Source organism: Blastococcus colisei, assembly GCF_006717095.1.
Classification (GTDB): domain Bacteria; phylum Actinomycetota; class Actinomycetes; order Mycobacteriales; family Geodermatophilaceae; genus Blastococcus_B; species Blastococcus_B colisei.
Genome location: NZ_VFQE01000001.1, coordinates 1,483,196 through 1,539,296 on the forward strand (window position 1 = coordinate 1,483,196; position 56,101 = coordinate 1,539,296).

The 56,101-nt window shown below is 72.3% G+C and carries 55 protein-coding genes and 1 pseudogene (2 of these 56 cut by a window edge); 33 read left to right on the top strand and 23 right to left on the bottom strand.

What is annotated here, in order from left to right; translation table 11 throughout:
• The 6 genes from FHU33_RS07065 to FHU33_RS07090 form a co-directional block, all read left to right on the top strand.
• On the top strand, positions 1-629 hold the 3' portion of the coding sequence (locus tag FHU33_RS07065; RefSeq protein ID WP_281281623.1) for an alpha/beta fold hydrolase. Its footprint begins 172 nt before the window's first position; the window shows 629 of its 801 coding nt (coding positions 173-801); the start codon falls outside the window, past its left edge; its stop codon occupies positions 627-629.
• Entirely contained in the window at positions 626-2,899 is a 2,274-nt protein-coding gene (locus FHU33_RS07070) for a SpoIIE family protein phosphatase (RefSeq protein WP_246063375.1), read from the top strand. The genes FHU33_RS07065 and FHU33_RS07070 overlap by 4 nt, the downstream gene beginning before the upstream one ends.
• Positions 2,900-2,965: 66 nt before the next feature.
• Positions 2,966-3,265: a hypothetical protein gene (locus tag FHU33_RS07075; RefSeq protein ID WP_142024702.1), complete on the top strand. Its 300-nt coding sequence runs from the start codon at positions 2,966-2,968 to the stop codon at positions 3,263-3,265.
• Between the two features lie 89 nt (positions 3,266-3,354).
• Positions 3,355-4,518 (top strand): acyl-CoA dehydrogenase family protein, encoded by a 1,164-nt coding sequence (locus tag FHU33_RS07080; RefSeq protein ID WP_142024703.1) that lies wholly within the window; start codon positions 3,355-3,357, stop codon positions 4,516-4,518.
• A complete protein-coding gene (locus FHU33_RS07085) occupies positions 4,518-5,588 on the top strand; it encodes an acyl-CoA dehydrogenase family protein (protein ID WP_142024704.1) in 1,071 nt (356 codons plus the stop codon). The genes FHU33_RS07080 and FHU33_RS07085 overlap by 1 nt, the downstream gene beginning before the upstream one ends.
• Before the next feature lie 61 nt (positions 5,589-5,649).
• The gene (locus FHU33_RS07090; protein WP_142024705.1) at positions 5,650-6,873 is read left to right on the top strand and encodes an MFS transporter; all 1,224 of its coding nucleotides are present in this window, start codon (positions 5,650-5,652) and stop codon (positions 6,871-6,873) included.
• A 192-nt stretch (positions 6,874-7,065) separates the two neighbouring features.
• Here FHU33_RS07090 and FHU33_RS07095 read toward each other — a convergent pair whose 3' ends face one another.
• Positions 7,066-7,686 (bottom strand): putative quinol monooxygenase, encoded by a 621-nt coding sequence (locus FHU33_RS07095; protein WP_142024706.1) that lies wholly within the window; start codon positions 7,684-7,686, stop codon positions 7,066-7,068.
• Between the two features lie 140 nt (positions 7,687-7,826).
• A complete protein-coding gene (locus tag FHU33_RS07100; protein ID WP_142024707.1) occupies positions 7,827-9,350 on the bottom strand; it encodes an HNH endonuclease signature motif containing protein in 1,524 nt (507 codons plus the stop codon).
• A gap of 93 nt (positions 9,351-9,443) precedes the next feature.
• Here FHU33_RS07100 and FHU33_RS07105 point away from each other — a divergent pair, with 93 nt between their 5' ends.
• Together FHU33_RS07105 and FHU33_RS07110 are read left to right on the top strand one after the other, a co-directional pair.
• Entirely contained in the window at positions 9,444-10,184 is a 741-nt protein-coding gene (locus FHU33_RS07105) for an alanyl-tRNA editing protein (protein ID WP_142024708.1), read from the top strand.
• 106 nt (positions 10,185-10,290) lie between these two features.
• A complete protein-coding gene (locus FHU33_RS07110) occupies positions 10,291-11,184 on the top strand; it encodes an SGNH/GDSL hydrolase family protein (protein WP_142024709.1) in 894 nt (297 codons plus the stop codon).
• 5 nt (positions 11,185-11,189) lie between these two features.
• Here FHU33_RS07110 and FHU33_RS07115 read toward each other — a convergent pair whose 3' ends face one another.
• The 4 genes from FHU33_RS07115 to FHU33_RS07130 form a co-directional block, all read right to left on the bottom strand.
• On the bottom strand, positions 11,190-11,504 hold the full coding sequence (locus FHU33_RS07115) for a type II toxin-antitoxin system VapC family toxin (RefSeq protein WP_142024710.1): 315 nt from the start codon (positions 11,502-11,504) through the stop codon (positions 11,190-11,192).
• Entirely contained in the window at positions 11,447-11,731 is a 285-nt protein-coding gene (locus tag FHU33_RS07120; RefSeq protein WP_142024711.1) for a type II toxin-antitoxin system Phd/YefM family antitoxin, read from the bottom strand. Before FHU33_RS07120 ends, FHU33_RS07115 begins: the two co-directional genes overlap by 58 nt.
• A 94-nt stretch (positions 11,732-11,825) precedes the next feature.
• Positions 11,826-12,254, bottom strand: coding sequence for a hypothetical protein (locus tag FHU33_RS25715; RefSeq protein ID WP_246063377.1), 429 nt, complete (start codon positions 12,252-12,254; stop codon positions 11,826-11,828).
• Positions 12,255-12,730: 476 nt separating this feature from the next.
• Positions 12,731-13,309: a hypothetical protein gene (locus FHU33_RS07130; RefSeq protein ID WP_142024713.1), complete on the bottom strand. Its 579-nt coding sequence runs from the start codon at positions 13,307-13,309 to the stop codon at positions 12,731-12,733.
• 157 nt (positions 13,310-13,466) lie between these two features.
• Here FHU33_RS07130 and FHU33_RS07135 point away from each other — a divergent pair, with 157 nt between their 5' ends.
• Positions 13,467-15,002 (top strand): class I adenylate-forming enzyme family protein, encoded by a 1,536-nt coding sequence (locus tag FHU33_RS07135; RefSeq protein WP_142024714.1) that lies wholly within the window; start codon positions 13,467-13,469, stop codon positions 15,000-15,002.
• Here FHU33_RS07135 and FHU33_RS07140 read toward each other — a convergent pair.
• Together FHU33_RS07140 and FHU33_RS07145 are read right to left on the bottom strand one after the other, a co-directional pair.
• Entirely contained in the window at positions 14,999-15,442 is a 444-nt protein-coding gene (locus FHU33_RS07140) for a hypothetical protein (RefSeq protein ID WP_142024715.1), read from the bottom strand. The two genes, FHU33_RS07135 and FHU33_RS07140, sit on opposite strands and share 4 nt — an antisense overlap.
• Positions 15,443-15,565: 123 nt before the next feature.
• Positions 15,566-16,780, bottom strand: coding sequence for a M20 metallopeptidase family protein (locus FHU33_RS07145; RefSeq protein WP_246063379.1), 1,215 nt, complete (start codon positions 16,778-16,780; stop codon positions 15,566-15,568).
• 94 nt (positions 16,781-16,874) lie between these two features.
• Between FHU33_RS07145 and FHU33_RS07150 the strand changes: the two genes are divergently transcribed.
• From FHU33_RS07150 to FHU33_RS07190, 9 genes are all read left to right on the top strand, one after another.
• A complete protein-coding gene (locus FHU33_RS07150) occupies positions 16,875-17,897 on the top strand; it encodes an Lrp/AsnC family transcriptional regulator (protein WP_142024716.1) in 1,023 nt (340 codons plus the stop codon).
• 162 nt (positions 17,898-18,059) lie between these two features.
• Entirely contained in the window at positions 18,060-19,106 is a 1,047-nt protein-coding gene (locus FHU33_RS07155) for an ABC transporter ATP-binding protein (RefSeq protein ID WP_142024717.1), read from the top strand.
• On the top strand, positions 19,103-20,161 hold the full coding sequence (locus tag FHU33_RS07160) for an ABC transporter ATP-binding protein (RefSeq protein WP_142024718.1): 1,059 nt from the start codon (positions 19,103-19,105) through the stop codon (positions 20,159-20,161). The genes FHU33_RS07155 and FHU33_RS07160 overlap by 4 nt, the downstream gene beginning before the upstream one ends.
• A 100-nt stretch (positions 20,162-20,261) precedes the next feature.
• Positions 20,262-21,851: an ABC transporter substrate-binding protein gene (locus tag FHU33_RS07165; protein ID WP_142024719.1), complete on the top strand. Its 1,590-nt coding sequence runs from the start codon at positions 20,262-20,264 to the stop codon at positions 21,849-21,851.
• A 70-nt stretch (positions 21,852-21,921) separates the two neighbouring features.
• On the top strand, positions 21,922-22,848 hold the full coding sequence (locus FHU33_RS07170; protein WP_211355027.1) for an ABC transporter permease: 927 nt from the start codon (positions 21,922-21,924) through the stop codon (positions 22,846-22,848).
• A gap of 32 nt (positions 22,849-22,880) precedes the next feature.
• Positions 22,881-23,726, top strand: a complete 846-nt coding sequence (locus FHU33_RS07175; RefSeq protein WP_142024720.1) for an ABC transporter permease — start codon at positions 22,881-22,883, stop codon at positions 23,724-23,726.
• Positions 23,723-24,712 (top strand): pyridoxal-phosphate dependent enzyme, encoded by a 990-nt coding sequence (locus FHU33_RS07180; protein WP_211355028.1) that lies wholly within the window; start codon positions 23,723-23,725, stop codon positions 24,710-24,712. The genes FHU33_RS07175 and FHU33_RS07180 overlap by 4 nt, the downstream gene beginning before the upstream one ends.
• On the top strand, positions 24,709-25,944 hold the full coding sequence (locus FHU33_RS07185) for a metal-dependent hydrolase family protein (RefSeq protein WP_142024721.1): 1,236 nt from the start codon (positions 24,709-24,711) through the stop codon (positions 25,942-25,944). The genes FHU33_RS07180 and FHU33_RS07185 overlap by 4 nt, the downstream gene beginning before the upstream one ends.
• 99 nt (positions 25,945-26,043) lie before the next feature.
• Complete coding sequence (locus FHU33_RS07190; protein ID WP_142024722.1) at positions 26,044-26,703, top strand: helix-turn-helix domain-containing protein; 660 nt, start codon at positions 26,044-26,046, stop codon at positions 26,701-26,703.
• 43 nt (positions 26,704-26,746) lie between these two features.
• On the opposite strand, the gene istB is transcribed toward FHU33_RS07190, so the two are convergent.
• Positions 26,747-27,607, bottom strand: coding sequence for an IS21-like element helper ATPase IstB (gene istB / locus FHU33_RS07195; protein ID WP_281281617.1), 861 nt, complete (start codon positions 27,605-27,607; stop codon positions 26,747-26,749).
• Between the two features lie 5 nt (positions 27,608-27,612).
• Complete coding sequence (istA, locus tag FHU33_RS07200; protein WP_142024343.1) at positions 27,613-28,893, bottom strand: IS21 family transposase; 1,281 nt, start codon at positions 28,891-28,893, stop codon at positions 27,613-27,615.
• Between the two features lie 45 nt (positions 28,894-28,938).
• Between istA and FHU33_RS07205 the strand changes: the two are divergent.
• A pseudogene (locus FHU33_RS07205) lies at positions 28,939-29,598 on the top strand (IS30 family transposase); the annotation flags it as partial.
• Between the two features lie 58 nt (positions 29,599-29,656).
• Here the strand turns inward: FHU33_RS07205 and FHU33_RS07210 are convergent.
• From FHU33_RS07210 to FHU33_RS07230, 5 genes are all read right to left on the bottom strand, one after another.
• Positions 29,657-30,895 (bottom strand): M20 family metallo-hydrolase, encoded by a 1,239-nt coding sequence (locus tag FHU33_RS07210; protein ID WP_142024723.1) that lies wholly within the window; start codon positions 30,893-30,895, stop codon positions 29,657-29,659.
• 49 nt (positions 30,896-30,944) lie between these two features.
• Positions 30,945-31,151 carry a hypothetical protein gene (locus FHU33_RS07215; protein WP_142024724.1) on the bottom strand — a complete coding sequence of 69 codons (207 nt, stop codon included), beginning with the start codon at positions 31,149-31,151 and terminating at the stop codon, positions 30,945-30,947.
• Positions 31,152-31,583: 432 nt separating this feature from the next.
• Entirely contained in the window at positions 31,584-32,780 is a 1,197-nt protein-coding gene (locus FHU33_RS07220) for an amidohydrolase family protein (RefSeq protein WP_142024725.1), read from the bottom strand.
• Between the two features lie 4 nt (positions 32,781-32,784).
• Entirely contained in the window at positions 32,785-33,735 is a 951-nt protein-coding gene (locus tag FHU33_RS07225; RefSeq protein WP_142024726.1) for a threonine/serine dehydratase, read from the bottom strand.
• Positions 33,732-34,766 (bottom strand): glutathione S-transferase family protein, encoded by a 1,035-nt coding sequence (locus FHU33_RS07230; protein WP_142024727.1) that lies wholly within the window; start codon positions 34,764-34,766, stop codon positions 33,732-33,734. Before FHU33_RS07230 ends, FHU33_RS07225 begins: the two co-directional genes overlap by 4 nt.
• Before the next feature lie 135 nt (positions 34,767-34,901).
• Here FHU33_RS07230 and FHU33_RS07235 point away from each other — a divergent pair, with 135 nt between their 5' ends.
• Positions 34,902-35,867 (top strand): NAD(P)-dependent alcohol dehydrogenase, encoded by a 966-nt coding sequence (locus FHU33_RS07235; RefSeq protein WP_142024728.1) that lies wholly within the window; start codon positions 34,902-34,904, stop codon positions 35,865-35,867.
• Positions 35,868-35,878: 11 nt separating this feature from the next.
• Here the strand turns inward: FHU33_RS07235 and FHU33_RS07240 are convergent, their stop codons facing one another.
• Positions 35,879-36,613 carry a hemerythrin domain-containing protein gene (locus FHU33_RS07240; protein WP_142024729.1) on the bottom strand — a complete coding sequence of 245 codons (735 nt, stop codon included), beginning with the start codon at positions 36,611-36,613 and terminating at the stop codon, positions 35,879-35,881.
• 108 nt (positions 36,614-36,721) lie between these two features.
• Positions 36,722-37,135 carry a DUF1810 domain-containing protein gene (locus FHU33_RS07245; RefSeq protein WP_246063381.1) on the bottom strand — a complete coding sequence of 138 codons (414 nt, stop codon included), beginning with the start codon at positions 37,133-37,135 and terminating at the stop codon, positions 36,722-36,724.
• 55 nt (positions 37,136-37,190) lie between these two features.
• Between FHU33_RS07245 and FHU33_RS07250 the strand changes: the two genes are divergently transcribed.
• Entirely contained in the window at positions 37,191-37,769 is a 579-nt protein-coding gene (locus FHU33_RS07250) for a TIGR03086 family metal-binding protein (RefSeq protein ID WP_142024731.1), read from the top strand.
• Positions 37,770-37,785: 16 nt separating this feature from the next.
• Here FHU33_RS07250 and FHU33_RS07255 read toward each other — a convergent pair whose 3' ends face one another.
• A complete protein-coding gene (locus tag FHU33_RS07255) occupies positions 37,786-38,406 on the bottom strand; it encodes a hypothetical protein (protein WP_142024732.1) in 621 nt (206 codons plus the stop codon).
• 101 nt (positions 38,407-38,507) lie between these two features.
• Positions 38,508-39,263, bottom strand: a complete 756-nt coding sequence (locus FHU33_RS07260; RefSeq protein ID WP_142024733.1) for a DUF6308 family protein — start codon at positions 39,261-39,263, stop codon at positions 38,508-38,510.
• A 206-nt stretch (positions 39,264-39,469) separates the two neighbouring features.
• Here FHU33_RS07260 and FHU33_RS07265 point away from each other — a divergent pair, with 206 nt between their 5' ends.
• From FHU33_RS07265 to FHU33_RS07310, 10 genes are all read left to right on the top strand, one after another.
• Positions 39,470-40,078, top strand: coding sequence for a helix-turn-helix domain-containing protein (locus tag FHU33_RS07265; RefSeq protein ID WP_142024734.1), 609 nt, complete (start codon positions 39,470-39,472; stop codon positions 40,076-40,078).
• Positions 40,079-40,314: 236 nt separating this feature from the next.
• On the top strand, positions 40,315-41,643 hold the full coding sequence (locus tag FHU33_RS07270) for an MFS transporter (protein ID WP_142024735.1): 1,329 nt from the start codon (positions 40,315-40,317) through the stop codon (positions 41,641-41,643).
• 23 nt (positions 41,644-41,666) lie between these two features.
• A complete protein-coding gene (locus FHU33_RS07275) occupies positions 41,667-43,031 on the top strand; it encodes an FAD-dependent oxidoreductase (RefSeq protein ID WP_211355029.1) in 1,365 nt (454 codons plus the stop codon).
• Positions 43,028-44,230, top strand: a complete 1,203-nt coding sequence (locus tag FHU33_RS07280; RefSeq protein ID WP_142024737.1) for a CaiB/BaiF CoA transferase family protein — start codon at positions 43,028-43,030, stop codon at positions 44,228-44,230. The genes FHU33_RS07275 and FHU33_RS07280 overlap by 4 nt, the downstream gene beginning before the upstream one ends.
• The gene (locus FHU33_RS07285; RefSeq protein ID WP_142024738.1) at positions 44,227-45,018 is read left to right on the top strand and encodes an enoyl-CoA hydratase-related protein; all 792 of its coding nucleotides are present in this window, start codon (positions 44,227-44,229) and stop codon (positions 45,016-45,018) included. Before FHU33_RS07280 ends, FHU33_RS07285 begins: the two co-directional genes overlap by 4 nt.
• The gene (locus tag FHU33_RS07290; protein WP_211355030.1) at positions 45,015-45,911 is read left to right on the top strand and encodes a dihydrodipicolinate synthase family protein; all 897 of its coding nucleotides are present in this window, start codon (positions 45,015-45,017) and stop codon (positions 45,909-45,911) included. Before FHU33_RS07285 ends, FHU33_RS07290 begins: the two co-directional genes overlap by 4 nt.
• Positions 45,912-46,685: an SDR family oxidoreductase gene (locus tag FHU33_RS07295; protein ID WP_142024740.1), complete on the top strand. Its 774-nt coding sequence runs from the start codon at positions 45,912-45,914 to the stop codon at positions 46,683-46,685.
• Positions 46,686-46,729: 44 nt separating this feature from the next.
• Positions 46,730-48,160: an aldehyde dehydrogenase family protein gene (locus FHU33_RS07300; protein WP_142024741.1), complete on the top strand. Its 1,431-nt coding sequence runs from the start codon at positions 46,730-46,732 to the stop codon at positions 48,158-48,160.
• Between the two features lie 14 nt (positions 48,161-48,174).
• Entirely contained in the window at positions 48,175-49,173 is a 999-nt protein-coding gene (gene add / locus FHU33_RS24880) for an adenosine deaminase (protein ID WP_170182350.1), read from the top strand.
• Between the two features lie 109 nt (positions 49,174-49,282).
• Positions 49,283-49,570, top strand: a complete 288-nt coding sequence (locus FHU33_RS07310; protein ID WP_142024743.1) for a hypothetical protein — start codon at positions 49,283-49,285, stop codon at positions 49,568-49,570.
• Positions 49,571-49,612: 42 nt separating this feature from the next.
• Here the strand turns inward: FHU33_RS07310 and FHU33_RS07315 are convergent, their stop codons facing one another.
• From FHU33_RS07315 to FHU33_RS07330, 4 genes are all read right to left on the bottom strand, one after another.
• Positions 49,613-50,449: a hypothetical protein gene (locus FHU33_RS07315; protein WP_142024744.1), complete on the bottom strand. Its 837-nt coding sequence runs from the start codon at positions 50,447-50,449 to the stop codon at positions 49,613-49,615.
• A gap of 185 nt (positions 50,450-50,634) precedes the next feature.
• Positions 50,635-51,858, bottom strand: coding sequence for a bifunctional 3,4-dihydroxy-2-butanone-4-phosphate synthase/GTP cyclohydrolase II (locus tag FHU33_RS07320; protein ID WP_211355031.1), 1,224 nt, complete (start codon positions 51,856-51,858; stop codon positions 50,635-50,637).
• Positions 51,859-51,890: 32 nt separating this feature from the next.
• Positions 51,891-52,400 carry a flavin reductase family protein gene (locus FHU33_RS07325; RefSeq protein ID WP_142024746.1) on the bottom strand — a complete coding sequence of 170 codons (510 nt, stop codon included), beginning with the start codon at positions 52,398-52,400 and terminating at the stop codon, positions 51,891-51,893.
• A gap of 74 nt (positions 52,401-52,474) precedes the next feature.
• The gene (locus FHU33_RS07330; RefSeq protein ID WP_142024747.1) at positions 52,475-53,653 is read right to left on the bottom strand and encodes an LLM class flavin-dependent oxidoreductase; all 1,179 of its coding nucleotides are present in this window, start codon (positions 53,651-53,653) and stop codon (positions 52,475-52,477) included.
• A 146-nt stretch (positions 53,654-53,799) separates the two neighbouring features.
• Between FHU33_RS07330 and FHU33_RS07335 the strand changes: the two genes are divergently transcribed.
• Together FHU33_RS07335 and FHU33_RS07340 are read left to right on the top strand one after the other, a co-directional pair.
• On the top strand, positions 53,800-55,437 hold the full coding sequence (locus FHU33_RS07335; RefSeq protein WP_142024748.1) for a sigma-54-dependent Fis family transcriptional regulator: 1,638 nt from the start codon (positions 53,800-53,802) through the stop codon (positions 55,435-55,437).
• 116 nt (positions 55,438-55,553) lie between these two features.
• Positions 55,554-56,101: the start of a DUF4407 domain-containing protein gene (locus FHU33_RS07340; protein ID WP_142024749.1), read on the top strand. It continues 844 nt past the right edge of the window; only the first 548 of its 1,392 coding nucleotides appear in the window; its start codon is at positions 55,554-55,556; its stop codon lies beyond the right edge, outside the window.

A 56,101-nucleotide genomic window follows, 5' to 3' on the forward strand; every position in this document is an offset into this window, starting at 1 on the left:
CCGACCTGCACGCCTACGACCCGGACAAGTACTCGTCGCTGCAGGGCTACGCCACCGACGTCGTGGAGGTCTGCCGGGAGCTCGGGCTCACCGACGTCGTCCTCGTGGGGCACTCGGTCAGCGCGATGATCGGCGTCCTGGCCTGGAAGCAGGCCCCCGAGCTGTTCGGGGCGCTGGTCATGGTCGGCCCGAACCCGCGCTACATCGACGACGGCGACTACGTCGGGGGGTTCAGCCGGACCGACATCGCCGGCCTGCTCGACGCGCTGGACGCCAACCATCTCGGCTGGTCCACGCAGATGGCTCCGGTGATCATGGGCAACCCCGACCATCCGGAGCTGGCCGCGGAGCTGACCAACAGCTTCTGCCGCACCGACCCCGACATCGCCCGCCAGTTCGCCCGCGTGACCTTCCTGTCCGACAACCGGGCGGACCTCCCCGACATCACCGTCCCCGTGCTGGTGCTGCAGTGCAGCGAGGACGTCATCGCACCCGAGGTCGTGGGCCGGTACGTCCACGAATCCATCCCGGGCAGCGCGTTCACCCAGCTCGCGGCGAGGGGGCACGTGCCGCACCTCAGCGCGCCGGAGGAGACGACGGCCGCGATCCGAGCGTTCCTGACGGGGTGAGCGGCACGGACCCCATCGGCAACCCGGGGCAGGACCCTCGTGCGCAGCTGGGCAGGCTGCTCGAGGAGGATCCGGCCGACCTGTACGAGAACGCGCCGATGGGCTATCTCTCGACGCTGCCCGACGGGCGGATCGTCAAGGTCAACCGCACGTTCTGCGCGTGGACCGGCCGCCGGTCCGGTGAGCTGATCGGCAGCCGGTTCCAGGACCTGCTCAGCGTCGGCGGTCGGGTGTTCCACGAGACCCACCTCGCGCCGCTGCTGCGGATGCAGGGGGCCGTGCGCGAGATCGCCCTGGACGTCGTCCGGGTGGACGGTTCGCTGCTGCCGTGCCTGCTCAACGCCGTCGAGCTCCGGGACGACGCCGGGGCTCCGGTGCTGGTGCGGGCGACCCTGTTCGAGGCGACGGCGCGGCGGCGCTACGAGCGCGAGCTGCTGGCCGCCCAGCGCGCGGCGAAGGAGTCGGAGGCGCGGTCGCGGGTCGTGCAGCAGGTGGTGTCCGACCTGGCGGCGGCGACGAGCGTGGAGGACGTCGCGAGTGTGATCGTCGAACGCGGGCGGGCGGCGCTGCGGGCGAGCGGAGCCGCGCTGGTGCTCGTCGAGGAAGGGATCGCGGGAGATCCCGACGCGGTGCCGGAGCTGCGGGTCGTCCGCTCGGACGGCCTCTCGTCGGAGCTGCTGGAAGCGCTGCGGAAGGCGGCCGAGGGAAAACTCGCGCTCGAGCTGGCGCAGGGCGTCCGCACCGTCGACCTCGACGACCGGATGCGGGCGTCGCAGCCGGCCGTGGCCGACGCGATGGCCCGGGCCGGGCTGAGCGCGCTGATCACCGTGCCCGTGTCGGCCGACAGCCGGCGCCTCGGCGCGCTCGTGCTGGGACTGCGGGGCCCGCAGCAGGACGGACTGCTCAGCCTGGACGAGCCCGAGGCCGCGCGGGCCACCGATCCGGCCGACGTCGACCTGCTGTGGACGCTGGGCAGGCAGGCCGGTCAGGCGCTCGAGCGCGCGCGGCTGCACGAGGAGACGGCCCGGCAGGCCGAGCGCGCGGCGTTCCTGCTGGAGGCGGCGCGGCTGCTCGCCGGTGCCGCCGATCTGCCCGAGACCGTCGAGCGCCTGGCGCAGCTGGCCGTCGAGCGCCTGGCCGACCTGTGCGTGATCGATCTCGTCACCGAGCAGGGCATGACCCGCCCGGCGGCGCGGCACCGCGATCCACGGCTGCAGCACCTGGCCGACGAGGTGCGCGAGCGTCCGCTCACCGCCCGCCGGGAGTCGCATCCGAGCATCCGGGCGCTGCGCGAGGGCCGTACGCAGTGGCTGCGGCACGTTCCCCCGGAGTACCTCGACTCGATCGCCGCGGACGTACGGCACGCCGACGTGGTCCAGGGCCTGGACCTGGTCAGCATCGTCGCGGTGCCGCTGGTCGCCGACGGGCGCCGGCTGGGCGTGGTGACCATCTGCGCCGACCGCCGGCGCGGCGGGTTCACCGCGGCCGACGTCGAGGTCGCCGAACAGCTGGGGCTGCAGGTGGCGCTCGTCGTCGCGAAGGCGCAGCGCTACGAGCTCGACGTCCGGACCTCCCACACCCTGCAGGCCAACCTGCTGCCGCCCGAGCCGCCGGACCTGCCGGGACTGTCGACGGCGGTCCGCTACCTGGCCGCGACGCACGGGGTCGAGGTGGGCGGCGACTTCTACGACGTCGTCCAGCTGCCGGGAGACCAGGTTGCGCTGGCGGTCGGGGACGTGGTCGGCCACGACATCACCGCGGCGGCCACGATGGGGCAGCTGAACTCGGTGTACCGGGCGCTGCTGGTCGACCGGCCGGTGCCGAGCGCGATGATCGACCGGCTCCAGGCCAGCTGGTCGCTGCTCGGCCTGCAGCGGATGGCGACGGCCCTGTTCGCGACGCTGGACCCGGCGACCGGTCAGCTCCGGATCGCCTCCGCCGGGCACCCGCCGCCGCTGATGATCACCGCGGGGCATGCGGAGTTCCTGCCGGTCACGCCCTCGCGCATGCTCGGCGCTCCGCCCGCGCCCGCCCCGGCCCTGGAGTGGGCGGGGGTGCTGCCGGCCGGAGCGACGTTGGTGCTGTTCACCGACGGCCTGGTGGAGAGCCGGTCGGCGGACATCGACGAGGGGCTGGCGGCACTGCTGGCGGTGGCGACCGACGCAGGGACGACGGACCCGGACGAGCTCTGCGACCGGCTGCTGAGCGAGCTCACCGGGGCGCACCGTGCCGACGACATCGCGCTCCTCGCCCTGACCCGACTCGCCTGAGCCCGGGTCTTCCGCCGCGGCGCGGTCGGGGTCACCATGAGGTGGAGCCCTGCGCTGGAGGCGGTCATGGATCCTTCCCCGAACCCGGTGACGACGGCCATCGACGGAGCCACCGGTGACTGGTCGATGTCGGGCGACGCGATGCGCTGGTCACCGGAGCTGGCCGAGCGGGAGGGCTCCGTCGGCGAGCTCAGCGGGATGGACATCGCAGCCGGCCTCGGCACCGGTCTGGGACTGGACATGAACGGCGTCCGGCGGCTGGTCTCGGGGGCGCTGAACTCGCTGGGCGCCGTCGCCACCGACGTCGTCACCGAGTTCCGGCAGCTCACCCGCGGCCCCTCCGACGAGGACGACGACGAGCGCTGACGATCGCGTGCGTCCTCCCACCCCGTGCGCCGGCTTACCGGCCACCCTGTAGAACCGTCGGTGACGCACGGCCACACCTGGGGAGTCGCATGAGCAGCAACTCGTTGACGCTGGCGCCCGCGCCGCGGTCGGAAGCCGCGGAGCAGGTACGGGCGGAGGTCCGCGAGTTCCTCGCCGCCGAGCTGGCCGCCGGCACGTTCGACACGCACGTGGACACCTGGCTGTCCGGCGTCGACCCGGCCTTCTCCAGGAAACTCGGCGACCGTGGCTGGCTGGGGATGACCTGGCCGAAGCAGTACGGCGGGCACGAGCGGTCGGCGATGGAGCGCTACGCCGTCACCGAGGAGCTGCTGGCCGCCGGCGCCCCCGTGGCCGCGCACTGGATCGCCGACCGGCAGTCCGGACCGAACCTGCTCACCTACGGCACCGAGAAGCAGCGGCAGGAGATCCTGCCGCGCATCGCCGCGGGGGAGTGCTTCTTCGTCATCGGGATGAGCGAGCCCGACTCCGGCTCCGACCTCGCCTCGATCCGCACCAGGGCGGTGCGCAACGGGGACGGCGACTGGGTGGTCAACGGCGCCAAGGTGTGGACGTCGAACGCCCACCATTCGCACTACGGGATCGTGCTGGTGCGCACCACGCCGGCCGACCCCGCGCACCGGCACGCCGGCATGTCGCAGCTGCTGATCGACCTGTCGCTGCCGGGCATCACGATCAACCCGATCCGCATCCTCGACGGCGGGCACCACTTCAACGAGGTCGTGTTCGAGGACGTCGTCGTCCCGGGCGACATGCTGCTCGGCGAGGAGGGCAACGGCTGGCACCAGGTGACCGCCGAGCTGGCCTTCGAGCGGTCGGGCCCGGAACGCTTCCTGTCGACATATCCACTCGTCGCCGAGTTCGCTCGTCGAGTTGCCGACTCCGATGACCCCGCCGCGCTGGCGACGCTGGGCCGGCTGTCGGCGCGCATCCTGGCGCTGCGGCAGATGTCGATGCGGATCGCCGCGGCGCTGGACAGGGGCGAGCTGCCGAACATCCCGGCGGCGCTGGTCAAGGACGTGGGGACGACGTTCGAGGGCGACGTCATCGAGGAGATCCGCCGGGTGGTCGACGTGACGCCGTCGCTGGACTCACCCGATCCGCTGGGCCGGGCGCTGGCCGAGGCGCAGCTGCACGCGCCCGGCTACACGCTGCGCGGCGGGACCAACGAGATCCTGCGCGGGATCGTCGCTCGCGGATTGGGGCTGCGCTGATGTCGGACCAGGACCTGGTGGTCGAGACCGTCCGGGACATCCTCACCGGCTTCGAGCCGTTCGCGCTGACGGCGGAGCGGCGGTGGGACGCCGGGCTGTGGGGTGCGCTGGCCTCCGCGGGACTCACGGGCGTGGGACTGCCCGAGGAGGCCGGTGGTTCGGGCGGCGAGCTCGCCGACGCCGTCGCCATCGTGGCCACTCTGGCGCGGGGGGCCGGCGCGGTGCCGGTGGCCGAGCAGCTGCTGGTGGCGGGGCCGGCGCTGCTGGCCGCGGACCTCGATCTGCCCTCGCCGGAGGAGCCGACGACGTTCGCGTTCGCCGATGCGGTGACCGTGCACCCGGTCGACAACGGGGACGGCCCGGGCCGGTTCACGCTCAACGGCACGGTTCCCGACGTCGCGTGGGCGGGGGTCGCTTCGCACGTCGTCGTCCTCGCCCCGGCTCCGGCCGGGATCTCCGGTGCCGTGCTGGCTCTGATCGACGCGTCCTCGCTGCCGGCGACCGACGCCTTCAACCTGGCCGGCGAACCGCGTGGGTCGCTGGTGCTGGACCAGGTGGGCACGTCCGGAACGCTGCTGACAGAGGCGCAGGCGAGTGAGGTGCGGGCGCGGTACGCGCTGGCGCGGGCGGTGCAGCTGGCGGCGGCCCTGGAGCAGGTTCTGGCGTGGACGGTTCAGTACGCGGGAGAGCGGCACCAGTTCGGCCGGCCGCTGGGCAAGTTCCAGGCGATCCAGATGGAGCTGGCCGAGATGGCCGGCGAGGTCACGGCGGTGTCGGCGCTGACCGACGCGGCGGTGCAGGCGCTGGACCGGGGCGGGAACGTCGTCCTCGCGGCCGCGGCGGCGAAGGTGCGGGCCGGTGCGGCCGTCGAGGTCGTCGCCCGGCTGGCGCACCAGGTGCACGGCGCGATCGGGTTCACGCAGGAGCACAAGCTGCACCACCTGACGCGGCGGCTCTGGTCGTGGCGCGACGAGGCCGGCAGCGACCTGGCGTGGTCGCGGGTGCTGGGCGCCGGCGTGCTCGCGGGTGGCCCCGACGCGGTCTGGCCGGCGCTGACCCGGGTGGTCTGACGGTGGGCTCCTCGCCGGCGATGGTGACGGCCCGGAGCCCCGGTGATCCCACCACGACCCGATGAGTGAGCGACCGCGACGGTCGTCGGTCCGCGCCACGCTGCAGGCTCTGACCGTCTCGGTCATCGGGGTGATACCCGCCTTCCTCGTGGGTGCCCTGGCCGTTCAGATCCGCGCCGATCTCGACGTCGGGCTGGGCCTCTTCGGCTTCGCGGTCGCGACCCTGTTCGCCGTCTCCGGGGTGTTGGGCCGCCCCGGCGGGCGCCTGGTGCAGCGGCTCGGTTCCCGCAAGGGCACGGTGCTGGCGGCGGCGCTGGCCACGGTCTCCCTCGCCACGGTGGCCTCGGCGCAGTCGGCGGCGATGCTCATGGTCGCCCTGGCGATCGGCGGGTTGGCCAACGCGGTGGCACAGCCGTCGGCCAATCTCGGGCTGTCCCGATGGGTGACCGACCGGCGGCTGGGCCTGGCGTTCGGGATCAAGCAGTCGGCGATCCCGACGGCGACCCTGCTCGGCGGCCTGGCCGTCCCCGGGGTCGCGCTGGTGCTCGGCTGGCGCTGGGCCGTGGCCGCCGCCGCGGCGCTCACCGTCCTGGTGCTGCTGGGCGCCCTGGTCGGCCGGGGCGAGGCCTCGCCACCCGGGACGTCCGGGGTGTCCCGGGAGCCGGATCGGGGGCTGCCGCGCGGCGGGTTGGTCGTGCTGACGATCGGTGGCTTCTTCGCGTCTGCGGCCAGCTCACCGACAGGTGTCTTCCTCGTCGACTCCGCCGTGACCGCCGGTATCGCGTCGGGCACGGCCGGCCTGCTCTTCGCCGGGTGCTCGTTGCTCATGCTGACCAACCGGGTGGGCTTCGGCTGGCTGGCCGACCGGCACCCCGGGCAGAGCCGCTTCCTCTTCATCGCGTATCTGCTGGGCGGCGGCGCCGTCGGGTTCGCGCTGATGGCCACCGGCGGCATTCCGGTGTTCGTCGTCGGGGCGGTGCTCGCCTGCGGGCTGGGATGGTCGTGGCCCGGCCTGTTCCAGTTCGCCGTGATCCGTGAGAACCGGGCCGCCGCGGCGTCGGTCACCGGATTGATGCAGACCGGCCTGTCGCTGGGGGCCGCGTGCGGCCCGATGCTCTTCGGCGTCCTCGCTCAGGCATTCTCGTACACCGCCGCCTGGTCGGGGGTCGCGGCACTGAGCCTGGCCGGCGCGTGCACGATCGTGATCGGCCGCCGGATGGTCCGTCGTGCGCGCGGCCTCCCGGTCACGACGCTGCGCCGCGCGCCACGGGCCGCGTCGATGTGATGCCGCGGAGCTGAGTCCGGGTCAGTCGGCGGGCCCTCGTCGAGATCGGCACTGGACGTCGCCGCGGACCGGCAGGACCGCCGAACCGCGCCGTCCAGTCGAGGTGCCGCACGGAACGAACCGAGGCCGGGGCAGGCCGGCAACCGCGGGCTCTGTGACCGCGGGCACCGGCCCGGCTCCTGGCGGCGCGGGTCAGACCGTCTCGGGGACCCGCAGGTGGGCGAGCACGATGTCGTAGGCGGCGACGTCGGTGATGTCCATGGCCATCTGGCTGCTGAACTCCTTCCGCATGGCCATGCCCGGCTGCTCCGCCTGGGCCATCGACTGGCGGCTGTCGTAGCTCACCGCCGTCGCGCTGCGACCGCTCTGCCGGTCGACCATGACGCTGACGCTGACGAAACCGGGCAGCTCCTCGATCCGCGGGATCAGGGCCATCCGGAAGGTGTCGAGCATCCGGTCCATCTGCGCCGGGTCGCCCTGGGCCCGGATGACGCGTGCGCAGGCGCCGTTGTGCGTCTCGTGCATGCGGTGCATGACCGCGATCTCCCACTCCTGGACCTCGGTCTCACCGCCCAGCATCTCGGCGGCCCGCTGCCGCATCGACATGACGCTGTCGGCGGTGCGATGCATGGCGTCCGCGTCGGCCCACGACGTGGTCACGATGCAGTGGCCTCTCTCCTTGTCGCAGAGCATCGACAACCCGATGCAGCCGTCCATCTCCTGCACCGCCGGCATGACCGTGTCGCGGACGTAGGCGATGCCCTCGTCCACGGCCTGCGGGTTTCCTCGAACGGTGGTGGAACGGGCGTACATGCCACCACTCCTCTCCAGAGCGGGCGGCGCCCCTGCGGCACCGCCGCGTCTCCGACTGTCCTCGCGCGCGGTCCCTGGGGTCAACGCCCATCGGCGGGTCGCACCGAGCTTCGCTGGCGCCGGCGCCTGCGGACGTCGACTCAGCAGCGGAGTGGGTCAGGAGGCGACGTTTCCTCGAGCCAGGGCGGATCCGGTTCCGGGTCTTCGCACCATGCGGGCGGTCGGCTCTCACGGGAGACGCCGCTGGGGGTGCGGACGATCACCGATCCGTCGGCGAGCAGCTCGAAGTGCCAGCCGGGAGCGAAGGTCTTGATCCGGTGGTGGCGCCGGCAGAGACAGCAGAGGTTCCAGCAGTCGGTTGGGCCGCCGTCGGCATGGGCGACGACGTGGTCGATGTCGCATCGAGCCGGGGCCCGCCGACAGCCGGGCCAGCGGCAGGTGCGGTCGCGAGTGCGGACGAATCGACGTTGCGGGGCGGATGGCCGATAGGCAGGGTTGGCCGCAGGAGGACGGAGGCCCGGAGCGTCGGCTGTCTCCGAGGGCGTCCCTCGCGAGCGGGTGGTCTGCTTGCCCTTCTTCCGGTGGGTGCGCTTGCGGCGGTGAGTGCCCGAGGCGCGACGCAGTTCACTCCGGCTGGCGACGGCGACCAGCCGCCCGGTCGCTGGATCGGTGATCGCGACCTGGACGCACCCGCCGGGCGGCGCTCCTCGCACGCCGAGTATGTCGAGCTGCTCGAGCAGTTCTCGGCACTGTGCCGCGGTGACGATCTCGCCGTCGACCTCGGCCGCGGGTTGTGGCAGGCCCTCATTCGGGAGGGACAGCGCGCCGAGCGGTGCGTGGATAGTCAGGACCGCGGTGACCGGGGGGCGCGAGGTGTCCCAGGGCCGCAGCATCAGATCTCTGGCGATCCCGGCCCGGATCACGCCGATCGGCCGCAGGTCCCCGCCGGCCCGCTGCTGTTCCGCCAGGCGTCGGACGGTGTTCACGCAGGCGGCCGCCTCCCAGAGCGGCAGATCGATCATGACGCGGCTCATGCCGTCACCGGTGGGCTGATGGGTGACGTCCGCGTGCCGAGCGCACTCCCTCCGGCGGGCCTCCAGCGCGGCTGGATCCAGCCGCGCGAGCGCCCGGCGCACCCGGTCCCGGATCTGCGGAACGGTCAGCCGGCCGGCCACGGGCAGGACGATCGACTCGATCTCGACGATCACCTCGGGCTTGGCGGAGGCCAGCAGATCGACCAGCGCACGCATCTTCCGTACGTCGATCCGCCCCTCGTACAGGGCGCTCCAGGTGCCACGCAGTGACGTGGTGAGGATCAGCGACTCGACCAGGAGGCGCTCGGCCTCGAACTCCGAGCAGTTCCGCAGCAGCGCCAGCTCGGGGACCAGGGTCTCGGAGTAGTCGGCGAGGAAGGCGGGCTGCCGGTAGCGGCTGTCGAGTCCGGGACCGCCGCGCGGGCCGAACTCCTGGAGCCGCTCGCGTCGGCGTCGACGGGCGAACCGGGCGACTGAGCCGGCCCGCGCGGCGACGGACCGGGCCTCGTGGGCATCGGCGGCCCAGATGTCGGCGATCACTTCGATCTCCGACAGGTCGGGCGCGAGGTCCTCCGGGAGCACGTGAATGGGCGTGCCCACCTCCGGGCCGCGCTCGGGCTCGCTGTACATGGCCGAACGTTAACCATCACCTCTGACAGTTTTCGGTCCACTCGAGCCGGGCGGTCCTGTCGCCGTCCGATCGTGGGGAGGCACGATGCCGTGGTGACCACCGAGACCCACCACCACGGGCACACCCACCGTCTCGACCTCGCCGACTCGACCGTCCGGGAGTGGGATGCGACGGTGCTGGCCGCAGATCCGGAGCAGGGCATCGTGCTCGACCGCTCGGCTTTCTACCCCGGCGGCGGCGGGCAGCCGCCGGATGAGGGCGTGCTGCTCTGGGGCGGCGTCCGCACGCGCATCGCCGGCACCCGCACGGGCGACGAGCTGTACCTGATCCCCGTCGAGGGCGACCCGGTGCCACCCGTCGGGACGGCGGTCCGCGGGGCGCTGGACGACGAGCGGCGCACGCAGCTGATGCGGACGCACTCGGGGCTGCACGTGCTCACCGGCGTCGTCTTCCGCGACTTCGGCGCGCTGGTGACCGGCGGCAACATGGAGCCGCTGACCGCCCGGATGGATTTCGACCTCCCCGAGGTGCCGCCGGACTTCAAGGACCGGATCGCCGAATCGGTGAACGCCGAGATCGCTGCCGACCGGCCGATCGAGGTGAGGACGCTGCCGCGCGAGGAGGCCTTCGCGATCCCGGACATCATCCGGACCGCGACGAACCTGCTGCCGCCCGACATCGAGGAGGTACGGATCGTCGACATCGTCGGGCTCGACACGCAGGCCGACGGCGGCACGCACGTCGCGTCGACGTCCATGGTGGGCCGGGTCGAGGTCGTGAAGATGGAGAACAAGGGCCGCGGGTTCCGCCGGCTGCGGATCCGGATCGTCTGAGATTCTGATCCGACCGGTCACCGTCTCGGTCGTCGGTACGTGCACCTACTGTTGCGCGGGCCGCACCGACCGCCCCGGTCGTCCGCGGGCGACTGGAGGCACGCGCATGGGTAGTCGGCTGGGCCGGATGGTGGTCGCACTCGGGGCGGCCGTCGTGCTCACGACGTCCTGCTCGTCGGACGGCGAATCGTCGGACTCTGCGGGCGCCGCCAGCGCGCCGGCGTCGTCGTCCGCCGCCGAGGAGAGCCGCGGCGCGTATCTGGCGCTCGGTGACTCCGTGCCGTTCGGTTTCCGGGGTGGCGCGACGGCCGAGTTCTCCGATGCCGACAACTTCGTCGGGTACCCGGAGCTGGTCGGCGAGGAGCTCAGCCTGGAGGTGCTGAACGCGGCCTGCCCCGGCGAGACGACGGAGAGCTTCCTCGACGCGACGGCACAGAGCAACGGATGCCAGAACACGCTCCAGTCGGACGTCGGATATCGCAAGGCCTACCCCGTGCACGTCCAGTACGACTCGTTCGACCAGTCGCAGCTCGACTTCGCGGTGGACACGCTCACCGAGAACGACGACGTCGAGCTGGTCACGCTCCAGATCGGCGCGAACGACGTCTTCCTCTGCCAGCAGACGACGCCGAGCCGCTGCTCCGACCCGGCGAATCTCCAGGCTCTGGCGCAGTCCGTGCAGGCGAACGTCGAGACGATCCTGTCGACGTTGCGCGACGAGGCCGGCTACGACGGGCAAGTCGTCGTGGTCACCTACTACGCGCTGAACTACTCCGACGCCTTCGGTGCGGCGACCGGGGCGCTGGTAGGGGGCATCGCGCAGATCGCGGCGGCCAGCGGGGCGGACGTCGCCGACGGTTACGAGGCGTTCCGGGCGCAGGCCGGTGAGGTCGGTGGCGACTCCACCGCCGCTGGGCTGGTGCTGCCGAACGACGTGCACCCGACCGAGGAGGGCCAGCGGCTGCTGGCCGAGGCGGTGCTGGCGGTCGTCGAGGACTAGGTCCGTCAGGCCAGCGTGTCGATGACGTCGAGTCCGCTGACCCGCCAGGCGTCGAGCAACGCCCGGTCGCCCGCGACGGCCACGGTGTCCGGCCCATTGACCTCGACCCCGGATGCGCAATGCACGGCGTCGTAACCGCGGAGTCCATGCGCCCGCGCTAGCTCTGCGGCTCTCCGTACCAGGGGCTCGTCCACGGCGATGACGTCCAGCCGTGTCCATAGTTCGTCCAAGGCGCCGAGGCTGTCCACGTGCGCCGATCCACTCAGCCGTCCCATTCGCGCTGCGCGAGCCAGCGCGGCGGCGGCCTCGACGTAGAGCAGTCGGGTGCTGGTGACGACTTCGGCTTCGGCAACGCGCGATCCCGCTGTGTCGCCGGCTGCACGCGCCCCTCCGCGATGAGCCGCTCGAGGGGGGTCGGCTGGTCGACCGGGACGATGCGCGCCACGGGACGACCGTGGTCGGTGATCGTGACGGTGTGCCCGGCGCGCACCGCGGCCAGGTGACGGCTCAGCCCGTCGCGCAGTTCCTTGATGCCGACCCAGTTCACCCGGAGCCCCTTATGTGGCTACTTTTCCTGCGCTGAGCGTAGCCACCGCGACACCGTCTGGTCGAGATGCGGGGCCGCGTAGTTCGACGGCGAGTCAGTCGTAAGGGTTGGTGAGGACCGGCCGGGCCTGGAGGACGTCGAAGGTCACGGGCGGGCCGTCGGTGGTGGTGGTGCCGGGGACGTCGGCTTCGGCGCTGCCGTCGACGGTGAACGTCGCGCCCCAGGTGACGGTGAGGTAGGCGGTGTAGGTGCCCGACCGGTAGGGGTGCTCGATCGTCTGGTCGGGGTAGGGCGCGCCTGGGTCGGTGGTGACGATCTGGCCGGTGGCGTCGCCGGTGTGCCAGGTGAAGCTTTCCGCCGTGGCTTCGATGACGACGCTGAAGCCGCGGATGTCGACGGTGAAGGTCTGCGTCGTGGGGGAGCCGGTGTAGAAGATGACCGGCAGCCCGGTGAGGCCGTCGCCCGGGGGCTGGTGCTGGGTGGTGAGCTGCGGGAGCGGCAGCCGCTGGAAGTAGCTGAACACTTCGGCACCCGACGGCGGCGGGTTCAGCGGCGTGATGTCGACACAAGCGCGAGGGCCAGGAAGCCAGGGGCCAACGGGAGTGCCTATGGAGGCACCCAACGGATCGTACCCGTCGACCGTCGTACCGCCTTCTAGAACGAGACGCTGCTGTTCGATAACCATGAGCTGGACGAAGCGATCTGGCGGAGCGGGGCAGAGCGCGTCATCATCCGGCCGACACGGTCCGCCCGCCGCCGTGTCTACCTCGCACGGAGTCCTAAGGCGGTACCGGTAAGGCTGAGGCTCACCTTGTGTCTCGTTGCTCGCGATGAGGTACCCGTCTGAACCTTGCGCAACGAGCGATGCCATCAAGGCACTCGGCAAGAAGTCCGCGCCTGGACACACCGCACGACCGCAGTTCACCCTGTCTGCGCGAGCGTCCACCGGATGCAGCAACGCCAATGCAATGCTGAGGACCAGAAGCCAACCTAGGCGATTCATCCGAAGGTCAGATCTGTCACCAGCCAGGAGTGGCGATTTCCATCCCATTCGAGCGCTACACCACCGAGAACATTGGAGAAGGCAGGCGAACCGCCGTCGGTGGGCGAACCTGCGGAGTTGAGGACGACAAACTCGGCCTGATCAATACGTATAGGTAACTCGGCCGTATCGGCACCCATAAGTGGGCGCCCGACTTCGACGATGGTGATTTGACCGCCTTCAGGGTCATTGCCGAGAGTCGCCGCTTCCTCGGTGAACGACGCGATGCGATCACAGTCCTCGCAGCCAGCGCTGAATTGGCGAAGCGGATCTGCGTCCGGAATTTCAGAAGTGCGGTTGATGAGTTCGATGTAATACCGAACGAACGCCTCAGCTCCGGCGGCGTCCTTGGTGCGTGCTTCGTCGGGGACGGGAAAATCGGCGGGACCGATCTCGGGCAATGCTTCGGACGTCTCCGCGGCGCTCGGCGAGGGCAGGGTGTCGTTGGCCCCCTGCTTCTCGGAGCAGCCGGTCAGAAGCGCCGTCGCGACCAGAACGCCGGCCGTGGTGCGACGTAGTCCCCGAAGATCACGCACAGCGGGAGAGAGTACGCAGGTCCGAGCGGTACCCGTTCCGTAACTGTGGACGGAGCAGCGACCTCCGCCGTATCGGGTGAACGGGCGCCCGCCGGGCGACGTGGCTCACCGGCGCACAATCGGCCCCAGGCGGTCGGGCCGCCGGGACGGGAGACGCATGGACAGCGACGACGTCGCGCCGGGGGAGTACCCCTTCGACACCAGCGGCATCGAGGGCGGGGCCGACGGCATCCGGCGCTACACGGATCTGCCGGTGAACCTGGTCCGCATCCTCCTCGCCCAGGCGGCCACCCGCGGCGACCGGACTGCCGTGGTCGAGCTCGGCGGCTCGTCGTTGACGTACTCGGATCTCTGGCAGCGCGCGATGCGGGTCGCCGGTGGACTCCGGGACGCCGGCGTCGTGCCTGGCGACCGGGTCGCCGTCCAGCTCGGGAACGGCCTGGACTGGGCGCTCGCCTTCTGGGGCGCCCAGCTCGCCGGCGCGGTCGTCGTCCCGATGAACACCCGGCTGACCGAGGCCGAAGCCGAGTTCATCGTCGCCGACTGCGGCGCCACCTACGTCATCCGCGCACACCGACCGCTGCCCGACGGGGAGCCGGGCGAGGTGCCCGACCCGGCGCCTACGGACGTCGCCGCACTCTTCTACACCAGCGGGACGACGGGGCGCCCCAAGGGCGCGATGACCACGCACGAGAACTTCCTGACCACCATCGAGACGGTCATCCGATGCCGCGGGCTCAGCCGGGAGCCGGGGGTATCCCACGCGACGCTCATCTCGGTGCCGCTTTTCCACGTCACCGGCTGCAACTCCCAGTTCCTCACCCAGATCGCGCTGGGCGGCACCTCGGTGCTGATGCCGCGCTTCGACGCCGCCTCCTTCCTCGCCGCCATCCCCGAGCACGGCATCACGCTCGTCACCAGCGTCCCGACCATCTACGAACTGGTGCTGCGCCACCCCGACGTGGCGAAGACCGACGTCTCCACCGTCCGCACCCTCAGCTACGGCGGCGCACCGATCGCCCCCGAGCTGGTGCACCGGCTGCACGAGGCGTTCCCCGGCGCCCGGCTCGGCAACGGCTTCGGGCTCAGCGAGACGAGCGGACTGGCCACCTTCCTGCCACAGGAGTACGCCCTCGAGCACGCCGACGCGGTCGGGTTCCCAGCGCCCGTCAACGACGTCCGCATCGACCGGCCCGACCCGGTCACGGGTGTCGGTGAGCTGCTGATCCGCGGGCCGAACGTCGTCGCCGGGTACTGGCGCGACCCGGTGCGGACGGCGGAGACGTTCGTCGACGGCTGGCTGCACACCGGTGACCTGGCGCGGATCGACGACGGGATCGTGCGGATCGTCGACCGCGCCAAGGACATGATCAACCGTGGCGGCGAGAACGTGTACAGCGTCGAGGTGGAGAACGCCCTGGCCGCGCATCCGGACGTGCTCGAGGTCGCGGTCGTCGGCGTCCCCGACCCCGTGATGGGGGAGAAGGTCGGCGTCGTCGTCCTGCCCAGGCCGGGCGTCGCCGCCGACGACCTCGTCCCCTCCCTCTGCGCCTTCGCCCGCGAGCGGCTCGCCGACTTCAAGCGGCCGCAGTTCGTGCGGGTCATCGAAGGTCCGCTCCCGCGCAACGCCGGAGGCAAGGTGCTCAAGAAACAGCTGCGCGAGGCGGAGGGCTGGGTCGCCGTCCCTCGCTAACCGCGGGACCAGACCCGGGACGGCGCCTCCACGAGCGGCACGACGCTCCCGTCCGCGGCCAGGTGCAGGCTCCACGAGCCGTCGATCTGACCGTCGTCCAGCGCCGAGCGCAGGGCCTCGGCCCACTCGTCGTCGTCCTCGGTGATCTGGGGGCCGCCGGGCCGGCACAGCGCCAGGGCGAGGTGCCCGTCGCCGCCCAGCTGCTCGTCGACGATCGAGTCGTGCACCTGGCGCAGACCCATGAGCATGCCCGGCTCGGGTAGGAGCGGCAGGTCGTCGACCGGCACGACGACCGGCAGCATCCGGCCGTCGGAGCCGAACCAGGACAGCCAGAGGCTGCGGGCGCCGAACACCGGCGGGTTCAGCAACTTCGTCCATCGGATGGTCAGCTCGTCGGCGGAGCGGATGGGGACATCGGCGAGCGGAGGTGTCGTCGTCATGCCGCCCACCGTGGCAGCGAGCGACGACGGGAAGGGGAGTTGTCCACAGCCGCCCGTCAGCGGTGCGGGATGCCCCCGGGACCGTGGTCGGCCGGACCTTCTCGCCCTCGAACACCGGGCGGCTCAGCCGGTGGCGGCGTCCCGGTCCAGAGCCCGCACGGCGAGCTCGGCGTGCAGCAGCACCCCGTCGGACAGGACGTCGTCGCTGAACTGCGCCCGCGGACTGTGGTTGTTGGGCAGGTCCGCGTAGTCGTCGCCAACCGCGGCGCCCAGGAACAGGTAGCACCCAGGCACCGCGTCCAGCACCCGGGAGAAGTCCTCGGAGCCCGACTGCGGGTACACCTTCGGCGCGTAGCGCTGCTCGCCGAACACCTCGGCCGCCACCTCGGCGGCGAAGGCCGCGTGCTCGGGGGCGTTGACCGTCACCGGGTACTCCTCCAGGTACAGCACCTCGGCGGTCAGGCCGTAGCCCGCGGCGACCGACTCGCACAGCCGCACCGACGCCTCGCGCATCCGATCGCGGGCCTCGGCGGAGAAGGTGCGCACGGTGGCCTGGAAGTACGCCTCGTCCGGGATGATGTTGCGCTTGGTCCCGGCCTGGAACAGGCCCACGGTCAGGATCACCGGGTCGAAGACGTCGAAGGTGCGGGTCACCAGCGTCTGCAGGTCACCGACCAGCTGCGCGGCCACCGAGACCGGGTCCTTCGCCAGGTGAGGCGCCGAGCCGTGGCCGCCGGCCCCGCGCACGGTCACCCGGAGCTCGTCGCTGGCCGCCATCAGCGTGCCCGGCCGGGTGGTGAACTGGCCACGCGGGTTCATCGCCGACATCACGTGCATGCCGTAGGCCGACGACACCCGCGACCCGGCCGCGTCCAGTACGCCCTCGGCGAGCATGTAACTGGCGCCGTCCCAGCCCTCCTCGCCGGGCTGGAACATGAACACCACGTCCCCGGCCAGCCGTTCGCGGTGCGCGTGCAGCAGTCGTGCCGCCCCCACCAGCATCGCGGTGTGCAGGTCGTGCCCGCACGCGTGCATCACGCCGTCGATCTCGCTGCTGAAGTCCAGCCCGGTCTCCTCGTGCACCGGCAGCGCGTCCATGTCGCCGCGCAGCAGCACCGCCGGACCCGGCCGCCCACCGCGCAGTACCGCGGTCACCGACGTCGTCGACGTGCCGGTCGACACCTCCAGGCCCAGCCCGTCCAGTGCCGCGAGCACCGTCTCCTGCGTCCGGGGCAGCTGCAGCCCCACCTCGGGGCGGCGGTGCAGCAGATGGCGCAGCTCCGCCAGCTCGCCCTGCATGGCGCGGGCGTCCTCGCGCAGTGCCTCTGACCGGCTCACGTGCACTCCTCACAGCTCGGGATGACCGCGACGTTAGGAGTTCGCCACGTTTCCCGGGATTATTTGCAGTCATCCGTCATGGGAGGGTGCGGATATGTCGGGATCGGTTGCGCTGGACGAGGACGACCTGGCCCTGGTGGAGGCCCTGCAGCGTGATCCCCGGGCCCCGTGGACGTCGGTAGCCGAGGTGGTCGGCACCAACGCCGTCACCGCGTCGCGACGCTGGGAGCGGTTGCGCGCCTCCGGCGCCGCCTGGGTCACCGGCGCTCCCGGGCCGGGGTCGCATCACGCGCAGGTGCTGGCCTACGTCGACGTCACCTGCCTGCCCAGCGAGAAGACCCGTGTCGCGCAGGAGCTCGCCGGCGACGCGCACGCGCTGTCGGTCGACATCACCGCCGGCGGTCGGGACCTGCTGCTCACCGTGGCCGCCGTCGACCTGTCGACTCTGGGGCACTACCTGCTCGAGCGGCTGGACCGGGTGCCCGGCGTGACGGCGACCCGCGCCCGGATCGCCACCCGGCTCTACGCCGAGGGCAGCACGTGGCGGCTGGGCGTGCTGCCCCCGGGCGGTGTCGTGGGCAGGACGATGCCGGCGATCCGGCCGGCCGTGCTGGATGAGGTGGACCGGGAGCTGATGTCGGCGCTGGGCGTGGACGGCCGGGCCTCGTTCGCCGCGCTCGCCTCGGCGACCGGGATCAGCCAGCCGACCGCCCGGCGCCGGGTCGACCGCCTGATCGGCTCCGGTGCGGTCCTGCTGCGCACCGACGTGGCCGCGCCGCTGGCCGGGCTGCCGGTGATGGTGGTGCTGTCGGCCGACGCGCCGGCCGGCCGGCTGGACGACGTCGCCGGGCGGCTGGGGCGGCTGCGGCAGGTGCGCCTGTCGGCCACCCTCGCCGGCACGCCCAGCCTGCTCGTGACCGCCTGGCTCTCCTCGCTGGAGGAGGTGCACCGCTTCGAGCAGGACCTGGTTCACCAGGTCCCCGAGGCGAACGTGGTCGACCGGCTGGTCGTGCTGCGGACGGTGAAGCGGATGGGCCATCTGCTCGACCTGGAGGGACGGGCCACCGGCGTCGTCAGGATGGACGTCTGGCGCGAATCGGCGCCGCCCGCCGCCTGAGCGGCGAGGACCGCTCGTGCCGAGTGGCGACCGGAGGGAGCGCACGATGAGTGTGATACCCATCACTCAACGTCAGGACGCACCGACGTTATCCGGACGTCACCCAACGAGCGCCACGATGGCCTAGTTTTCAGCCACGGATCGGTCGAGGAGGCGCTGTTTGTGAGCAGTCCCGTTCTCTCCGTCCGGGGTCTGACGACGGAATTCGTCACCCCGGCCGGTGTCGTCAAGGCCGTCAACGACGTCAGCTGGGACCTGTACCCCGGCGAGACGCTCGGCGTGGTCGGCGAGTCAGGTTCGGGCAAGAGCGTCACCGCGATGTCGATCCTCGGGCTGATCCAGAGCCCGCCGGGACGGATCGTGGGCGGCGAGATCCTCCTCGACGGCCGCGACCTGCTGACCATGTCGGCGAAGGAGCTGCGGCAGCTGCGGGGTAGCGAGATCGGGATGATCTTCCAGGACCCGATGACCAGCCTGAACCCGGTGCTGACGGTCGGGCAGCAGATCACCGAGGCGCTGCGGCTGCACGACCGCACGATGGGCCGGGAAGCGGCGCGGGACCGGGCGGTCGAGCTGCTCACGATGGTCGGCGTCCCCAACCCCGAGGGCCGGTACGACCAGTACCCGCACGAACACTCCGGCGGCATGCGCCAGCGCGCGATGATCGCGATGGCCATCGCCAACGACCCCAAGGTGCTCATCGCCGACGAGCCGACGACCGCGCTGGACGTGACTATCCAGGCCCAGGTCCTCGATGTGCTGCGGACGGCGCAGGAGCGGACGAACGCGGCGACCATCCTGATCACCCACGACCTCGGCCTGATCGCCGAGCACGCCGACCGGGTGATCGTCATGTACGGCGGGAAGGTCGTCGAGGTCGCCGACGTCCACGTGCTCTTCGCCGCGCCGCGGCATCCCTACACGCTCGGCCTGATGAGCAGCCTGCCCCGACTCGACGTCGAGCTCCAGCGGCTCGACCCCATCCCCGGCTCGCCGCCCAGCCTGATCGACCTGCCGACGGGGTGCTCGTTCCATCCGCGGTGCAGGGTGTCCAGAGGCCGGGAGATCTGCCGCACCGAGGTGCCGCCGCTGTACGAGGCCGGCGTTGGCGGGCAGCGCGCCGCCTGTCACTTCTCCGAGGAGGTCCCCGCCGAGATGGCCGTCGTGTCCCGCGAGATGGGCGCCGACCTGGGGAACACCGGCGCATGAGCTCCCCCGAGAAGCCCACGCCCGCCGCGCCGCCGCGCGCTCTGGACGACCGGGTCGAGCACGGCGAGGAGATCCTGCGGGTCGAGGACCTCAAGACCCACTTCCCGATCCGCGGCGGGGTGACCCGGCGACAGGTCGGGACCGTCTACGCGGTGGACGGCGTGACCTTCACGCTGGCGGCCGGGGAGACCCTGGGTCTGGTGGGGGAGTCCGGCTGCGGGAAGACGACGACCGGCCGCACCCTGGTCAAGCTGCTGGAGCCCACCGACGGCCGGGTGCTGTTCAAGGGCAACGACATCACCGGCTTCAACCGGAAGCAGATGAAGGCGGTCCGCCGGGAGATGCAGTTCGTCTTCCAGGACCCTTACACCTCCCTGAACCCGCGGATGACCGTGCGCGCGATCGTCAGCGAGGCGCTGCAGATCCACGGCCTGGCCTCCGGCAGCGAGTTGCGCGCCCGGGTCGACGACCTGCTCGAGTCCGTCGGGCTCAGCGTCGAGCAGGCCGACCGCTATCCGCACGAGTTCTCCGGTGGGCAGCGCCAGCGGATCGGCATCGCCCGGGCGCTGGCGCTGGACCCGCAGGTGCTGGTGCTCGACGAGCCGGTGTCCGCGCTGGACGTGTCGATCCAGGCGCAGGTGGTCAACCTGCTGCAGGAACTGCAGGCGCGGCTGGGCCTGGCGTTCGTGTTCATCGCCCACGACCTGTCGGTCGTGCGGCACATCTCCGCCCGGGTCGCGGTCATGTACCTGGGCAAGATCGTGGAGATCGGCGACCGGGCGGACATCTACCAGCGCCCCACGCACCCGTACACGCAGGCGCTGCTGTCGGCCGTGCCGATCCCCGACCCCAGCAAGCGGGGCACCCGGGAACGGATCATCCTCACCGGCGACGTGCCCAGCCCGGCCAACCCGCCCTCGGGGTGCAACTTCCGCACCCGCTGCCCCAAGGCCCAGCCGATCTGCGCCGAGGAGGAGCCGGCGCTCGTCGACCGGTTCGGCCACGGTCACCCCAGCGCCTGCCACTTCGCCGAGGTCCGGCCGGTGATCGCATGACCACCCCGCCGACCGTCCCCGATTCCCGTCGTCGTCGCCGACGACGCCGTCCCGCCCGTCCGGATCCGTCCAGCGTGTCACCTCAGCAGATCGGGAGCCCATGAACACGACCACCGCACGACGCCGCACCTCTCCGGTCCGGTTGCTCGCCGCCGCCGCGGCGCTCGGCCTGCTGCTGAGCGCCTGCTCGGTGGAGGACCCCGAGGCGCCGGCGGCCGAGGGCGAGGGCGGGGGGACCTTCTCCATCGCCGTCGGCATCGACCCGGACACCTTCGACCCGGCCGGCCAGACCACGACGACCGTGCAGAACATGGTCGACTACGTCGTCGAGACGCTGGTCGTGTTCGACGAGAACAACGAGCTCGTCGGCAATCTCGCGGAGAGCTTCGAGACGTCCGAGGACGGGCTGACGGTCACCCTCGGGCTCCGGGAGGGCGTGGTCTTCCACGACGGGACGCCGTTCGACGCCGAAGCCGTCAAGTTCAACCTGGAGCGGATCATCGACCCGGCGCTCACGGTCCCGCTGGGCTCGCCCTTCGAAGTCATCGAGTCCGTGACCGCCGTCGACGAGTCCACCGTCGAGGTCACGCTCAGTCGGCCGTCACCGGGATTCGTCAGCGCGCTGTCGGTGACGACGGCGGGCATGATCGCCCCGGAGTCGGTCACCGCCGACGGCAACACCAACGACAACTACCAGCGGCCGGTCGGCACCGGGCCTTACACCTTCGGGGAGTACACCGCCGGCGAGAGCCTCACGGTGGAGAAGTTCGCCGACTACTGGGGTGAGGAGCCCTACTACGACACCGTGGTCTTCCGGATCGTGCCGGAGGCGGCCACCCGGGAGAGCCTGCTGCTCTCCGACCAGGTCGACATGATCATCCTCCCGCCGGTGTCGGACATCGAGGCGTTGCAGAACAACGACGACGTCGAGGTGCTGCTGGCCGAGAGCGACCGGACCATCTTCATCGCGATGGACACCACCGACCCGGTGCTGTCCAACCCCCAGGTCCGCCAGGCGCTCAACTACGCGGTCGACAAGCAGGCCATCGTCGAGAACGTGCTCTTCGGTGCCGCCGAGGTGCTGAACGCCCCGATGGCGCCGAGCCTCTTCGGCTACTGCGAGACCGGCTCCTACGACTACGACCCCGAGCGTGCGCAGCAGATGCTCGCCGAGGCGGGTGCGGTGGGGGCCAGCATGGAGCTGCTCACCCCCAGCGGTCGTTACGTGCAGGACCAGCAGGCCGCCGAGGCCATCGCCGGCTACCTGCGGGAGGTCGGCCTGGACGTCAGCGTCACGACGAGCGACTTCCCGTCCTTCCTGGCCCGGGTGAATGCACCGGTGTCGGCGCAGACGCCCGACCTGCACCTGCTGGGCTGGGCGCCGCCGTACCTGGACGCGGACTTCCAGATGCAGATGTTCCGGCAGGCCACCCACCCGCCGGCGGGCCTGGCCACGTCGTTCTACACCAACCCCGAGGTCGAGGAACTGCTCGCCCAGGCCGACGTGGAGACCGACCAGGACACCCGTGAGCAGCTGTACTGCGACGCCTCGCAGATCATCTGGGACGACGCCCCCTGGATCTTCCTGTGGACGCAGTCCTTCCCGATCGTCTGGTCGAGCGACGTGACGGGCATCAGCGCCACGCCGACCGAGAAGTTCTCCGCCATCTACGCACGGCCGGCGGACTGACACCGACCACAGGGCCGCCCCTGCCTGCGGGCAGGGGCGGCTCCGGGCCCGCGGGTAAGGGAGGCCGCTCGTGACGGGCACCGCCGCGCACATCGTGCGCACGCTCCTGCTGTCGCTGATCACCCTCTTCGGGGTGTCGGTGCTGATCTTCCTGATGCTGCGGGTGCTCCCCGGTGACCCGGCGCGGGTCCTCGCCGGGCTGAACGCCAGCGAGGAACAGGTCAGCCGGCTGCGCGAGCAGCTGGGTCTGGACGAGTCGTTGCTCGCCCAGTACTGGCAGTTCATCACCGGGGTGCTGACCGGCGACCTGGGGGAGTCGGCGCGGACCTCGCGGCCGGTGACCGCGGAGATCGCGGTGCGGCTCCCGGCGACGCTGATCCTGGCGGTCGTCGCCACGGTCATCGGCTCGATCGTCGGGGTGACGGCGGGGGTCATCGCCGCGGTGCGTCGCAACTCGCTCCTGGACCACGCGATCTCCAGTGTGGCGATGATGGGCGTGTCCATGCCGGTCTACTGGCTGGGCCTGCTGCTCATCCTGCTGTTCGCCGTGACGCTGGGGTGGCTGCCCGCCGCGGGCAGCGGTGAGCCGCTGAGCATCGTGCTGCCGGCGGTCACGCTGGCGGCCTTCTCCACCGCTCTGATCTCCCGGATGACCCGCGCCAGCATGCTCGAGGTGATGGGGCAGGACTACATCCGGACCGCGGAGGCCAAGGGCGCCGCACCCCGGACGGTGATCATCAAGCACGGGCTGCGCAATGCGTTCATCCCGATCCTGACCGTCATCAGCCTGCAGTTCGGCGCGCTGCTCGGCGGTGCGGTGCTCACCGAGACCGTGTTCGGCTGGCCGGGCATCGGGCGGCTGCTCGTCGACTCGATCGCCGCCCGCGACTTCGCCGTCGTCCAGGGGATCGTGCTGGTCTACGCGACGGCGTTCATCCTGCTCAACGTGATCGTCGACGTGCTGTACGTCGTGGTCGACCCGCGGATCCGGTACTGACGTGGAGGCAACCCGATGAGAGCAGGCACCCGATGAGAGCGTGGCGGCGCTTCCGCCACCACCCTCCGGCCCTGATCGGCCTGGGGATCATCGTGACGTTCGTCGTCCTGGCGATCCTGGCACCGGTCATCTCGCCCTACGACCCGAACCAGCAGAACCTGGTCGAGGCGATCGAGGGCCCGTCGGCGGAGCACTGGCTGGGTACCGACCAGCTGGGCCGGGACATCGCCACCCGGCTGATGTACGGCGGCCGGATCTCGCTGATGATCGGTGTGCTGGCGGTCCTCATCGGCCTGGTCGTCGGCGTGCCGCTGGGCATGATCGCCGGCTACTACGGCGGCTGGGCCGACCTGGCCATCTCCCGGTTCGCGGACATGATGTTCGCCTTCACCAGCATCCTGCTGGCCCTCACCCTGGTCGCCGTCCTGGGGGTCAGCCTGCAGAACGTGATCATCGCGGTCGGGATCAGCGTGATCCCGGTGATCATCCGGCTGGTGCGCTCGTCGGTGCTGAGCCTGCGCGAGGAGCCCTACGTCGAGGCGGCGCGGGCGCTGGGCGCGAGCGACCTGCGGATCATCACCCGGCACGTCTTCCGCAACTCGCTGACCCCGGTGCTCGTGCACGGCACGCTGAGCATCGGGGTGAGCATCCTGCTCGCCGCGGGGCTCGGTTTCCTGGGGCTGGGCGTCCAGTCACCCACCGCCGAGTGGGGCACGATGCTGGGGGAGGGGCGGCAGTTCATCTTCAGCGCCCCGCACCTGACGACGTTCCCCGGGATCGCGATCTTCCTGGCCATCCTGGCCTTCAACCTGCTCGGTGACGGCCTGCGGGACGCGCTTGACCCGCGGATGCGGACCGTCGACCAGCCGGCCGGATGACCGGCGGCACGGGGACCACCGCACTGGTCAGCCTCGACGACATCCGCCGGGCCGCCGAGCGGATCGACGGCCGGGTCCACCGCACCCCGGTGCTGCGGTCGAGCAGCCTGGGCGAGGCGTGGGGTGTGCGGCTGGACCTCAAGGCGGAGGTGTTCCAGCGGACCGGCAGCTTCAAGGCCCGCGGCGCGCTCAACAAGGTCCTCTCCCTGCCCGCGGACGAGCGGGCCCTCGGTGTGATCACGCTGTCGGCCGGCAACGCCGGCGCCGCGGTCGCCTACGCAGCGGCCAGCGTCGGCGTGCCCGGGACGGTGGTCATGCCGACGACGGCGGTGCCGGCCAAGATCGCCGCCTGCCGGGCGTACGGCGCCGACGTCGTCCTCACCGACGAGGACCTGGTGGACACCTACCTTGCGACCGTCGCCGAGACCGGCCGCGTCCCGGTGCACCCCTTCGACGACCCGGCGGTGGTCGCCGGCACCGGCACCGTCGGGCTGGAGATCGCCGCGGACGTGCCCGACGCCGAGGTGGTCCTCGTCCCGGTCGGCGGGGGCGGGCTGATCTCCGGTGTCGCCTCGGCACTGGCGGCCCTGTCGCCGGGCACCCGGGTGATCGGGGTCGAGCCGGAGACCGCCGACGTGATGTCGCGCAGCCTGGCGGCCGGCGCCCCGGTACGGATGCCCGAGGCGCGCAGCGTGGCCGACGGGCTGGCCGCGCCGATGAGCTCGCAGCTGACCCTGGACCACGTGCGGGCGCACGTCGAGCGAGTCGTCCGGGTCAGCGACGAGGACGTGCTGCGGGCGCTGGCCCTCGCGCTGCCGCGGACCAAGCTCCTCCTGGAGCCGTCTGCCGCCGCGCCCCTGGCCGCCCTGATGACCGGCGTCCTGGATCTGCCCCCCGGCACCCGCGTCGTCTCCGTCGCCAGCGGCGGCAACGCAGACCTGACGCTGTTCGGGCGTCTCCCCACCCACGAGCGAGAGGTCCCATGACCACCACCAGCTTCCTGCTCCGCAACGTCACGGTCGTCGACGGCACCGGTTCGGCGCCGGTCCCCGGGCAGGCGGTGGTGGTGGAGGGCCGCCGGATCGCCTGGATCGGGCCGGAGGGCTCCGCGCCGAGCACCGCGCCGGAGAACGTGCTGGACGGCGGCGGCCGCACGGTGCTCCCGGGTCTGATCAACTGCCACGTGCACCTGACCGCCGACGGTGCGCCGGACCTGTTCGCCCAGGTTGCGGGGGACACGGTGTCGATGGCCACCCTGCGCGCCGCGCAGAGCGCGCTGGCCACCCTGCAGTCGGGCGTGACCACGGTGCGCGACTGCGGAGCGGCCGACGACATCGTGGTGGAGCTGGCCAAGGCGATCGACCGGGGGATGGTGCCCGGGCCGCGGGTGCAGGCCGCCGGCCGGGTGATCACCATGACCGGAGGTCACGGGCACTTCATCGGCCGCGAGGCGGACGGCCCCGACGAGGTGCGCAAGGCCACCCGTGCGGAGATCAAGGCCGGTGCTGCGGTGATCAAGGTGATGGCCACCGGCGGGGTGCTGACCCCCGGGGTCTCGCCCACCCAGACCGCGCTCCTGCCCGAGGAGCTGGCAGTCGTCGCGCAGGAGGCGCACAACTCCGGCCGGCGGGTGACCACGCACGCCATCGGGCGGGCCGGTATCCACAACGCCCTGCTGGCCGGCATCGACTCCATCGAGCACGGCTTCTACCTCGACGACGAGCTGCTGGAGCTGGCCGTCGACCAGGGCACCTTCCTCGTGCCGACCATGCTCGCCGTCGACGGGATCATCCTGAACGGCCGGGCTGCGGGCATCCCGTCCTGGGTCGTGGACAAGGCCGAGGCGGAGGCGGCGCAGCAGCGGAGGAGCTTCGCCGCCGCGGTGTCGTCAGGCATGCGGATCGCCGCGGGCACCGACGCCGGGACCCCGTTCAACCCGCACGACGACATCGCGGCCGAGCTCGGCCTGATGGTGCAGCACGGCCTGACCCCGATGCAGGCGATCGTCGCCGCCACCGGCAGCGCCGCCGAGAACCTGGGTCTGGCGCACGAGATCGGCACGCTGGAGGTGGGAAAGCTCGCCGACCTGGTGCTGGTGGACGGCGACCCGGTGGAGGACATCACCGCCACCGGCCGGGTGCTGCTGGTGGTCAAGGACGGCGTCGTCCACCGGGACGAGCTGGCCGGCACCGGACCGGCGGTGCCAAGAGCGGCCTGACCACCGGACTCCCCAGGCATTGGAACCTTTACCTGCGGTCTACGGCCCTTGGGTTCAAGGAGTCGATGCAACACCCCGCGGTGAAGTGGGGTGGTGTCGATGGGGCGTCCGCGGATGCCGAAGGAGATCGAGCGCAGGTTCTGGCGGCTGATCGCTGCGGGATCGGCGACGGAGCAGGCGGCGGAAGCGGTCGGCGTGTCGGCCGACACTGGGCAGCGGTGGTTCCGCGACGGTGGCGGCATGGCGCCGATGGCATTGACCGAGCCCAGCGACCGATTCCTGACCGTGGCCGAGCGGGAGACGATCGACCTGTGCTGGGCCGAGGGCTGGCCGCAGGCCGACATCGCCCGCGAGATCGGCCGGCATCCCTCGACGGTCTCCCGCGAGCTGCGCCGCAATCGACTCGAGGGCTATCCGCGGCGTCCGCCGCTGCCCGTCGGCCAGCGGCACCGCCCCGGGCCGGCGCCGGGGACTCAGGGCCCGGGACGGCGCCCACGGCTGCGCTATCGGGCCGCGCCGGCGCAAGCCAAGGCCGAGGCGCGGGGCCGCCGCCCGAAGCCGAGCAAGATCGCCGAGTTCCCCGAGCTGCAGGCCTACGTGCAGCGGCAGTTGAAGGAGGGCTGGAGCCCCGAGCAGATCACCGGCCGTCTGGTCGTGGATTTCCTCGACGATGAACGGATGCGCATCTCACATGAGGCGATCTACCAGGCCCTGTTCGTCCAGGGCCGCGGTGGGCTGTCAACGGCGCCCGAAAATTGACCCCCTGGCGTCGTGTGAATCTTGACCCCCTGGGGTTGGTTGGTCAGTCCGTCGGCCCGGTAGCCGGCGGGGTGGTGCGGGTGGCCGCGGCCGGGTCGCGGGCGAGGAGCTCGCGGCGGGCGCGGGTGCGGTAGGAGTCCCCGGCGAGGGTGATGACCTCGGCGTGGTGGACGAGGCGGTCGATCATCGCGGCGGCGGCGATGTCGTCGCCGAAGACCTCGCCCCAGCGGCCGAAGGGCATGTTCGAAGTGATCATCATCGAGCCCTGTTCGTAGCGGGTGGAGACCAGTTGGAAGAACAGGTTGGCCGCGGCGGAGTCGAACGGGATGTAGCCGACCTCGTCGATGATCAGCAGCCGGTAGCGGCGCAGTCGCTTGAGTTCGGCGGCCAGCCGGCCCTCGGTGTGGGCGTCACGCAGTCGGGTGATCCAGCCGATAGCGGTGTCGAAGAGCACCGCATGTCCGGCCTGGACTGCCTTGAGGCCCAGGCCCAGGGCGAGGTGGGTCTTGCCGACTCCGGGCGGGCCGAGCAGTACGACGTTGTCCGCTCGGCCGATGTAGGCGCAGCCGGCCAGGTGCGCGAGCACGTCGCGGCGCAGAGAGGGCTGGTGGTCGACGTTGAACTCCTCGAGCGTCTTGACCTGCGGGAAGTGAGCTCCGGCCAGACGGATCTGCGTGCCGTTGGCTTCTCGGTCGGCGACCTGGCGGGCCAGCACGGCGGCCAGGTACTCCTCGTGCGACCAGTGCTCCTCGCGGGCCTGGGTCGCCAGCTCGGCCCAAATCCGGCCGATGATCGGGGTCTTGAGCACTCGCGCCAGGTAGGCGATGTGGGAGACCAACTCACTGCTGCTGCGGCCGGCAACGTGGCCGGCGTCGGCGGGCAGATCCGCGCCGCGAGTGATCACCGGGCTCACCGCGCGCCCTCCGGCATCGAAGCCTGGACTGCGCCGGCGGGGTCGAAGTCCGAGCCGAACAGCGCGTCGTAGTCGGGCAGGGCGCGCAGCATCACCGGATGCCCGTCCTCGTGGTGACGGGCCCGCGACCGACGTGCCGCCTCGGCCGCTTGCAGCCGGTATTCGGCGCGCAGCTCGGCGGCGATGCGCACGTGCTCGGGATCGGTGATCACCGCCCGCTTGGCCCAGCACCGCTGATGCACGGCGACGTCGAGGCCGTCGTGCACGACCGCCACCTGGGTGGGGGAGGCCTCCACGTCGACGATCCGGCCGATCATTCGCGGGTCGACCGAATAGTCGTTGCCGTCGAGTCGGATGTAGTAGTCCCGGCCCAGCCGCACCCGGTGGCTCAGCCCGACCGCCGGGGCGACCCGCGGCAGCGGCGTCATCGCCGCCCGGTCGGCCTCCAGGGCCGAGACCGGGCGGGCGCCGGTGGCCCGCACCAGCCGGCGGTTGGCCGTCGGGAGCCAGTCGGTGAGCTGGTCGTTGAAGTCGTGCGGGCAGGAGAACTGTCGGCCGGGTAGGAACGAGGTCTCCAAGAACCCGTTGTTCCGTTCCACCATCCCCTTCGACTCGGGGTCGCGCGGGGGCAGCAGCCGGATCTGGGTGGCCAGCGAGCCAGCAAATGCCGCCGCCGGTGCGCTCACTCGGCCGGTGCCGCCGATCGCGGATTCCCGGTCCCAGACCAGCGTCTTGCTCACCGCTCCGACCGCGCTGATCAGCTGCCACATCCCGGCCAGTAGGTCCCCAGCCTGCCGGGAGGGCAGCATCACCGCGGAGATGAACCGTGAGTACGTCGCGGTCATCACCAACACCGGCAGCACCGCCGCCTGCCCGTGCCCGACCGGGATCTTCACCTCCGGGAACCACAGGTCGCACTGGGTCGCCTGCCCGGGCTCGTGGATCAGCCGATCGGCCGGATCGATGCCGGCGTACTCGGGACGGATCGCCCGGATGCGGTCCTTGAGGATCGTGATCGAGTGGGTCCAGCCGATCCGCTCGGCAATCACCGTCGCCGGCATCCGCGGGAACTCCTTGAGCATCGCCCGGATCTGCGGCTCCACCGCGTCCACCAGCGACCCCTTCGGCCGCCGCTCGTACTTCGGCGGGCGGTCAGCAGCCAACGCCGATCGCACGGTGTTACGGGCGACTCCCAGCCGCCGTGAGATCTCCTTGATCGGCACCTTCTCCGCCCGATGCAGTCGACGAATCTCGGCCCAGTCCTCCACAGTGATCACCCTTCAGGTGTCGGCGGGGGTCAACTTTCATCCGACGCCTGGGGGTCACTTTTCACTCGTCGTCGACATGGGCTGAACCGGGAGCTGACCAAGCACCTGCGCACCGGGCGGGCGCTGCGTAAGCCCCGCCGTCGTGTCGATGGCCGCCGGGAACGGATCAAGGACAAAGTCATGATCTCCGAGCGGCCCGCCGAGGCCGACGACCGCGCCGTACCCGGCCACTTCGAAGGCGACCTGATGGTCGGCAAGGACAGCGGCTCGGCGGTCGGCACCCTGGTCGAGCGCACCACCCGGTTCACCATGCTCCTGCACCTGCCGGCCGATCACGGTGCCGAAGCCGTCCGCGACGCCATCACCACCAAAATCGCCACGCTGCCGGTACATCTGCGCCGCTCGCTGACCTGGGACCAGGGCATCGAGTTGGCCAGGCACACCGAGATCACCATCGCGGCCGACCTGCCGATCTACTTCTGCGATCCGCACAGCCCCTGGCAGCGCGGCACCAACGAGAACACCAACGGCCTGCTCCGCCAGTACCTGCCCAAGGGCACCGACCTCTCGGTGCACACCATCGCCGACCTCGAGGCCATCGAGACCCGACTCAACGGCCGACCCCGCAAGACCCTCGGCTTCAAGACCCCCGCCGAAGCCTTCGCCCAGCTACTCTCCGAAGATCAACAAGCTGGTGTTGCGACGACCAGTTGAATCCGCCGCCCCAGACCGCAGGTAAAGGTTCCAATGCCTCAGGAGGGACGGCGCGAGTTCAGTAGGCGAGCCGGTGCAGCGCGGTGGCCAGCACCGAGGCGCCGCGCACGCAGTCCTCGGGCGAGGTGTACTCGGCCGGGGTGTGCGAGCGCCCCTCGACGCTGGGCACGAACACCATCGCCGTCGGCACCCGGGAGGCCATCAGCTGGCTGTCGTGCCCGGCGCCGCTGGGCATCCGCCGCCAGCTCGCCGCGCACGCCTCCGCCGAACCGCGGAGGACGTCGAGCAGGGTCTCGTCCATCGTCGCCGGCTCCTCGTCCTTGTCCCGGACGACGTCCACCTCGACACCGTGCCGTTGCGCGACGTCGGCGCAGATCCGGTGCACCTGGTCCAGCAGCCGGTCCCGGACGGAGAGGTCGGGGTGCCGCAGGTCCAGGGAGAACCGCGCCAGGCCCGGGACGATGCTGGGCTGCCCGGGCTCCACGGTCCAGCGTCCGGTGGTGACGACCGCGGGGCGGCCCTCCCCTTCCACCGCCACGGTGATCTCCCGGGCCATCTGCGCGGCCGCCTGCAGGGCGTCGGCGCGCAGGTCCATCGGGGTGGCGCCGGCGTGGTCCTGCCGGCCGCGCACGGTGATCGTCTCCCAGGCGATGCCCGGGATCACCTCCACCAGGCCGATGTCCACGCCCTCGTCGGCCAGCACCCTGCCCTGCTCGATGTGCAACTCGAGGAACGTCCGCAGGTCGTGCCGCTCGGCGGTGGCCACGGCGGCGGGATCGAGGCCGGCCCGGCGCATGGCCTCGGCCAGGGTCACGCCGTCCCGGTCGCGCAGCCGGTCGGGCTCGTCGGGGGCGATCAGGCCGAGCATGGCCCGGGTGCCGAAGAAGTTGGCGGGGAAGCGGCTGCTCTCCTCCTCGCACAGGGAGACGACCTCCAGCGTGGTGGTGGGGGTGCCGACCTGTCGCAGGGCGGCGAGTGCGGCGAGGCCGCCGACCACCCCCAGCGCGCCGTCGTACTTCCCGCCGGAGGGCACGGTGTCGACGTGCGAGCCGGTGAGGACGACGCCGTCCCCGGAGCCGGGTAGCCGGCCGAACACGTTGCCGACCGCGTCGACCCGTGCCTCCAGGCCGGCGTCACGGATCCACCCCAACAGGGTGTCCCGGGCCCGCTGCCAGGCGTCGTCGTACATGAACCGGTACATGCCGTCCGGGGTGTCCCCGATGGCGCCGAGCTCGGCCACGTACATGGCGAGCAGCTGGTCGTCGACGTGTACGGCGTCGGTGGTCGCGCGGCTCATGGGTGCTCCTCAGGGTCGGGCTGCGGGTGTCCGTGCACGTCGATGACGCTCACCGGCAATCGGCGGAGAGCTGGCGCCGCCACGACCCCCGGTCGCGCGACGGGGGCGTGAGCATCGCGGTGTCGCCCGAGATCCGGTAGCCACGCAACAGCGGCCGCACGCCCCGGAGTGCGTCGTCGACGGCACCGTCGAGGCGTTCTCCGGTCGGGTCGGCGAGGTGCATGACGAGCATGTCCACCTCGTCGTACACGCGCACACCGATCCGGATCATCGTTGGCCCGGAGGACGAGGTAGCGCCGCAGGTCGCTCACCGAGCCCACCGTCTGCATCGTCAGGACCAGTTGGTGGAGCGGGACCACCGCGATGTCGGGGCGAACGCCATCGACGGTGCCCAGCTCCGCGGTGTGTGCGGTCACCCTGCTCAGCAGGCGGGCGCGCCGCCCCTCGAGCTCAGCCGACCTCGGGCTTCCCCGGGACGTCCAGGCCGATCGGAAGACGTCGTCGAGGTATGCGTCCAGGTCGTCGCAGAGGCCGGCAGGCAGAGCCGCGACGACCATCCTGCGGACGTCGGGCTCCAGCAGGTCGGCTGCGCTGGGGCGCGCGGGGAGGCCGGGCAGCAGCGGGAGGTGGCCGGTCCCCACCGATGCCCGCGGAGGGACGGGCTCACCCGTCGTCGTCCGTCGGGTGGTCATCGGTTCCCCGCTCCCTCGACGACCCGGCCGGCGACCACCACCGACCGGACGTCGGTGAGGGCGGTGATGTCGTCCAGCGGGTTCCCGCCGGTGACCACCAGGTGCCCGGGGGCACCCGGGGACAGGTGTCCGAGGTCGTCGCGCAGCAGGCACCGGGCCGCGGTGGCCGTGACCGCCCGCACCGCGTCGAGAGTGGGCAGCCCGATGTCCCGGACCAGCAGGACCGCCTCCTCGGCGACGCCGCCGTGCGGGTTGAACGGGGTGCCCGCGTCGCTGGCACCGGCGATCGGGATGCCGGCCCGGGCGGCACGGCGCAGCGACTCGATGGTGACGCCCTGGATCTCCTCGCCCTTGGCGAGGACGGCCGGCTCAATGGCATCGGCGTTCCGGAGCATCCGGACCAGCGCCATCCGGGTGGTCACCAGCATCGCCCCGGTCGAGGCCATCAGCCCGACAGTCTCGTCGTCGAGGTGGACGCCGTGCTCGATGGTGGTCGCGCCGGCGCGCAGCGCCCGCTTCGTGCCCTCGATCCCGATGGCGTGCGCGGCGACCCAACGGCCCGCGGCGCGGGCCACGGCGGCGGCCGCGGCCAGTTCGGCCTCCGTGTAGGGCGCGTCGCCGATCGCGACGGACGGGGTGAGCACCCCGCCGGTGGCGACCAGCTTGATCCCGTCCGCCCCGCGGGCGAGCTCCTCGCGGGCCGCGTCGGCCATCGCCGCCTCGCCACGAACCTCGGTGCCCAGGTAGGGGATGTGGCCACCGGGAGCGGTGATCGCCCGGCCGGCCGCGGCCACCGCGGCGCCGGGCAGCCGGCCCGCGGCGACGTCCCGGCCGAGCGTGATCGCGATGTCGCCCGGCGCGCCCAGGTCGCGGACGGCCACCGTTCCGGCCCGCAGGGCGCGCACGCTGTTGGCCCGGGCGACCGCGGCCAGCTGCTCCGGGTCGGACCGGACGATGGAGCCCATGAAGTCGGCCGAGCCGTCGGCGACCAGGTGCACGTGGGCGTCCACCATCCCCGGCAGGACCGTGCCGTCGCCGACGTGGACCTCGGTCACGGTGCGGTCGACCCGGGGCGCGCGGCTGGTGGGGCCGACGTAGCTGATCCGGCCGTCCTGGACCAACACCGTCCCGTCGCGCAACGGCTCGCCGGCGACGGGCACCACGTGCCCACGCATGACCACGCTGCCGCGCACCCGCTCACACCCCCGTCTCGGGCAGCACCGACCAGGACGCCGGGTCCAGGTTGGCGCCGCACACCAGCGCCCCCACCGTCGACCCGCGCGGCGCCACGTACGCGCCGCACAGCAGCGCGGCGAGCGCCGTCGCCCCGCCCGGCTCGGCGAGCACCCGAAGCTCCTCCCACAGCACCCGCTGAGCGTGCCGGATGGCGTCGTCCGGCACGAGCACCGACTCGTCCACGTACCGGCTGGTCACCTCGTGGGCGATGGTGCCCAGCCGGCGGGCACCGAGGGCGTCGGCGGCGATGCCGCCCACCTCCACGTCGACCGGTTCCCCGGCCCGTCGGGCCGCGTGCAGGGTCGGCGCCGCCTCGGGCTCCACCGCGACCACGGCGAGGCTGTCGGTGTACCAGGCGGCGCAGCCGGCGATCAGCCCGCCGCCGCCGACGGCGACCAGGACGGTGTCCAGGTCGGGGCACTGCTGGGCGAGCTCGGCGGCGACGGTGCCCTGGCCGGCGACGACCTCGGGCTGGTCGTAGGCGTGCACCCGCAGCGCACCGGTGCGGTTCCCCTGCTCGACGCTGGCAGCGAAGGCCTCGGCGTAGGTCGCGCCGACGGCGGTGACCTGGGCGCCGTACCGCCGGATCCGCTCCTGCTTGGCAGCCGGTGCGGTGGCCGGCACGAAGATCTCGGCCCGGACCCCGATCGCCGAGGCGGCGTAGGCGACGGCGGCACCGTGGTTGCCGCCGGAGGCGGCGATCACGCCGGCGGGAGGGACGGCGGCGGACAGCAGCGTGTTGAACGCGCCCCGGACCTTGAAGGACCCGGAGTGCTGCATGCCCTCGAGCTTCAGGGCGACGTCGTGCGGGAGACCCACCCGGTCGCCGTCCAGGACGACGACGGGCGTCCGCCGGGCGAGCGGGCCGATCCGCGCGGCCGCGGCCTGCACGTCGGCGCGGGTGACGCTCACCGGTGGGCGATCCCGCCGGGACCGTGGCCGGCCGGCACCTCTTCGCCCGCGACCACCGGCCCCGGGGGAGTGCCCTCGCCGAACGGCCGGTCACCGAGCTGGTCGCGGCCGTGCGGCATCAGCCAACCGGACGTGTCCGGCCCCGCCGGGATGATCTGCGTCGGGTTGATGTCGGCGTGGACGACGTAGTAGTGCTCCTTGATCTGCGGGAAGTCGATCGTGTCGCCGAAGCCGGGGGTCTGGAACAGGTCACGCGCGTAGGCCCACAGCACCGGCATCTCCGACAGCTTCTGCCGATTGCACTTGAAGTGGCCGTGGTAGACGGTGTCGAACCGCGCCAGCGTCGTGAACAGCCGGACGTCGGCCTCGGTGATCTGCCCGCCCATCAGGAACCGCCGATGCTCGAGGCGCTCCTCCAGCCAGTCCAGCGCGGTGAACAGCCGCTCGTAGGCCTTGTCGTAAGCGCGCTGCGAGCCGGAGAAGCCGCACCGGTACACCCCGTTGTTGACCTCGGTGTAGACGCGCTCCATCACCTCGTCCATCTCGTCCCGCAGGTGCTCGGGGTAGAGGTCGGGAGCGCCCTCGCGGTGGTAGGCGGTCCACTGCGTGGAGAGGTCGAGGGTGATCTGCGGGAAGTCGTTGGTGACGACGGCGCCGCTCGGGACGTCGACCATCGCCGGCACCGTGATCCCGCGGGAGTACTGCGGATCGCGGGCGAGGAAGGCCTGCTGGAGCCGCTCGTACCCGAGCACCGGGTCGCGGCCGCCGGGGTCGAGGTCGAAGGTCCAGCTGCGCTCGTCGTGGGTGGGCCCGCACATGCCCATCGAGATGACCGGCTCCAGCCCGAGCAGCCGGCGGACGATGACCGACCGGTTCGCCCACGGGCACGCGCGCGCGATGACGAGCCGGTAGCGGCCGGGCTCCACCGGCCAGCCGCTCGATCCGTCCGCGGTGATCCGGTCGGAGAGGTACTTGGAGTCGCGTCGGTACTCGGACTCGACGTAACCGGACCCGCTGGTGTCTTCGCTCACCGGTCGAGCGTTCCCGATGCCATCGGGGCTCACACCCCCGGTCACCGAAGCGCAACATCGTGGTCCGCGCGCCGCTGTGCGTGGGGCGCACCCAGGAACGGTCCGCAGCAGGCAGATCTGCGTACGGTCCGCGCAATGAAGGCAATCGTGCGCGAGACGTACGGACCACCGGAAGAGCTGCAGTGGGGCACCGCCGACGAGCCGGTGATCGGAGACGACGACGTCCTGGTACAGGTGGTCGCGGCCGGCGTCGACCAGGGCGTGTGGCACCTGGTCACCGGGCTGCCGCGGGCCATCCGGCTCGCGGGATTCGGCGTACGGAAGCCGAAGAACGCCGTGCCCGGCATGGACGTCGCCGGCGTCGTGACGGCGGTCGGAGCGCACGTGACCCGGTTCCGCGCCGGGGACGAGGTGTTCGGCATCGGGTCGAGCAGCTATGCGGAGTACGCGGCGGTGCCCGCGAAGAACCTGGTGGCCAAGCCCGCGAACGTGCCGTTCACCGATGCCGCCGCCGTCCCGAACTCGGCGCTCGCCGCGCTGCAGGGGCTGCGCAAGGGCGACGTCCAGGCGGGCCAGCGGGTACTGGTCATCGGCGCCGGCGGGGGAGTGGGCTCCTACGCGGTGCAGCTGGCCGTGGCGGCCGGTGCGGACGTCACCGGCATCTGCAGCACGGCCAAGACGGACTTCGTCCGGTCGCTGGGTGCCGACGACGTCCTCGACTACACCCGCGAGCAGATCATCGACGGCGGACGGCGCTACGACCTCATCCTCGACACCGGCGGCAACCGGAAGCTGCGCGAGCTCCGCCGCGCGCTGACTTCGGCCGGCACCCTCGTCATCGTCGGGGCGGAGGTCGGCGGCTGGCGGCAGGGCATCGAGCGGCAGCTCGTGGCGATGCTGCTGAACCCGTTCATCCGGCAGAACCTGCGCAGCTACGTGTCCGGACCGAACCCGGCCGACCTGCAGGCGCTCGCCGACCACCTCGCGGCCGGGACGCTGCGGGCGCCGGTCGACCGCACATTCCCGCTGGCCGAGGCCGGTGCGGCGATCCAGTACATGCGCGACGGCAAGGCCAAGGGCAAGGTGGTGCTCACCGTCTGAGCGGGGGGATCTCAGGCGGCCGGCGGGGCGCCGCGCAGCCGGACGACGGCGGCGCGGTAGTTCCGGCGGCCGACGATGCGCCATGCGGTGCGGGTGGCCGGCGCGAGCCCGGCCATGAGGCGGGCCCGGTCGATGGCGCAGGCGTCCTCCAGGGCCAGGCCCAGGAAGAGCAGCTGCTCGCGGCCCGACAGGTTCGTCGTCGCCGCCCGGCCCACCGCCGTCCACTCGGCGTCGGTGAGGTACTGGGCGACCAGCGGCAGCAGGTCCCTTTCCTCGGCCGAGAGGTGGGCGTCGACCGTGTCGGCCACGCGGGTGCAGGCGCGGACGAAGGCGTTGCGCGCCGGGAGGGTGCCGGCGACCGCCCACTGGCGGGCCACGGTGGAGAGGTCGCGCAGCATGTGGTCCAGCAGGGCCGCGCGGCTGGTCCAGTAGGCGACGGCATCGCGGGCGGCGTCCTCCTGGCGGGCCGGCAGGCCGCGGAACAGCGCGGGCCACAGCAGTTCCCGCTCGGTGCTGTGGTGCTGGAGCAGGACGCGCGCCATCAGGTCGGCGTGCGCGGTGAGGTCGGCGGTGCGGACGGCGTCGTCGGCCGGCGCCCAGCTCGCCAGCTCGGCCAGCAGCCGGAACTCGCGGCGCACCGCCTGGTGCAGCACCCGCTGGTAGGCGACGGCGGGGCAGTGGCGCGGCGTGGTCTCGGCCGACGTGCGGGGCGACGGGATGAGCGGGCGGGGAAGGACGGCGGTCATCGGGGCACCTCGGACTTCGGCCGGATCGGACGCGTTCGACGCTAGGAAGAGGCGCGTCCCGGCCAGTAGGTACAGATGTCCCGAACTTCCTGGGATTCCGCCCGGGATCTACAGCCGGCTGGCCGTGGCGTCGTCCTCGGTGCCGTCGAAGAAGTGGTCGAGGACCTGGCGGAAGACCGGCTCGTCGGGTGCGGCGTGGGCGAAGAGGGTCATCGACGAGCGCAGTTTCATGGCGTCGACCGGCCCGAGCACGCGCTCGGGGTCGGCGGTGTCGAGGTCAGTGAGCGCCGTCGCGCACTCGACCAGCCGGCGGCCGAGCGTCGGGTGCGCCAAATAGGCCCGCGCCTCCTCGACCCCGGAGATCGCGAACCGCTGCGCCATGCCGCTTCGCCCGAGGCCCGCGATCTGCGGGAAGACGAACCACATCCAGTGCGTCCGCTTCTCGCCGGCGCGCAGCTCGGCCAGCGCCTGGTCGTAGGTGTGCGCCTGGGCGTCGAGGAACCGCTGGAGGTCGAAGGTCACCGGGCCAGCCTCGCACCGGCGATGACTTTCCGACCGGGGTCCGGTCTGACACGACATGCAGACGACGACGCTCGACCTGGATTCCCAGACCGCCGAGGTGGCCCGCATCGTGGCCGGTGTCCGCGACGACCAGCTGTGCCACCCGACGCCGTGCGCCGGCCTGAACGTGGCCGCGCTGCTCGACCACCTGGTCGGGCTCACGTCGGCGTTCCGGCTGGCCGCGGAGAAGGCGGTGTTCGACGGCGGCCCGTCCGCGGACGCCGCGCACCTCGCACCCGACTGGCGCACCCGGCTGCCCGCCCGGCTCGACGCGCTGGCCGCCGCGTGGCGTGACCCGGGCGCCTGGAAGGGGGAGACGGAGGTCGCCGGTGTGCGGCTCCCCGCGCCCGCGATGGCCACGGTCGCTCTGAACGAGGTGCTGATCCACGGCTGGGACCTCGCCGTCGCCACCGGGCAGACCTACCTACCCGACCCCGCGAGCGTCCGGGCCTGCCGGGAGATGGTCGGTGACCGCACCGGCGCCACCGACGAGCCCGACGGGTTGTTCGGCGCCGTCGTCCCCGTGCCCGCCGACGCCCCGGAGTTCGACCGGCTGCTCGGTCAGACCGGTCGCGATCCCGCCTGGACCGCCTGACCAGGCCGCCCGCTGGTCAGACCGTCTCGGGCACGCGGAGGTGGGCGAGGGCGAGGTCGAACTCGGCCACGTCGGTGATCTCACCGCCCATCTGCCGGGCGAACTCCTCGCGCATGGGCTGCGCCATGGCGGCTGCGGCCTTCATGGCGGCGCGGCCTTCGTAGACCACTGCGGTGACGGCACGTCCCGACTCGCGGTCGGCCAGCAGGCTGACGCTGCAGAAGCCGGGCAGGTCCTCCAACCGCGGGAGCAGGCTCAGCCGGAAGGCGTCCATGGTGCGCTCGGCGTCGGCGGGGTCCCCACGGCTCCAGATCACCCGGCAGCAGGCGCCGTCGGGCGCGTAGTGCAGGCGGTGCAGCACCGCGATCTCCCACTCCTGCACCTCGGGCCGGCCGCCCAGGATCCCCGCGAAGCGCAGCCGTAGCGCGTGGAGCGGCGACTCGCTGCCGTGCATCGCCTCCTCGGTCTGCCAGGAGGTCGTGGCGATGCATCGCCCGCTGTCGCGGTCGCACAGCATCGACAGGCCCACGAAGCCGTCCAGTCCGTAGAGGGCCGGCATGACCTTGGCGCGGAGGTAGGCCACCGCGTCGTCGACGGACGCCGGGTTGCCGTTCACCGTGGCCGATCGGGCGTACATGCCACCACTCCTCTCGGGAGTCGGCGGCGACGGCGCTGCTGCGTCGCCGAGCGCTCACTGTCCTCGCAGTGGCGCCGGGAGGGCAACGGCGTGCTGCGCCATCAGACCGGTCGGGACGCGTGGCGGACCGCCTGACCCAGCGCCACCGCGTGGGTCAGGCGCAGGGTGCCGCTGAGCCACAGCAGCACGTCGTGCAGCCGGAGCCGGCCGAGCTCGACCCCGCAGGCCGCCAGCTCGCGCTCGAGCCTGCTGAACGCGGATTCGTTGGCCCTCACCTCGCGGTGGATCACCGCCTCGACACCGCTGTCGCCCTCGCGCACGTGCGGGAACAGCTGCCAGCGGGTGGTGCGGCTCAGCAGCGGGACGAGCGACGGACGACGGTGGTGCAGCGCCGCGGTGACGTGCTGCGCCGGGACACCGGGGATCTCCGAGCAGTGCTGCCAGATCCGGCGGAGCCACGCGCCGACGGTCCCCGGCTCGGCCAGCACGGAGAACTCGTCGTCCGGGAGTTCGCTGAACGGGCGGCCCGCGGCACGGTCGCGGGCGGCGTCGGCGAGCGCTGCCACGTCGTCCAGGACCGCCTTCATCGCCGACCACGACGCGGGGTCGAGGCGGCCGTGCAGCCCCTCGGCGGTGAGGATGTCCGGCTCGCCGAGCGGACCGGGGGAGCCCGCCCGCCGGTCGAACCGCTCGTAGGCGAACGCCGGGATCTCGACCCACCGGCCGGTGCGCGCGTTCGGCGCGCGGTAGTGGAAGGGCCGTCGTCCCCGGGCGTAGCCGAGGACGGCGGCCAGCGCGGTGTCGACGGGCAGCGGGTCGGGGCCGGCGCTCGGCAGGACCAGCTGCGCGTCGTCCACCGGCTTTCCTTCCGCTCTGGTGGCGTCATCGTCGCAGGTCCGCAGGAACGAACCCTGTCCGCGCGCGGCCGGCCGGTGAACACGGCGAGTTCCGATACCAACAGTTCAGTGAAAAACATGCATCAGAGTCGCGGTGCAGGTATTGACTCAGTGAACTTCTTCACTATGGTGGATGTCACCACCCAGTCGGTCCTGGAGGTCTCCCGATGGCACTGCCCGACGAGTCGCTTCCCGCGGCTCCCGCCATCGGCGCGATGCTGCAGGACCTCGGGACCAGGATCCGCGTCCTGCGCCGGGAGCGGAACCTGACCCTCGAGCGGCTCGGTGAGCTGTCCGGCCTGAGCGTCGGGATCGTGAGCCAGATCGAGCGGGGCAAGGGCAACCCGTCCTTCGCCACGCTCGCCCAGCTGGCACACGGCCTCGACATCCCGGTCGGTCGGCTGCTGCACGTGGCCGAGCAGCGCAGGTCGCCGGTCGTGCGTCGCGGGGAGCGGCGCCGGCTCGACGGCCACGGGCTCGGCAACGACGACGGCGGCCAGTACGAGCTCCTCACCCCCGACTTCACCGGCGCACTCGAGGTCGTGTGGGTGGAGACACCGCCCGGCTACGACACGAGCGCGACTCCGTACAAGCACAACGGCGAGGAGTTCGGGCTCGTGATCGAGGGCCGCGTGGTCGTCCACGTCGACGGGGTCGCCCACGACCTCGGCGTCGGGGACTCGATCCGGTACGACTCCTCCGTGCCGCACTGGTACAGCAATCCCGGTCCGGAGGTCTGCCGGGCCGTCTGGGTCATCACCCCTCCCACCTGGTGAGCCCGGGGGACGGCGTCCTGCAGACCGCCGTCCCGCAGCACCGTAGGACGTAGCACCGCAGGACGGACGGCCCTCGGCCGCCCGGCAGCACCACTTCCCCCGGACGACGTCCGGACCCCCCACCCGAGAAGCCGCGACGCCGGCCTCTGGCGACCCGTCATGTCCTGACGACGCCCGAGCTGGCGTGACCCGGCGATCCCGCGCACCCTCGAAAGCGCGCCCAAGGAGATCTGGCCATGTCCGTCCAGGCACCCGTTCCCACGCAACCAGGTTCCGTCCTCGCCGACGGACTACCTGCCGTCGCCCCACCGATCACCACCCGCCGCGCCCTCCTCGGGCTCGGCCTGGGCAACACGCTCGAGTGGTACGACTGGATGATCTTCGGCCTGCTGGCCGCCCTGATCGGCCCGCAGTTCTTCCCGTCGGACGACCGCGTCGCGGCCACGCTGTCGGCGCTGGCGGTGTTCGCCGTCGGCTTCGCCGTCCGGCCGCTCGGCGGCGTCCTGCTCGGCACCATCGCGGACAAGGTCGGCCGCCGCCGCGTGATGCTGTGGTCGATCGGCGCCATGGCCGCGACCACGCTGGTCATCGCCGTGCTGCCGACCTACGAGACGATCGGCGTCTGGGCCGGCGTGGTGCTGCTGATCTGCCGGCTCATCCAGGGCGCGTCCACCGGCATCGAGGCCCCGCTGTCGACCGCCTACGCCGTCGAGCTCTCGCCCGAGGGCAAGGAGGGCCGCGCCGCCGGCCTGATGAGCTTCTTCGTCAACCTCGGCATCCTGCTCGCCAGCCTGGTCAGCTTCCTCTCCAGCCTCGCCCTCGGGACCGACGCGATGCTCGAGTGGGGCTGGCGGATCCCGTTCCTCTTCGGCGCCGCACTGGGCGTCATCGTCGTCTGGCTCCGTCGCGCGCTGCCGGAGTCGCTGACCGAGGAGGACAAGTCCGAGGCCGCCACCCAGGGCAACACCATCTGGGGCGGCATCGGCAAGCACTGGCTCGGCCTCGTCGCGATCATCTGCGTCGTCGGCGCCGCGCAGGCCTACAACTACGCCTGGAACGTCGGCCTGCCGAGCCTGGCCCGCGGCGCCTTCGGCGAGGACCCGACCCTCGTCTTCGCGATCACGACCGGGCTCGCCGTCGTCCTGCTGATCGGCTCGCCGCTCACCGGCGCCCTGGCCGACAAGTACACCTTGTCGAAGACGTTCATGATCACCCGGCTGATGGCCATCCCGACGATCTTCCTGATGCTGCTCTACACCGAGCCCGGCATCCTCGGGTTCGCCGCGGTGATCCTCGGCGGCTCCGTCGTCCTGGTGCTGAACATGACGCTCTACAACGTCGTCGCGACGTCGCTGATGCCGAAGTACTGCCGCGCCACCGGCGTGGCCCTCGGCTACGGGATCGCCGTCGCCGTCTTCGGCGGCACCGCCTCCTACCTCCTCGTCTGGCTGCAGAGCAAGGGCCTGGACTGGGTGTTCCCGGTGTACGTCGCCGTCCTGTCCGCGATCAGCGTGGTGGCCTACCTGGCCGCCCGCCGGTCCAGCGGCACCTTCTGCGGAAAGTGAGCCCCACCATGACTGCGCAACCCATGAGGCGAATCCTCACCTCCGACGACGTCCGCGACGACGTCGTCACCCGCTCCGACGTCGTCGTGGTGGGCGGTGGGCCCGCCGGCGTCAGCGCCGCGGTCGCCGCGGCCCGCACCGGCGCCAGCGTCACCCTGCTCGAGCGCTACGCCGCCCTCGGCGGCCTGGCGTCCGGCGGCATGGTGCTGGTCCTCGACGACATGATCAACGGCTCCGAGATCACCGTCACCGGCGTCGTCGACGAGTACGTCGAGCGCATGGCCAAGATGGGCCTGGCCGTCTACCCGCCCGAGCAGGAGCGGTACGCGTCGACCGAGACCTGGAACACGTGGGGACGCTGGGGCACCTTCGACTTCCACACCCACGTCAACCCGAAGCCGATCTGCTACGCGGTCGCCTTCGACCCCGACGGCTGGAAGCGGGTCTCCAACGACCTGGTCCGCGAGTCCGGCGTCAACCTGCGCCTGCACTCCTGGTTTTCCCGGCCGGTCGTCGACGAGGGCCGGCTGCGCGGCGTCGTCTGCGAGACCAAGTCCGGCCCGCAGGCCGTCATGGGGGACGTCGTCATCGACACCACCGGCGACATCGACGTGGCCTCCCGCGCCGGCGCCCCGTTCATCCAGGACAGCTACCTGACCACGCTGGTCTTCCGGCTCGGCGGCGTCGACACCGATGCGGCGGAGCGCTTCGAGCAGGCCAACCCGAAGGAGGCCCGCGCGATCAACCGCAAGATCAAGCGGCTGCTCGGCGGGGCGTGGGAGCTGTGGTGGCTGAAGACGCCGATCCCTGGCGTCGTGTGGTGCAACGCCCCGCACATGTCCGGCTACGACGGCACCGACCCGGCCTCGCTCACCCAGGCCGAGTTCGACGCGCGGGACAAGATCTCCGACGCCGTCACCTACGTCCGCGCGCACCTGCCCGGCTTCGAGAACAGCTACCTCGTCGACGTCGCCGAGCAGATGGGCGTCCGGCAGACCCGGCTCCTCGAGGGGGAGTACGTCGTCACCAAGGACGACGTCAGCACCCGCCGGCACTTCGCCGACTCGGTGGCCCGCGGGCGGGACTACTACACGCCCTACCGCGCCCTGCTGCCGAAGAACGTCGACCAGCTGCTGGTCGCCGGCCGGCACTACTCGGCCACCCCCGAGGCGCAGCGCATCTCGCGGGAGATCCCGCCGTGCATGGCGCAGGGGCAGGCCGCCGGGATCGCGGCCGGCATCGCCGTCGACAAGGGCATTCCCGTGCGCGACGTGGACCCGACCGACATCCAGCGGGGGATGCGGAACCAGGGCGCCGACCCGGGTGACACCCCGTCGGCCAACGCTCTGCTCGACACAGCGACGATCACCTCGGAGGTGCCGGCATGACCGCCATCCAGCCGCACGCTGTCCAACCACTCAGCGGCGTCACCGTCCTCGACTTCACCCAGGTCTACATGGGCCCGAGCTGCACCCAGCTGCTCGGCGACTACGGCGCCGAGGTGATCAAGGTCGAGCGGCCCGGGGCGGGTGACCTGTCGCGCACCTCGATCACCGACCCGGCCGGCATGGACAACCCGATCTTCCTGTCGATCAATCGCAACAAGCGCTCGATCTCGGTGGACACCCGCTCCGAGGAGGGCAAGGAGGTCATCCGCCGGCTGGTGCGCGACGCCGACGTCGTCGTCAGCAACTTCCGCGGCGGGGTGATGGAGCGCATCGGCTTCGGCTACGAGGCGCTCAAGGCCATCAACCCGCGACTGGTCTGGGCGTCGGGCACCGGGTTCGGCGACACCGGCCCGTACAGCCACAAGGGCGGCCAGGATGTCATCGCGCAGGCCTACTCCGGCGTGATGTGGCGGCGCGAGTCCGAGGACATCCCGCTGTCGGTCTATCCGACGACGCTGTGCGACTACACGACCGGCATGCACCTGATGCAGGGGATCCTGCTCGCCCTCATGGCCCGCGAGCGCACCGGCGAGGGCCAGAAGGTCGACGTCACGATGTACGACTCGATGCTGCACATGCAGATGCAGGAGGCCTGCATGCAGCTCAACCGCGGCTACGAGGTCAACTGGGCGGCCAAGCCGCTGTCCGGAGTCTTCCCGACCACGGACGGCGCGGTGTGCATGGTCGGCGCGTTCAAGGAGAACCCGCTGCGCGACATCTCCAAGGCCCTCGAGCTGGAGGAGGACCTGTCGGCGCGGCCGGAGTTCTCCACCATGGACGCGCAGGCCGAGCACCGGCACGAGCTCCGCGAGATCTTCCTCGCCCGGTTCGCGCAGAACACCACCGACCACTGGGTCAAGGCGCTGGAGTCGGTCGACATCCTCTGCGCACCGGTGCGCACGCTCGCCGAGGCGCTGGAGGACGAGCAGACACTGGTCAACCGCATGGTCGTCGAGATGGAGCACCCGACCGCCGGGACGGTGCGCGCGCTCGACGCGCCCATCCACCTCTCGGCGACGCCGGCGAGCGTGCGGCAGGTGCCGCCGCGGCTCGGCGAGCACAACGCCGAGGTGCTGCGCGACCACGGCTTCACCGACGACGAGGTCGCCGCGCTGACCGGGGCGGGGGTCCTGCGATGAGTACCGACCACGGGATCCGCTACGAGCTCGACGGTCACGTCGCGCGGGTGACCATCGACCGGCCGCACGTGATGAACGCCGTCGACCGCGCCGCGCACCTGGAGCTGCGCCGGGTGTGGGCGGAGATCGAGCAGGACCCGGAGGTGCGCGTCGTCGTCCTCACCGGCGCCGGTGACCGCTCCTTCTGCGTCGGCGCGGACATGTCCGCGTCCGGCGTGGACAAGACCGGCACGGAGTACTGGGCCGACCTCGACCCCGACGGCTTCGGCGCGCTCTCGCTGCGCGAGTCGCTCGACGTGCCGGTGATCGCGCGGGTCAACGGCTTCGCGGTGGGCGGCGGCATGGAGATGGTGCTGGGCTGCGACATCGTGGTCGCCGCCGAGTCGGCGAAGTTCGGGCTCACCGAGCCGCGCGTGGGGCGGATGCCGCTGGACGGCGGCATGGTGCGGCTGCCCCGGCAGATCCCGTACCACCAGGCGATGGGCCTGCTGCTGACCGGCCGCAAGGCGCCGGCCGCGGAGATGTACCGGCTCGGGCTGGTCAACGAGGTCGTGCCGGCCGACGAGCTGGATGCCGCCGTACAGCGGTGGGTGGACGACGTGCTCGCCTGCGCGCCCCTGTCGCTGAAGGCGATCAAGCAGACCGTGCAGCGGACGGCGCACCTGACCGCCCGCGAGGCCAACACGGTGCGGCTGCCCGCGCTGGTGGCCGCGCTGCAGAGCAAGGACCAGGACGAGGGAGTGCGCGCCTTCCAGGAGAAGCGCACCCCGGAATGGAGCGGATCATGACGCGTCTGGCCGATGGGGTGTGGGGCGTCGTCGCCACTCCGTTCAGCGGCTCGACCCTCGACGTCGACGAGGGCAGCCTGGTGAAGCTGGTGTCGCACTACGAGTCGATCGGCGTCACGGGGCTGACCGTGCTCGGTGTCTTCGGCGAAGCGGCGCAGCTGTCCTCGACCGAGCGCCGGGACGTGCTCGAGGCGGTGGCCGACACCGTCGACCTTCCGCTGGTGGTCGGCGCGACGGCGCTGGGCACCGCGCCGGTGATCGAGGAGGGGCTGCTGGCCGTCGAGGCGGTCGGCTCCCGGATCGCCGGGCTGATGGTGCAGGTGAACTCGCCGCGACCCGACGTGCTCGCCGCCCACCTGCGCGCGGTGCACGAGGCCACCGGTCTGCCGATCGTCGTTCAGGACTACCCGGCGATCAGCGGCGTCTCGGTGTCCGCCGACGTGCTGGCCGAGGTGCTGGCCGACCTCCCGTTCGTCGCGGCGGTGAAGGCCGAGGCGCCGCCCACGCCGCCGGCGATCGCCACGCTCACCGCGCGGCTGGACGTGCCGGTGTTCGGCGGGCTGGGCGGCATCGGGCTGCTCGACGAGCTGGCCGCCGGATCGGCCGGCGCGATGACCGGGTTCTCCTACCCGGAGGGCCTGCTGGCCTGCGTCCGGGCGTTCGCGTCCGGGGGCTACGAGGCGGCGCGGGAGGCGTTCCTGCCGTACCTGCCGCTGGTCAACTTCGAGCAGCAGGTGCGCATCGCGCTCGCCGTCCGCAAGGAAGCCCTGCGCCGGCGCGGCCTGATCGTCGAGTCGGCCGCCCGCCCGCCGGCCGCGGCGTTCCCCGCGTCGCTGTCGGCGCAGCTGGACCGGCACCTCGCTGCCGTGCCGGCTCTGGAAGGGGTGAGCTGAGTGGATCTCGGACTGAGCGGCCGCTGCGCCGTCGTCTGCGCGTCCACCGGGGGGCTGGGCGAGGCGATCGCCCGCGCGCTGGCCGCCGAGGGCGCGTCCGTCGTCGTGTCCGGGCGCCGGGGCGACCGGGCCAAGGAGATCGCAGCCGAGCTGCCGTCGGCGGTGGGCGTCGAGGTGGACCTGACCGCTCCCGACGGGCCCGCCGCGTTGGTGGCGGCCGCCCGCGAGGCCTTCGGCGAGGTCGACGTCCTGGTGCTCAACGGGCCGGGCCCGAAGCCCGGTCCGGCGGCCGCGGTGACCGACGCGGGCATCGACTCGGCCGTCGACACCCTGCTGCGCCCGCAGGTGCGGCTGCTCGGCCTGACCCTGCCCGGCATGCGGGAGCGCGGCTGGGGCCGCGTGCTCGCGGTCGGGTCGAGCGGGGTGGCCGCGCCGCTGCCGAACCTGGCGCTGTCCAACCTCGGCCGCTCCGCGCTGGCCGGCTACCTGAAGACCCTCGCGGCGGAGGTCGCCGCCGACGGCGTGACCGTGAACCTGCTGCTGCCCGGCCGGATCGCCACCGACCGGGTCGCGTTCCTCGACGAGTCGGCGGCGTCGAAGGCCGGCACGTCGGTGGACGACGTCGTCGCGAAGTCGAAGGCCACCATCCCGGCCGGCCGCTACGGCGACCCCGCCGAGTTCGGCGCCGCCGCCGCGTTCCTGTGCGGGGTGCCCGCCTCGTACGTGACGGGCACGGCGCTGCGCGTCGACGGCGGCCTCGTCCGCTCGCTCTAGCTCGATTCATCTATTCGTCGACTTGTCGACATGGAGGCACTGGCATGACCAAGACCGTCCAGAACCTGATCGACGGCGAGTGGACCGGCTCGCCCTCCTTCCAGCGCACGAACCCGGCGCGGCCGGGCGAGGTCGTCGTCACCGCGCCGTCGTCGTCCGCGGCCGACGTGGACGCCGCCCTCTCGGCGGCCACCGCGGCCCAGCCCGGGTGGGCGGCGATGCCCCCGCCGGCGCGCGGCGCGATCCTGATGGACGCCGCCGACATCCTGCGTTCGCGGCACGAGGAGGTGGCCCGCGACCTCGTGGCCGAGGAGGGCAAGACGCTCGCCGAGGCCAAGGGCGAGGTGCGCCGGGCGATCGACGTGCTGCGCTACTTCGGCGGCCAGGGCTGGCGCGCCGAGGGCGACGTGCTGCCCAGCGCGACGCCGGGGACGACGGTGGTCACCCGGCAGGAGCCGCTCGGGGTGGCCGGCCTGATCACGCCGTGGAACTTCCCGATCGCGATCCCGGCCTGGAAGATGGCGCCCGCCCTGATCAGCGGGAACGCCGTCGTCCTGAAGCCCGCCGAGCTGACCCCGCTGACCGCGTCGAACCTGGCGTCGGCGCTGGTGGAGGCCGGGCTGCCGGCCGGCGTGCTGAACGTCGTCCACGGCCGCGGCTCGGTGGCCGGGGACGCCTTGGCTCGCGACCCGCGCGTCGCGGCCCTGTCGTTCACCGGCTCCACCGCCGTGGGCCTGGGCCTGGCCGACGTGATGAACGCCCGGCGGGCGCGGGTGCAGCTGGAGATGGGCGGCAAGAACGGCTACCTGGTGCTCGACGACGCCGACGTCGCCACGGCGGCATCGATCGTCGCCGCCGGTGGCTTCGGGCTGACCGGGCAGGCGTGCACCGCCACCTCGCGGGTGTACTGCACCCCGGGCGTGCGGGAGGCGTTCACCGAGGCGCTGGCCAAGGCCGCCGAGAGCATGGTCGTCGGCGACGGGCTGGCGTCGGGCACCACGATGGGCCCGGTCGTGAGCGACGCCCAGCTGTCGAAGGACCTGTCGGCGGTGTCGGGTGCGGTGTCCCGCGGTGGCCGCGTGGCGGCCGGCGGCACCGACGTCGAGGGCCTGGCCTTCCGGCCGACCGTGGTGACCGACGTGCGCGGCGACGACCCGCTGGTGCGGGACGAGGTGTTCGGCCCGGTCGTGGCGGTGCTGGAGGTGCCCGACCTGGACGCCGGCATCGCGGCGATCAACGACTCGCCGTACGGGCTGACGGCGGGCATCTGCACCTCGTCGCTGTCGGCCTCCTACGAGTTCGCGGCGCGGGCGCAGGTCGGCGTCGTGAAGGTGAACCGGCCGACCGCCGGCCTGGACCTGAACGTGCCCTTCGGCGGGGTCAAGGACTCCTCGACGAACACGTTCCGGGAGCAGGGGCCGCGGGCGACGGACTTCTACACCTGGTCCAAGACCGTGTACCTGGGTCATTCGTGACGGCGCGGTGGACCGTGCCGACCCGGACGCTGTCGTCGGCCGACCTGGTCGCGCTGCCGAAGGCGGAGCTGCACCTGCACCTCGAGGGGGCGATCCGGCCGGAGACGGCGCGGGAGCTGGCCGACCGGTACGACCTGCCGCTGCCGCGCACCGGCCGGTTCACCGACCTGGGCGAGTTCGTGGTGGCCTACGAGCAGGCGCGCGACCTGATCGGCTCGCTGGAGGATCTCCGGCGGGTGGCCGCCGAGATCCTGACCACCGCCCGGGAGAACGGCGTCGTGTGGACCGAGGTGCACCTCATCCCGCCGACGTACGCCGGCCGGCTGGGGCCGGACGAGGCGGTGGTCGAGGCGGTGCTGGACGGCCTGGCCTCGGCCGCCGGCCCCGACGCCGCCGCCGGGCTGATCATCGGCGTGAACCGGATGCTCCCGGTCGCCGACGCCGACCGGTCGCTGTCGCTGGCCCTGGCCTACCGCGACCGGGGCGTCGTGGGGCTGGGGCTGGCCGCGGACGAGGCCCGTTTCCCGGCCTCGCTCTTCGAGGACGTGTTCGGCCGGGCGGCGGACGCCGGGTTGCCGGCGGTGCCGCACGCCGGTGAGGGCGCCGGCGCCGGCAGCGTGCGGACCTGCGTGGAACGCCTGGGTGCGCGCCGGATCAACCACGGCATCCGGGCGGCGGAGGACCCGGCGGTGGTCGACCTGCTGCTCGAGCGCGGCGTCTCGCTGGACGTCTGCCCGACGTCGAACGTCGAGCTGCAGATCGTGCCCGATCTGGCGTCGCATCCGCTGCCCCGGTTGATCGAGTCCGGGGTGCCGGTGTCGCTCAACACCGACTGCCCGTTGTTCCTGGGGGCGACGACGGTGGGGGAGTACGCGCTGGCGTCGTCGGCGTTCGGCCTGGAGCCGGACGCCCTCGCCGCGATCGCGCGGACGTCGCTGGTCACGAGCTCGTGCCCGGCCGACCGTCGTGAGCGCGCGCTGGCCGGCGTGGCGGACTGGCGTCCGACAGGCTGAATTCGGCCTCGCCGTCCTCCGTGTCGATGTCATGTCAAAGTGCCGCCGTCCACGCGTGGCGCCGTCCTCAGCGGGCAGGAGAACTCCGACCCACCACTGAGGAGGACCCATGCGCAGGACGCGACGGATGGTGGCCGGGGCCGCCCTGGCCATCGGCCTGGGGCTGACCGGCTGCGGCTCGGCCGATCCGGGCAACAGCCCGGGCGACGACTCGGTCACCGACATCGAGGAGGAGGAGGTCGGCTCGCCCGACCAGGTCGACGGCGGCGAGGAGGACGCGGACAGCGTCGACAAGGGGACGGGCGGCATCGACGACGACGACAACACCGGCGGGGAGGAAGACACGCCCGCCGACGACGACGCCGACATCGACGACGAGACCGGCACCGACGGTTGACCTGGCGACGTCGGCCTCCGCGAGGGCCGGCGCGGCCGCCCGTCAGCTGCGGGAGAGCACCGGCCGGGTCTTGGCCCAGGTGAGGAACCTCGTCGCCTGCTGCAGGTCGGGGATGTCGTTGCCGACCAGCGAGCGGAGCAGGTCGTTGCTCCAGACGGCCAGGCGCCCGATCGTCCAGGCGACCTTCTCCGCCGGCGGCAGGTCGAGCTCGAAGACCAGCTTGATGATCTCCTTCTTGCCGTCGGTCGGCGCCGAGTAGCGGAGGATCGGCAGGAACCGGGTGGGCTCGGCGACGCAGAGCACCTTGGTGAGCAGCGGCTCCTTGTTGAACGAGGGGAAGCCGACCTTCTTGCCGTCGACCAGCTGGGTCAGCCGGTCCTCCAGGCGCAGGCTCTCGGGGCCGTGCAGCAGGAACTCGATCGAGTCGCGGACCTTCTGCGCCGCCTTGTCCGCACCCTGGGTCTTCCACGCGCGGGTGAGGCCGGACATGTTGCCGGCGCCGGCGACCGTGTCGGTGAGGGCGAACTCGAGCAGGTCGTCCGGGCTCGCGCTCTTCAGCCCGTCGCGGCTGAACAGCTCCTGGTACTTCGCGCGGTGGTCGACGACCTCGGCGCTGGGCGCGCCGTGGTGCTCCAGCTGGAAGTCCGACACGAGCATCGCCACCCGCTCACGGACGTCGGGGCGGACGTCGAGCGTCGTCGGGAAGGCGGCGTGCAGCGAGTCGATGGTCCGGACGGCGGGCCGGCCCGGGTCGCGCCGGGCCTCGCCGCGCAGCCACTCGTGGCCGCAGTCCTCGCAGTGGATGAGCAGGCGGCTGTCGGCCTGCGGCGTGCCGTTGATGTCCTCGGAGTGGCACTGGGGACAGGCGATGAGAGGCATGAGGGTTCCCCGTTCGTTCGGTGGGTCCGTGCACGAGCACCGGCCGGCCCAGCCGCGCCTCGGTGTCGTCGAGGCCGTCGGGAGGACGGCGAACCCTCGGTGGGGCGCGTCGCCGTCGGTCAGATGGTCCCAGCCTCCCACGCCGTCGCCACCGAGCCGGCGCGGTGACCGGCGGGCGCGAAGGATCAGGTCGTGTCGACGGCGTCCGGGCCGACGAGCACCGTGTGGCCCAGGCGGTCCTGCTTGGTCCGGAGATAACGAACGTTGTGCGGTGTCGGGACGGTGGGCAGGGCCACCCGGCCGATGATCTGCAGTCCGTGCCCGTCGAGCCCGCCGTACTTGGCGGGATTGTTGGTGATCAGGCGGAGCCGCTGGACCCCGAGGTCGCCGAGGATCCGGGCGCCCACGCCGTAGCTGCGCGAGTCGACCGGCAGCCCCTGCGCGATGTTGGCGTCGACGGTGTCCAGGCCCAGTTCCTGCAGCGCGTACGCACGGATCTTGTGTCCCAGTCCGATGCCCCGTCCCTCGTGGCCGCGCAGGTAGACCACGACGCCGCAGCCCTCGGCGGCGATCGCGCGCAGCGCCTGCTCCAACTGCGCCCCGCAGTCGCAGCGCAGCGATCCCAGGATGTCGCCGGTGAGGCACTCGGAGTGCACCCGCACCAGTACCCCGGCCTCCGACCGGCCGGCGGCAGCGACGTCGCCCATGACCAGCGCCAGGTGCTCCACGTCGTCCAGCGTGCTGCGGTAGGCGACGGCCCGGAAGTCGCCGAAGGCGGTCGGCATGGCCGAGCCCGCGACCGGCTCCACCAGGCGCTCGCTGGACCTCCGGTGGCGGACCAGGTCGGCGACGGCCAGCACCGGCAGCCCGTGCTCGTCGGCGAAGGCGCGCAGGTCCGGGCCGCGGCGCATCGAGCCGTCGTCGGCCACGATCTCGCTGATCACGCCGACCCCCGACAGGCCCGCCATCGTCAGCAGGTCGACGGCGGCCTCGGTGTGCCCGGCCCGCCGCAGCACTCCACCGGCGCGGGCGCGCAGCGGGAAGACGTGGCCGGGCCGTCGCAGGTCACGGGGGCGGGTGGCCGGGTCGGCCAGCGCCCGCGCGGTCGCCGTCCGGTCGTCCGCCGACACGCCCGTGCCGGTGCCGACCGCGTCCACGCTGACGGTGAACGCGGTCTCGTGCAGGTCGGTGTTGTCGGCGACCATCAACGGCAGCCGCAGGTCGTCGGCGCGGGCGGCCGGCATGGGCACGCAGACGATGCCCGTGGTGTGCCGCACGAGGAAGGCCATCTGGTCGGGGCTGACCAGCTCCGCGGCGACGACGAGATCGCCCTCGTCCTCCCGGTCGGCGTCGTCGATCACCACGACCAGCCCGCCGTCGGCGAGCGCGGCGACAGCGGACTGCACCACCGCTGCCGCATTCCGCTGAGGGCCTGCCGGGTTCACGGCCGGACCGCGTCGAGCGCGACGTGGGTGCCGAAGTCGCGGGAGTAGTAGGTCAGCGGTCGCCCCGAGCCCGGGTCGGCGACCCGCACGTCCCCGAGCAGCACCACGTGGTCGCCGCCGTCGACCGGTTGCGCGACCGTGCAGCCGAGAAAACCGCGCGCCCCGAGCAGCCGGGGTACGCCGTCGGCGGTCTCCCACGGCACCCCGGCGAACTTCAGGCTGCCGCCCTTGCGGGCGAAGGCGGTCGCCAGGGCCGCCTGGTCGCTGCCCAGGATGTTGAGCCCGAAGCGGTCGGTCCGGCCGACGACGGCGAGCAGGTCCGATCCGCGGTCCAGTGCGACGAGCACCATGGGCGGGGCCATCGACAGGGAGACGAACGCGCTCACCGTCGTCCCGTGCGGCCGGTCGCCGTCGAGGCTGGTCACCACCGAGACCGGTGTGGGCACGCCCGCCATGACCTCCCGGAACCGGTCGCGCAGGCCGTCGTCCCCGGACGGTCGGCTCATCTGTCGCTCCTCGTTCAGGACGACGTGGGGGCGGGCGGTGCCCGCCCGCCCCTACGTCGCCGGCGGACCAGGGGTCAGGCGGTGCCGGCCTTCTCCTTCTCGTAGCGTTCGGTCATCGTCGCGACGGCCTGCATCTGCGCGGCCGCGTAGCCCTCCCGCTTGCCCATCGCGTACTCCTTCGCGTCGAGGGTGCGCTGGGCGTGGCTGATGGCGCCCCCCTGGAAGTGCGGCATGACGTGCTGGGCGATCAGCTCCCACGAGCGCTTCGTCGCCTCCGGGTTGGCCCACTCGTGACCGAGGAGCAGCATGGCGCCGAACCCGCCGGACTGGTCCCACAGTCGCTGGACCTGGGCGCGGGCGTCCTCGACGGTGCCGATGGCGCCGATGCCGGCCTCGTTGATGAAGTCGATCATCTCCTTGGCGTCGCCGCCCTCGACCGCCATCTGCGGGAACGCAGCTGTCTTCTGGAAGTAGCGGAACCAGGTCTCGATGCCGAACTGGACGTCGGCGTAGGCCTGCTCGCGGGTCTCGGCGATGTGCATGAGGCCGACCAGGCGCCAGTCGCGGCGGGAGACGGTCTGGCCGTGCGCGGCGGCCCGCTCCTCGACGACGTTCCAGTGGTGGGCGAGGGCGTCGAAGCCGTCCTTGGTGAGAGTGGCGCCGATCGAGAGCAGTCCGATCCCGTGCGTGCCGGCCATGCGCGGACCGGTGGGCGAAGCGACCGCGGCGACGGTGATGTCGAAGCAGGGCTGGGTGTAGGGGCGCAGGTGCAACCGGGCGTCGACCAGGTTGTGCGTCTTCGTCTGCGCGGTCACCGTCTCGCCGCGCAGCAGCCGCATGATGATGTCGAGGTCGACCTCGAGCAGCTCCCGGGTGTCGGTGGGGGTGAGGCCCAGCATCATCGAGTCGGTGGGCAGCGAGCCCGGGCCGCAGCCGAGCATCGCGCGCCCGCGGGTGAGGTGGTCGAGCAGCACCATCCGCTCGGCCACCCAGAGCGGGTTGTGGTAGGCGATCGAGGTGACGCCGGTGCCGAGCTTGATGTGTCGGGTGCGCTCGGCGGCCGCGGCGATGAAGATCTCCGGCGAGGCGATGATCTCCGTCCCGGCCGAGTGGTGCTCGCCGATCCAGGCCTCGTCGTAGCCGCAGCGGTCGAGGTGCTCGACCAGTTCCAGGTCCCGTTGCAGGGCGAGCGTCGGGTTCTCGCCGGCGGGGTGGAAGGGAGCCAGGAAGGTGCCGAAGCGCAGACGGTCCATGTCGTTCTCCTCGTGACGGCGGTGGTCTGTGAACGTAAGGTGCGTCACACCTCGGCCGGTGTTCAGAAATCTGACGGTCCGGCGGCCGCCGCTCGGGGCACGGTCGGCGGTGGGTGCGGACGGTCCCGGGAGGGCGGTGGTCGCTGGTGGTCAGTCCGTGGGAGCAGTTCCAGCTGGGGGAGGAGACCACCGAGGGCGTGCGGGCGGAGATCCTCACGTCCTGGCGCCGGTCCCGGCTCTCCGGCGTCGACCCGCAGCGGGTCGACCTGCCCTACCTCGAGCCCGACGTCGACACGCGGTTCGCCCGCGCGGCGGTGCCGGTCGTCGCCCGGCTGGCGCCGCTGCTGGTCGGCAGCGACACCTGCCTGGCGATCACGAACAACGCCGGCCAGGTGCTGTGGCGCTGGGTGTCGGATCCGGCGCTGCGCGCCGAGCTGGACCGGATGGAGGTCGTCGAGGGCTTCTCCTTCGACGAGGAGCACGCCGGCACGAACGGGCTCGGCACGTCGCTGGAGGCGAGACGGGTGACCATGGTGCGCGGCTCCGAGCACTTCAAGGAGCCGTTCCACCGCTTCACCTGCGTGGCCGCTCCCGTGCCGCATCCGCTGAGCCGGCGGGCGGTGGGCGCGGTCAACATCACCTGCCGCGCCGCGGAGACCAACGACCGCCTGCAGCCGGCCGTGCTGGCGCTCGTCCGGGAGGTGCAGGAGGCGTTGCTGCACGCGGCCGGGGCCCGGGAGCGGCAGCTCTTCGACGAGTTCCTGACCTCGGCGCGCGGGGACGCGCCGGTCATCACCCTCGGTCCCGACGTGCTGATCGCCAACCGCGCGGCCGCGGCCCTGGAGGTCGACCGGGACGCCCTCTGGTCGCGAGTGCTGGGGGCGGTGGAGGACGGCGGCCCGATCTCGATCCCCGAGCTCGACGACCGCACGGCCTCGCTGCGGCTCATCTCCGAGGGGCCGCGGATCTCCGGCGCCGTCCTCGTCCTGGACCCGTCCGCCCCGGGCGGTCCGCCGACGGACGCCCCGAGTGCCGGCGAGGTCACCGGGTCCGCCACCGACCGGTTGACCGCGCTGGTGGGGCGGCTGCTGGCCGACGGCGCCGGCGTGGCGGTCCGCGGCGAGCCCGGCACGGGCAAGCGGCACCTGCTCGCCGCGGCGCTCGCGGCCCAGGGCGACGAGCCGCTCGTCCTCGACGCGGCGCTGGGGTCGGAGACCTGGGCGGGGCAGCTGGAGGGGACGTCGGGCGGCTCGGTCCTGCTGGCGCACCTGGAGCGCCTGACCGCGGCGGACGCCGACACGCTGGCTGCCCTGCTGCCGGGCCTCCCGCTCCGGGTGACGGCGACGATCACCGGCCGGGCCGACCACCTGACCCGGCTGCTCGACGCGCTGGACGCGACCGTCGTGGAGCTGCCGCCGCTGCGGCTGCGCGCCGCCGAGGTCGACGGGATGGTGCGGGCGTTCGCGCCGAGCGGCGCCCGCTTCATCCCGCAGGCGCTGGCCGCCCTGCGCGACCACCCGTGGCCGGGCAACGTGGCCGAGCTCCGGCTCGCCGTGCGGACGGCGGTCGCGGCGGCCGGGAGGAGGCCGGTCGGTGTCGACCACCTGCCCGCGGCGGTCCGTGCCAGCCCCGGCGGTCGGAGGTTGAGCCCGCTGGAGAAGGCCGAGGCGACGGTGATCGCGGACGTGCTGGCCGCTTGCGGTGGGAACAAGACCGCGGCCGCGCGGGCGCTGGGCCTCGCGCGGCCCACCCTCTACGCCAAGCTGCGGATCTACCGGCTCTGATCGTCGACCGGCGCCCCGGTGGGACCGGTCACGTTCGGGGCCACGGGTCGGCCTGCCGATAAGAGCAGGTGAGGCGACGGCTCTCCGCTACCCCGCCGCCTCGGGGGTGCACTGACGTGAGGTTCCGACGAGGGCGGATCGGCAACTGGCTGGCCGTGCTGGCCGGCGCACGTCCCGACGTGCTGGCCGCGGCGCCCGGTGCCCGCGCCAAGTTCGTGGCGCTGGGCGGGGTGCTGCTGAGCACGGGCGGGCTGGCGCTGGTGTCGATGGCCTTCGCGGTGCACATGGCCCTCGGCGTGTGGTGGCCGGTCGCGCTGCTGGTCGGGCTGGGCTGGGGCCTCGTGGTCGTCAACCTGGACCGGATGCTGCTGGTCGGGATGGCGCACGACGCGTCGCTGAAGCGGAACCTCGTCCTCGCCGTCCCCCGGGTGGGGCTGGCGCTGGTGCTCGGCGTCGTCATCGCGACGCCGCTGACCATGCAGGTGTTCGGCAAGGAGATCGACACCGAGATCGTCACGATGCAGGCCGAGCAGGGCGACGCGTACCGGGCTTCCCTGGCCGACGACGCCCGGTTCGCGCACCTGCCGGAGCTGGAGGCCGGCATCGCCTCCGCCGAGGCGGTGGTCGCCAGTGGCGGCCGTGCGGACGACGGACTCGCGATCGT

Excerpts from the sequence above, each read along its gene's own strand:
- FHU33_RS07135 (WP_142024714.1), top strand. The coding sequence starts at position 13,467 with ATGGACAGCGACGACGTCGCGCCGGGGGAGTACCCCTTCGACACCAGC.
- FHU33_RS07165 (WP_142024719.1), top strand. The coding sequence starts at position 20,262 with ATGAACACGACCACCGCACGACGCCGCACCTCTCCGGTCCGGTTGCTC.
- FHU33_RS07330 (WP_142024747.1), bottom strand. The coding sequence starts at position 53,653 with ATGGACCGTCTGCGCTTCGGCACCTTCCTGGCTCCCTTCCACCCCGCC.
- FHU33_RS07275 (WP_211355029.1), top strand. The coding sequence starts at position 41,667 with ATGAGGCGAATCCTCACCTCCGACGACGTCCGCGACGACGTCGTCACC.
- FHU33_RS07280 (WP_142024737.1), top strand. The coding sequence starts at position 43,028 with ATGACCGCCATCCAGCCGCACGCTGTCCAACCACTCAGCGGCGTCACC.
- FHU33_RS07285 (WP_142024738.1), top strand. The coding sequence starts at position 44,227 with ATGAGTACCGACCACGGGATCCGCTACGAGCTCGACGGTCACGTCGCG.
- FHU33_RS07255 (WP_142024732.1), bottom strand. The coding sequence starts at position 38,406 with ATGTACGCCCGATCGGCCACGGTGAACGGCAACCCGGCGTCCGTCGAC.
- FHU33_RS07325 (WP_142024746.1), bottom strand. The coding sequence starts at position 52,400 with ATGAGCCGACCGTCCGGGGACGACGGCCTGCGCGACCGGTTCCGGGAG.
- FHU33_RS07290 (WP_211355030.1), top strand. The coding sequence starts at position 45,015 with ATGACGCGTCTGGCCGATGGGGTGTGGGGCGTCGTCGCCACTCCGTTC.
- FHU33_RS07270 (WP_142024735.1), top strand. The coding sequence starts at position 40,315 with ATGTCCGTCCAGGCACCCGTTCCCACGCAACCAGGTTCCGTCCTCGCC.
- FHU33_RS07140 (WP_142024715.1), bottom strand. The coding sequence starts at position 15,442 with ATGACGACGACACCTCCGCTCGCCGATGTCCCCATCCGCTCCGCCGAC.
- FHU33_RS07235 (WP_142024728.1), top strand. The coding sequence starts at position 34,902 with ATGAAGGCAATCGTGCGCGAGACGTACGGACCACCGGAAGAGCTGCAG.
- FHU33_RS07210 (WP_142024723.1), bottom strand. The coding sequence starts at position 30,895 with ATGAGCCGCGCGACCACCGACGCCGTACACGTCGACGACCAGCTGCTC.
- FHU33_RS07085 (WP_142024704.1), top strand. The coding sequence starts at position 4,518 with ATGTCGGACCAGGACCTGGTGGTCGAGACCGTCCGGGACATCCTCACC.
- FHU33_RS07090 (WP_142024705.1), top strand. The coding sequence starts at position 5,650 with ATGAGTGAGCGACCGCGACGGTCGTCGGTCCGCGCCACGCTGCAGGCT.
- FHU33_RS07315 (WP_142024744.1), bottom strand. The coding sequence starts at position 50,449 with ATGCCTCTCATCGCCTGTCCCCAGTGCCACTCCGAGGACATCAACGGC.
- FHU33_RS07265 (WP_142024734.1), top strand. The coding sequence starts at position 39,470 with ATGGCACTGCCCGACGAGTCGCTTCCCGCGGCTCCCGCCATCGGCGCG.
- FHU33_RS07300 (WP_142024741.1), top strand. The coding sequence starts at position 46,730 with ATGACCAAGACCGTCCAGAACCTGATCGACGGCGAGTGGACCGGCTCG.
- FHU33_RS07310 (WP_142024743.1), top strand. The coding sequence starts at position 49,283 with ATGCGCAGGACGCGACGGATGGTGGCCGGGGCCGCCCTGGCCATCGGC.
- FHU33_RS07190 (WP_142024722.1), top strand. The coding sequence starts at position 26,044 with ATGGGGCGTCCGCGGATGCCGAAGGAGATCGAGCGCAGGTTCTGGCGG.
- FHU33_RS07075 (WP_142024702.1), top strand. The coding sequence starts at position 2,966 with ATGGATCCTTCCCCGAACCCGGTGACGACGGCCATCGACGGAGCCACC.
- FHU33_RS07100 (WP_142024707.1), bottom strand. The coding sequence starts at position 9,350 with ATGTACAGCGAGCCCGAGCGCGGCCCGGAGGTGGGCACGCCCATTCAC.
- FHU33_RS07175 (WP_142024720.1), top strand. The coding sequence starts at position 22,881 with ATGAGAGCGTGGCGGCGCTTCCGCCACCACCCTCCGGCCCTGATCGGC.
- FHU33_RS07185 (WP_142024721.1), top strand. The coding sequence starts at position 24,709 with ATGACCACCACCAGCTTCCTGCTCCGCAACGTCACGGTCGTCGACGGC.
- FHU33_RS07250 (WP_142024731.1), top strand. The coding sequence starts at position 37,191 with ATGCAGACGACGACGCTCGACCTGGATTCCCAGACCGCCGAGGTGGCC.
- FHU33_RS07080 (WP_142024703.1), top strand. The coding sequence starts at position 3,355 with ATGAGCAGCAACTCGTTGACGCTGGCGCCCGCGCCGCGGTCGGAAGCC.
- FHU33_RS07180 (WP_211355028.1), top strand. The coding sequence starts at position 23,723 with ATGACCGGCGGCACGGGGACCACCGCACTGGTCAGCCTCGACGACATC.
- FHU33_RS07160 (WP_142024718.1), top strand. The coding sequence starts at position 19,103 with ATGAGCTCCCCCGAGAAGCCCACGCCCGCCGCGCCGCCGCGCGCTCTG.
- FHU33_RS07110 (WP_142024709.1), top strand. The coding sequence starts at position 10,291 with ATGGGTAGTCGGCTGGGCCGGATGGTGGTCGCACTCGGGGCGGCCGTC.
- FHU33_RS07150 (WP_142024716.1), top strand. The coding sequence starts at position 16,875 with ATGTCGGGATCGGTTGCGCTGGACGAGGACGACCTGGCCCTGGTGGAG.
- FHU33_RS07095 (WP_142024706.1), bottom strand. The coding sequence starts at position 7,686 with ATGTACGCCCGTTCCACCACCGTTCGAGGAAACCCGCAGGCCGTGGAC.
- FHU33_RS07240 (WP_142024729.1), bottom strand. The coding sequence starts at position 36,613 with ATGACCGCCGTCCTTCCCCGCCCGCTCATCCCGTCGCCCCGCACGTCG.